The 55,582-nt window shown below is 68.4% G+C and carries 59 protein-coding genes (2 of these 59 cut by a window edge); 33 read left to right on the top strand and 26 right to left on the bottom strand.

Translation table 11 applies throughout. The features are described 5' to 3' along the window. Both KEC56_RS03370 and KEC56_RS03365 read left to right on the top strand, forming a co-directional pair. Positions 1-845: the 3' portion of a hypothetical protein gene (locus tag KEC56_RS03370; protein ID WP_227529811.1), read on the top strand. The gene continues 505 nt to the left of window position 1, outside the view; only the last 845 of its 1,350 coding nucleotides appear in the window; its start codon lies beyond the left edge, outside the window; the stop codon is at positions 843-845. Between the two features lie 148 nt (positions 846-993). Then, a complete protein-coding gene (locus KEC56_RS03365) occupies positions 994-1,476 on the top strand; it encodes a pyridoxamine 5'-phosphate oxidase family protein (protein WP_227529810.1) in 483 nt (160 codons plus the stop codon). A gap of 39 nt (positions 1,477-1,515) precedes the next feature. Here KEC56_RS03365 and KEC56_RS03360 read toward each other — a convergent pair whose 3' ends face one another. Continuing rightward, positions 1,516-2,007, bottom strand: coding sequence for a pyridoxamine 5'-phosphate oxidase family protein (locus KEC56_RS03360; protein ID WP_227529809.1), 492 nt, complete (start codon positions 2,005-2,007; stop codon positions 1,516-1,518). Positions 2,008-2,115: 108 nt separating this feature from the next. Here KEC56_RS03360 and KEC56_RS03355 point away from each other — a divergent pair, with 108 nt between their 5' ends. Beyond that, positions 2,116-3,567, top strand: a complete 1,452-nt coding sequence (locus KEC56_RS03355; protein WP_227529808.1) for an HNH endonuclease signature motif containing protein — start codon at positions 2,116-2,118, stop codon at positions 3,565-3,567. 190 nt (positions 3,568-3,757) lie between these two features. Here the strand turns inward: KEC56_RS03355 and KEC56_RS03350 are convergent, their stop codons facing one another. Beyond that, on the bottom strand, positions 3,758-4,063 hold the full coding sequence (locus KEC56_RS03350; RefSeq protein ID WP_227529807.1) for a hypothetical protein: 306 nt from the start codon (positions 4,061-4,063) through the stop codon (positions 3,758-3,760). A 238-nt stretch (positions 4,064-4,301) separates the two neighbouring features. Between KEC56_RS03350 and KEC56_RS03345 the strand changes: the two genes are divergently transcribed. From KEC56_RS03345 to KEC56_RS03305, 9 genes are all read left to right on the top strand, one after another. Next, a complete protein-coding gene (locus tag KEC56_RS03345; RefSeq protein ID WP_227529806.1) occupies positions 4,302-5,321 on the top strand; it encodes a LacI family DNA-binding transcriptional regulator in 1,020 nt (339 codons plus the stop codon). Between the two features lie 91 nt (positions 5,322-5,412). Next, positions 5,413-6,270 (top strand): ROK family protein, encoded by an 858-nt coding sequence (locus KEC56_RS03340; protein ID WP_227529805.1) that lies wholly within the window; start codon positions 5,413-5,415, stop codon positions 6,268-6,270. Further along, positions 6,267-8,078, top strand: a complete 1,812-nt coding sequence (locus KEC56_RS03335) for a class I mannose-6-phosphate isomerase (protein ID WP_227529804.1) — start codon at positions 6,267-6,269, stop codon at positions 8,076-8,078. Before KEC56_RS03340 ends, KEC56_RS03335 begins: the two co-directional genes overlap by 4 nt. 43 nt (positions 8,079-8,121) lie before the next feature. Next, positions 8,122-9,390 (top strand): ABC transporter substrate-binding protein, encoded by a 1,269-nt coding sequence (locus tag KEC56_RS03330; protein ID WP_227529803.1) that lies wholly within the window; start codon positions 8,122-8,124, stop codon positions 9,388-9,390. Between the two features lie 8 nt (positions 9,391-9,398). After that, positions 9,399-10,274 carry a carbohydrate ABC transporter permease gene (locus tag KEC56_RS03325; protein ID WP_227529802.1) on the top strand — a complete coding sequence of 292 codons (876 nt, stop codon included), beginning with the start codon at positions 9,399-9,401 and terminating at the stop codon, positions 10,272-10,274. Between the two features lies 1 nt (position 10,275). Further along, positions 10,276-11,085: a carbohydrate ABC transporter permease gene (locus KEC56_RS03320; RefSeq protein WP_227529801.1), complete on the top strand. Its 810-nt coding sequence runs from the start codon at positions 10,276-10,278 to the stop codon at positions 11,083-11,085. A gap of 10 nt (positions 11,086-11,095) precedes the next feature. Beyond that, complete coding sequence (locus KEC56_RS03315; protein ID WP_227529800.1) at positions 11,096-13,210, top strand: glucosidase family protein; 2,115 nt, start codon at positions 11,096-11,098, stop codon at positions 13,208-13,210. Positions 13,211-13,312: 102 nt separating this feature from the next. Then, positions 13,313-14,473, top strand: coding sequence for a DUF5005 domain-containing protein (locus tag KEC56_RS03310; protein WP_227529799.1), 1,161 nt, complete (start codon positions 13,313-13,315; stop codon positions 14,471-14,473). Beyond that, positions 14,470-15,195 (top strand): SGNH/GDSL hydrolase family protein, encoded by a 726-nt coding sequence (locus KEC56_RS03305; protein ID WP_227529798.1) that lies wholly within the window; start codon positions 14,470-14,472, stop codon positions 15,193-15,195. Before KEC56_RS03310 ends, KEC56_RS03305 begins: the two co-directional genes overlap by 4 nt. Before the next feature lie 12 nt (positions 15,196-15,207). Here KEC56_RS03305 and KEC56_RS03300 read toward each other — a convergent pair whose 3' ends face one another. The 7 genes from KEC56_RS03300 to KEC56_RS03270 all read right to left on the bottom strand — a co-directional run bounded on the left by KEC56_RS03300 (position 15,208) and on the right by KEC56_RS03270 (position 23,171). Further along, a complete protein-coding gene (locus tag KEC56_RS03300; protein WP_227529797.1) occupies positions 15,208-17,814 on the bottom strand; it encodes a glycoside hydrolase family 38 N-terminal domain-containing protein in 2,607 nt (868 codons plus the stop codon). Continuing rightward, the gene (locus tag KEC56_RS03295; protein ID WP_227529796.1) at positions 17,811-19,085 is read right to left on the bottom strand and encodes an AGE family epimerase/isomerase; all 1,275 of its coding nucleotides are present in this window, start codon (positions 19,083-19,085) and stop codon (positions 17,811-17,813) included. The genes KEC56_RS03300 and KEC56_RS03295 overlap by 4 nt, the downstream gene beginning before the upstream one ends. Continuing rightward, a complete protein-coding gene (locus KEC56_RS03290; RefSeq protein ID WP_227529795.1) occupies positions 19,082-19,897 on the bottom strand; it encodes a carbohydrate ABC transporter permease in 816 nt (271 codons plus the stop codon). The genes KEC56_RS03295 and KEC56_RS03290 overlap by 4 nt, the downstream gene beginning before the upstream one ends. Continuing rightward, positions 19,894-20,817, bottom strand: coding sequence for a carbohydrate ABC transporter permease (locus tag KEC56_RS03285; protein ID WP_227529794.1), 924 nt, complete (start codon positions 20,815-20,817; stop codon positions 19,894-19,896). Before KEC56_RS03285 ends, KEC56_RS03290 begins: the two co-directional genes overlap by 4 nt. Beyond that, positions 20,814-22,112: an ABC transporter substrate-binding protein gene (locus tag KEC56_RS03280; protein ID WP_227529793.1), complete on the bottom strand. Its 1,299-nt coding sequence runs from the start codon at positions 22,110-22,112 to the stop codon at positions 20,814-20,816. Before KEC56_RS03280 ends, KEC56_RS03285 begins: the two co-directional genes overlap by 4 nt. A 112-nt stretch (positions 22,113-22,224) precedes the next feature. Then, positions 22,225-22,404, bottom strand: a complete 180-nt coding sequence (locus KEC56_RS03275; RefSeq protein ID WP_227529792.1) for a hypothetical protein — start codon at positions 22,402-22,404, stop codon at positions 22,225-22,227. Positions 22,405-22,466: 62 nt separating this feature from the next. Further along, positions 22,467-23,171: a TetR/AcrR family transcriptional regulator gene (locus KEC56_RS03270; protein ID WP_227529791.1), complete on the bottom strand. Its 705-nt coding sequence runs from the start codon at positions 23,169-23,171 to the stop codon at positions 22,467-22,469. Positions 23,172-23,261: 90 nt separating this feature from the next. Between KEC56_RS03270 and KEC56_RS03265 the strand changes: the two genes are divergently transcribed. The 3 genes from KEC56_RS03265 (at position 23,262) to KEC56_RS03255 (ending at position 25,479) form a co-directional block, all read left to right on the top strand. After that, positions 23,262-24,233 carry an ABC transporter ATP-binding protein gene (locus KEC56_RS03265; RefSeq protein WP_227529790.1) on the top strand — a complete coding sequence of 324 codons (972 nt, stop codon included), beginning with the start codon at positions 23,262-23,264 and terminating at the stop codon, positions 24,231-24,233. Then, on the top strand, positions 24,226-25,020 hold the full coding sequence (locus KEC56_RS03260) for an ABC transporter permease (RefSeq protein ID WP_227529789.1): 795 nt from the start codon (positions 24,226-24,228) through the stop codon (positions 25,018-25,020). The genes KEC56_RS03265 and KEC56_RS03260 overlap by 8 nt, the downstream gene beginning before the upstream one ends. A gap of 72 nt (positions 25,021-25,092) precedes the next feature. Further along, positions 25,093-25,479 carry a nuclear transport factor 2 family protein gene (locus tag KEC56_RS03255; RefSeq protein ID WP_227529788.1) on the top strand — a complete coding sequence of 129 codons (387 nt, stop codon included), beginning with the start codon at positions 25,093-25,095 and terminating at the stop codon, positions 25,477-25,479. A 34-nt stretch (positions 25,480-25,513) separates the two neighbouring features. Here KEC56_RS03255 and KEC56_RS03250 read toward each other — a convergent pair whose 3' ends face one another. Next, complete coding sequence (locus tag KEC56_RS03250) at positions 25,514-26,101, bottom strand: TetR family transcriptional regulator (RefSeq protein ID WP_227529787.1); 588 nt, start codon at positions 26,099-26,101, stop codon at positions 25,514-25,516. 76 nt (positions 26,102-26,177) lie between these two features. Here KEC56_RS03250 and KEC56_RS03245 point away from each other — a divergent pair, with 76 nt between their 5' ends. Further along, complete coding sequence (locus KEC56_RS03245; protein WP_227529786.1) at positions 26,178-26,780, top strand: biotin transporter BioY; 603 nt, start codon at positions 26,178-26,180, stop codon at positions 26,778-26,780. Between the two features lie 29 nt (positions 26,781-26,809). On the opposite strand, the gene KEC56_RS03240 is transcribed toward KEC56_RS03245, so the two are convergent. Further along, positions 26,810-27,424 carry a MerR family transcriptional regulator gene (locus tag KEC56_RS03240; RefSeq protein WP_227529785.1) on the bottom strand — a complete coding sequence of 205 codons (615 nt, stop codon included), beginning with the start codon at positions 27,422-27,424 and terminating at the stop codon, positions 26,810-26,812. 70 nt (positions 27,425-27,494) lie between these two features. On the opposite strand from KEC56_RS03240, the gene KEC56_RS03235 reads away from it, so the two are divergent. The 3 genes from KEC56_RS03235 (at position 27,495) to KEC56_RS03225 (ending at position 30,576) form a co-directional block, all read left to right on the top strand. Beyond that, entirely contained in the window at positions 27,495-27,986 is a 492-nt protein-coding gene (locus KEC56_RS03235) for a DUF4188 domain-containing protein (RefSeq protein ID WP_227529784.1), read from the top strand. A 122-nt stretch (positions 27,987-28,108) separates the two neighbouring features. Further along, a complete protein-coding gene (gene purL / locus KEC56_RS03230; protein WP_227529783.1) occupies positions 28,109-30,439 on the top strand; it encodes a phosphoribosylformylglycinamidine synthase subunit PurL in 2,331 nt (776 codons plus the stop codon). Then, complete coding sequence (locus tag KEC56_RS03225; protein WP_227529782.1) at positions 30,436-30,576, top strand: hypothetical protein; 141 nt, start codon at positions 30,436-30,438, stop codon at positions 30,574-30,576. Before purL ends, KEC56_RS03225 begins: the two co-directional genes overlap by 4 nt. 23 nt (positions 30,577-30,599) lie before the next feature. Here KEC56_RS03225 and KEC56_RS03220 read toward each other — a convergent pair whose 3' ends face one another. Further along, positions 30,600-30,920 carry a TetR family transcriptional regulator C-terminal domain-containing protein gene (locus KEC56_RS03220; RefSeq protein ID WP_227529781.1) on the bottom strand — a complete coding sequence of 107 codons (321 nt, stop codon included), beginning with the start codon at positions 30,918-30,920 and terminating at the stop codon, positions 30,600-30,602. Between KEC56_RS03220 and KEC56_RS03215 the strand changes: the two genes are divergently transcribed. Together KEC56_RS03215 and KEC56_RS03210 are read left to right on the top strand one after the other, a co-directional pair. Continuing rightward, positions 30,919-31,272: a TraR/DksA family transcriptional regulator gene (locus KEC56_RS03215; protein ID WP_227529780.1), complete on the top strand. Its 354-nt coding sequence runs from the start codon at positions 30,919-30,921 to the stop codon at positions 31,270-31,272. The two genes, KEC56_RS03220 and KEC56_RS03215, sit on opposite strands and share 2 nt — an antisense overlap. Positions 31,273-31,457: 185 nt before the next feature. Beyond that, entirely contained in the window at positions 31,458-31,571 is a 114-nt protein-coding gene (locus tag KEC56_RS03210) for a hypothetical protein (RefSeq protein WP_308012992.1), read from the top strand. Positions 31,572-31,575: 4 nt separating this feature from the next. Here the strand turns inward: KEC56_RS03210 and gnd are convergent, their stop codons facing one another. After that, positions 31,576-32,631, bottom strand: a complete 1,056-nt coding sequence (gene gnd / locus KEC56_RS03205) for a phosphogluconate dehydrogenase (NAD(+)-dependent, decarboxylating) (RefSeq protein WP_227529779.1) — start codon at positions 32,629-32,631, stop codon at positions 31,576-31,578. Positions 32,632-32,771: 140 nt separating this feature from the next. Here gnd and KEC56_RS03200 point away from each other — a divergent pair, with 140 nt between their 5' ends. Beyond that, a complete protein-coding gene (locus KEC56_RS03200) occupies positions 32,772-33,614 on the top strand; it encodes a hypothetical protein (RefSeq protein ID WP_227529778.1) in 843 nt (280 codons plus the stop codon). A gap of 211 nt (positions 33,615-33,825) precedes the next feature. On the opposite strand, the gene KEC56_RS03195 is transcribed toward KEC56_RS03200, so the two are convergent. The 4 genes from KEC56_RS03195 to KEC56_RS03180 all read right to left on the bottom strand — a co-directional run bounded on the left by KEC56_RS03195 (position 33,826) and on the right by KEC56_RS03180 (position 38,593). Beyond that, the gene (locus tag KEC56_RS03195; protein WP_175987340.1) at positions 33,826-34,734 is read right to left on the bottom strand and encodes a glycine betaine ABC transporter substrate-binding protein; all 909 of its coding nucleotides are present in this window, start codon (positions 34,732-34,734) and stop codon (positions 33,826-33,828) included. Between the two features lie 49 nt (positions 34,735-34,783). Beyond that, positions 34,784-35,746: an ABC transporter permease gene (locus tag KEC56_RS03190; protein WP_227529777.1), complete on the bottom strand. Its 963-nt coding sequence runs from the start codon at positions 35,744-35,746 to the stop codon at positions 34,784-34,786. After that, positions 35,746-37,047 (bottom strand): quaternary amine ABC transporter ATP-binding protein, encoded by a 1,302-nt coding sequence (locus tag KEC56_RS03185; RefSeq protein ID WP_227529776.1) that lies wholly within the window; start codon positions 37,045-37,047, stop codon positions 35,746-35,748. Before KEC56_RS03185 ends, KEC56_RS03190 begins: the two co-directional genes overlap by 1 nt. Positions 37,048-37,330: 283 nt before the next feature. Beyond that, positions 37,331-38,593, bottom strand: coding sequence for a class I SAM-dependent methyltransferase (locus tag KEC56_RS03180; protein ID WP_227529775.1), 1,263 nt, complete (start codon positions 38,591-38,593; stop codon positions 37,331-37,333). A gap of 258 nt (positions 38,594-38,851) precedes the next feature. Here KEC56_RS03180 and KEC56_RS03175 point away from each other — a divergent pair, with 258 nt between their 5' ends. From KEC56_RS03175 to KEC56_RS03165, 3 genes are read left to right on the top strand one after another with little or no spacing between them, the layout of a single operon-like run. Next, positions 38,852-39,238: a GntR family transcriptional regulator gene (locus KEC56_RS03175; RefSeq protein WP_227529774.1), complete on the top strand. Its 387-nt coding sequence runs from the start codon at positions 38,852-38,854 to the stop codon at positions 39,236-39,238. Next, positions 39,235-40,146: an ABC transporter ATP-binding protein gene (locus KEC56_RS03170; RefSeq protein WP_227529773.1), complete on the top strand. Its 912-nt coding sequence runs from the start codon at positions 39,235-39,237 to the stop codon at positions 40,144-40,146. The genes KEC56_RS03175 and KEC56_RS03170 overlap by 4 nt, the downstream gene beginning before the upstream one ends. Next, complete coding sequence (locus KEC56_RS03165) at positions 40,146-40,832, top strand: hypothetical protein (RefSeq protein WP_227529772.1); 687 nt, start codon at positions 40,146-40,148, stop codon at positions 40,830-40,832. Before KEC56_RS03170 ends, KEC56_RS03165 begins: the two co-directional genes overlap by 1 nt. 113 nt (positions 40,833-40,945) lie before the next feature. Here the strand turns inward: KEC56_RS03165 and KEC56_RS03160 are convergent, their stop codons facing one another. Beyond that, a complete protein-coding gene (locus KEC56_RS03160) occupies positions 40,946-41,308 on the bottom strand; it encodes a hypothetical protein (protein WP_227529771.1) in 363 nt (120 codons plus the stop codon). On the opposite strand from KEC56_RS03160, the gene KEC56_RS03155 reads away from it, so the two are divergent. Continuing rightward, positions 41,295-41,828, top strand: a complete 534-nt coding sequence (locus KEC56_RS03155) for an MFS transporter (protein WP_227529770.1) — start codon at positions 41,295-41,297, stop codon at positions 41,826-41,828. The two genes, KEC56_RS03160 and KEC56_RS03155, sit on opposite strands and share 14 nt — an antisense overlap. Before the next feature lie 170 nt (positions 41,829-41,998). Continuing rightward, the gene (locus KEC56_RS03150) at positions 41,999-42,802 is read left to right on the top strand and encodes a MerR family transcriptional regulator (RefSeq protein ID WP_227529769.1); all 804 of its coding nucleotides are present in this window, start codon (positions 41,999-42,001) and stop codon (positions 42,800-42,802) included. Between the two features lie 142 nt (positions 42,803-42,944). Here KEC56_RS03150 and KEC56_RS03145 read toward each other — a convergent pair whose 3' ends face one another. Together KEC56_RS03145 and KEC56_RS03140 are read right to left on the bottom strand one after the other, a co-directional pair. Further along, positions 42,945-43,163, bottom strand: coding sequence for an SCO4848 family membrane protein (locus KEC56_RS03145; RefSeq protein ID WP_175987357.1), 219 nt, complete (start codon positions 43,161-43,163; stop codon positions 42,945-42,947). A 106-nt stretch (positions 43,164-43,269) separates the two neighbouring features. After that, positions 43,270-44,214: an ROK family protein gene (locus tag KEC56_RS03140; RefSeq protein WP_227529768.1), complete on the bottom strand. Its 945-nt coding sequence runs from the start codon at positions 44,212-44,214 to the stop codon at positions 43,270-43,272. Between the two features lie 90 nt (positions 44,215-44,304). Between KEC56_RS03140 and KEC56_RS03135 the strand changes: the two genes are divergently transcribed. The 5 genes from KEC56_RS03135 (at position 44,305) to KEC56_RS03115 (ending at position 50,219) form a co-directional block, all read left to right on the top strand. Then, positions 44,305-44,898 carry a short chain dehydrogenase gene (locus KEC56_RS03135; protein ID WP_227529767.1) on the top strand — a complete coding sequence of 198 codons (594 nt, stop codon included), beginning with the start codon at positions 44,305-44,307 and terminating at the stop codon, positions 44,896-44,898. A gap of 127 nt (positions 44,899-45,025) precedes the next feature. Further along, positions 45,026-45,643 carry an RNA polymerase sigma factor gene (locus tag KEC56_RS03130; RefSeq protein WP_227529766.1) on the top strand — a complete coding sequence of 206 codons (618 nt, stop codon included), beginning with the start codon at positions 45,026-45,028 and terminating at the stop codon, positions 45,641-45,643. Then, positions 45,636-46,088: a hypothetical protein gene (locus KEC56_RS03125; RefSeq protein WP_175987365.1), complete on the top strand. Its 453-nt coding sequence runs from the start codon at positions 45,636-45,638 to the stop codon at positions 46,086-46,088. The genes KEC56_RS03130 and KEC56_RS03125 overlap by 8 nt, the downstream gene beginning before the upstream one ends. Before the next feature lie 31 nt (positions 46,089-46,119). Beyond that, a complete protein-coding gene (locus tag KEC56_RS03120) occupies positions 46,120-47,697 on the top strand; it encodes a S8 family peptidase (RefSeq protein ID WP_227529765.1) in 1,578 nt (525 codons plus the stop codon). 50 nt (positions 47,698-47,747) lie between these two features. After that, positions 47,748-50,219: a CHAT domain-containing protein gene (locus KEC56_RS03115; RefSeq protein ID WP_227529764.1), complete on the top strand. Its 2,472-nt coding sequence runs from the start codon at positions 47,748-47,750 to the stop codon at positions 50,217-50,219. A 220-nt stretch (positions 50,220-50,439) separates the two neighbouring features. Here KEC56_RS03115 and KEC56_RS03110 read toward each other — a convergent pair whose 3' ends face one another. After that, on the bottom strand, positions 50,440-50,736 hold the full coding sequence (locus tag KEC56_RS03110) for a chorismate mutase (protein WP_175987371.1): 297 nt from the start codon (positions 50,734-50,736) through the stop codon (positions 50,440-50,442). A gap of 60 nt (positions 50,737-50,796) precedes the next feature. Here KEC56_RS03110 and KEC56_RS03105 point away from each other — a divergent pair, with 60 nt between their 5' ends. Further along, positions 50,797-52,011, top strand: coding sequence for an AI-2E family transporter (locus KEC56_RS03105; protein WP_227529763.1), 1,215 nt, complete (start codon positions 50,797-50,799; stop codon positions 52,009-52,011). Between the two features lie 39 nt (positions 52,012-52,050). Here KEC56_RS03105 and KEC56_RS03100 read toward each other — a convergent pair whose 3' ends face one another. The 5 genes in view from KEC56_RS03100 to KEC56_RS03080 are tightly spaced (at most 21 nt apart) and all read right to left on the bottom strand, a layout consistent with a single transcriptional unit that may run on beyond the window. Further along, positions 52,051-52,968 (bottom strand): ABC transporter substrate-binding protein, encoded by a 918-nt coding sequence (locus KEC56_RS03100; protein WP_227529762.1) that lies wholly within the window; start codon positions 52,966-52,968, stop codon positions 52,051-52,053. A gap of 21 nt (positions 52,969-52,989) precedes the next feature. After that, positions 52,990-53,724 carry an ABC transporter permease gene (locus tag KEC56_RS03095; protein ID WP_175987375.1) on the bottom strand — a complete coding sequence of 245 codons (735 nt, stop codon included), beginning with the start codon at positions 53,722-53,724 and terminating at the stop codon, positions 52,990-52,992. Further along, the gene (locus KEC56_RS03090; protein ID WP_227529761.1) at positions 53,721-54,404 is read right to left on the bottom strand and encodes an ABC transporter permease; all 684 of its coding nucleotides are present in this window, start codon (positions 54,402-54,404) and stop codon (positions 53,721-53,723) included. Before KEC56_RS03090 ends, KEC56_RS03095 begins: the two co-directional genes overlap by 4 nt. Then, positions 54,401-55,357, bottom strand: coding sequence for an ABC transporter ATP-binding protein (locus tag KEC56_RS03085; RefSeq protein WP_227529760.1), 957 nt, complete (start codon positions 55,355-55,357; stop codon positions 54,401-54,403). Before KEC56_RS03085 ends, KEC56_RS03090 begins: the two co-directional genes overlap by 4 nt. A gap of 19 nt (positions 55,358-55,376) precedes the next feature. Further along, positions 55,377-55,582: the 3' portion of a DUF427 domain-containing protein gene (locus KEC56_RS03080; protein ID WP_227529759.1), read on the bottom strand. Its footprint extends 100 nt past the window's final position; the window shows 206 of its 306 coding nt (coding positions 101-306); its start codon lies off the right edge, out of view; it ends in the stop codon at positions 55,377-55,379.

The following is a 55,582-nucleotide window of genomic DNA, read 5'->3' as shown; positions in this document are numbered from 1 at the left end:
ACCTGCCGATGATCCTCGCCGGCAGCGTATTCGGCTCGCCAGCGCTTGGACTGGGCGTCCTCGCGGTGGTCTCCTTCTTGTTCACGATCCACACTCTTCCGCAGATCGGGATCGGCGACGACCTCGTTACGGGCAGGGCCATCGCGATGTATTCCGTGGCCGTCGTCTGCGCGATGGGCTGCATCGCCATGTCTCCGTTCCCCTGGAATCTCGTCGTCACCGCCGGTGCGGCCTATCTCGTCTATGCCGTCCTGTTGGTGTTCACCATCCCATGGCAGTTGAGCCGCTGGCTCCGCTTCGCGCGTCGCCTCCAGCTACTGCGTTGGTCGAACGCCACGAGCATCGTTGCCGACGAGCATGAGGGGCACCGAGTCACCTTGGGTGACGGGGCAGAAGAACTGGAGCGCCGGGCGGGCAAGCTTCGGAAACGAGTTTGGAAGAAGCGCGACAAAGCGTTCACGAAGCCCTTCCAACGCGCATACTTCGAAGCTCGCACCCTGCGCATCGCCCTCGGAATCGAATCTCGGGCCGCGCGTCGCGGCCAGAAGCCGAGCATCTCAGTAATCCACTTCATCAATCGCGCAGGTGATCTGCTCTTCGGACTCCGCACGTTCGTGTTGCGTGCGCTCCCCTTCGCGACGGTCATCGGGGTCTTCGTGCTGGCGTTGTCCCCCACTCCGTGGATCCCACCGACCTGCATCACCCAGGGCGATACTTCGACGACCGCGTTCCTTCTTCCGAACGGGCCGGCACCGGCATACCTCGACGATGTGACGCGCACTGTCGAACTGCTGCCGTCATGGGCCGCTGTAGACGTCGCTGCGGGGGCGTGCAGCACTCCGTAGACGCGGGGCTCCGGGAGGCGACTCTCACGCTCATCGGAACCACTAGCCGCTAACGCGATGGCGCCGCGCTTTCAACCCCCTTCTACCGTGGGCATCGGTGATGCACGGTTGTCCGGAACAGCCGAACCGAAGAGAGAGGCCCACCGCCATGAGCGACACCACCGATGACCGAGCCAAGGTCGCAGAACTCGTCAAGAAGTTCCGTTTCGCGATGTTCGTCACGAACCACGACGACACGCTCGTCGCCCACCCGCTCACCGTTCAGGAAGCCGAGTTCGACGGCGATCTGTGGTTCCTCGTCTCGAAGACCTCATCACCGATCCGCGACCTCGCCGCTGACTCCCGCGCGAACGTCTCACTGAGCTCAAACGATGCCTGGGTCTCGCTCTCGGGAACAGCACGGCTCGTCGAGGACCGCGACAAGATCGCAGAACTCTGGAACCCGATGGTCGATGCCTGGTTCCCCGAGGGGCCCGACGATCTCGACGTCGGCGTCCTGAAATTCAGCGCCGACTCGGCCGAGTACTGGGACAGCCCGGGCGGAAAGCTCGCGACGGCCTTCAGCTTCGTGAAGGCGAAGGTCACCGGCGAGCGCTACGAGGGCGGCGAAAGCGGCAAAGTCGACCTCTGAGGTCGGTCGGTCAGGCATCCTGCGGCGGTGACTCGGGCGTCATCCTCGCAGGCGCACCCGGTGGTCGTCGGCGCGTCCGTGCCGTTCGCACGGCTGACGCGGATCTCGCGGGCACAGCACCCAGAGCTCCGACGCCTGCACGCGGTAAAGCCGCCATGCTGAGGCTCCGGTGACCTCGGCCTCCGTGATCGCAGATCCGCCGCGCTCCTCCGACCCCGGATAGAGGTCGAACGCCGACCGCAGCTCGTCGCCGGTCAGCGCGTCGGCGGCACCGCTCGCATACACGCAGCGACCGAAGGACGGCGGCACCGTCGAATCGAATACGGCGAGACCGACCGCGGGGTGCGCGGCGATGTTCCGCGAGTGCTGCGACGTCTCGGCCGACATCCAGTAGAAGCAATCCAGACCGTCATCGGCTGCGAAGTAGACCGGAGTGCTCCACGGATTGCCATCGGCATCGACGGTCGCGAGCGTCAGGTAGCGGATGCTGTCGACGATGGCACGCGCGTGTGCGAAGAGGTCCTCATCCATGGCGCACACGGTACTCGGCATCCCGTAGGACGTGAAGTGTCCATCGTTGCCAGCAGCACTTGTTCGTTTTTTTGTTCGAATGTCGGTGGCCCTCGCGATACTGGAAACATGACCTTCGCAGCCGAGATCACCGACCGCGCGACAGCGCTGGTAGCGGTGCTCGGGACGGACGTCGAGACGCAGGATGTCGCGAATCACGTCGCTCTGCTGAGCGATACGGACGCCGTCACGTTGGCCGAGGCGGCGGCCGCATTGATGCGCTGCGCTGAACTCGCGCAGGTTGCGGCCGTCGGTGTGATCGCCGCACGTTCGACGCGGGATGCCGGCCACTCCGGCCTCGCGCAGTCGCGCGGGCATCGCACCGCCGTGTCGCTCGTGCAAGAACTCACAGGTGCGGGCAAGGCGGATGCGGCGCGCAAGGTGCGCGTCGGCGAATCACTGCTGCGCGTGCCGGAGCCGATCGCCGAGACGTCCGTTGATACTCCGCCGCCGGCATGGGATGCTGCGCTGGGCGCGGCGCTGCTCGAGCAGACCATCACTGCAGTGCAGATCGACGCGATCCGGCAGGGCCTCGGTGAGCCGGTGGTTGCGGAGGGTGCTGATACTTCCGTGGCAGAAGCAGCTGCGGACGCCTGGGCGCTCGCGGCCGAGCAGTTGATCGCCGAAGCCGCGACGGTCACGCTGGACGAGTTGCGGCAGACAGCCAGGTCGGTGCGTGATCGACTCGACCCCGACGGTGCGCATCGCCGGTTCCTGGAGCGATTCGAGCGCCGCAGCGTTCGGCTGTGGATGGATGCCGATGGCAACCGGCGCGGATCACTCCTTTTCGACGACGAGGGCTGGCTGCTGGCGCAGACTATGCGCGACAATGCTCTGCGCCCGCGAATGGGCGGACCGCGCTTCATCGACTCCGCGGAGAGCGAGCGTGCCGTCGATCTCACGGCGGATGAGCGGACCAACGACCAGCTCACATACGATCTGTTCCTCGACGTCCTGCGTGCCGGCACACTGGCCGATGCCGAGGCGGTGTTCGGAACCAGACAAGCCGGAGTGCGACTCGTGCGCGTCGTCGATGATGTGATGGCGCACACCGAGGACGGCCTGGTGACTCTGCCCGGCGCCGTCGCCGATCAGCACGTCTGCGAGAGCGGATATGCACCGGTCACAGTCGACGGACGCGGCAATCCCCTCGACGTCGGCCGCGAACAGCGACTGTTCACTCCGCGACAGCGCATCGGGCTGGCGCTGCGTGACGGCGGGTGCATGTGGCGAGGATGTGAACGGCCCGCCTCCTACTGCGAAGCGCATCACATCGACGAGTGGAGCGCGGACAGCGGACGGACGGACATCGATCGAGGGATTCTGCTGTGCCGGTTCCATCACATGAACCTGCACCACCACGGATGGCGCATCACCCGCGACGCGAAGGGCGACTTCGTCCTTCATCAGCCGGGCGACAACGTGGGCGAGACGACGATAGTCCTGAGGAAACGCCTTCCGCTCACCTATGCCTGGGCGGGAAACGACCCGCCACCGCGAAGATTCCGCCCGGCTGGGTAAGCCGGGGCTGAAGAGGCGGAGAAATTCGGGGGCACGACGATGCGCCAGGCACGACGATGCGCCAGCATGCGGGATGCGCCAGCATGCGGGATGCCACCCCCGGACGGCATCCCCGGACGGCATCCCGCATCGAGATCGGACGCCCCAGGGGCCCACCGAAGGCATCCGGCATGCGCCGCCACGCGCAGACCTACGCGACAGGTCGCAGGCGTCGCAGCGCAATGAACTGACTGCCCGCGAACAGCGCGACGTCCACTGCAATCGCGAGGATGGCCAGCACCACGAGCACCGTCGCCGCGACGCCGGACACGGCCGCGATCACCGCGGCGGCGAGGAGGTTCACCACCATGACGACCCGCAACACGGAACGCGACGGCATCCGTGCCATCATGACCAGAATCAGTGCAGCCCACGCGATGACAGCAACGCCGAGCGCGATCAACGTCCACACCGGAAGTCGCACAGCGTCGGTCAGAACGGGAGCGGCGAACGCCACGGCAGTGCCGAGAACCGCGCAGTATGCCGCGTCCAATCGAAGGCTCCAGCGCCCGATCCGTTCGCCCCCCGTGCCATCCCATGGGGATCCCTCCGCCGCTCACGCCGTCCAGGCTAGCCGTACCTCGATGGGCCGCCACAACTTCGATGGCTCTCGTCGTCCGTAACCGGCCCAAGTCATCCAGCATGCGCCGCCGCGGCGCCTGGTAACGTTCCCTGCAGCAGGGCTGGAGGCAGGCATGACCGCACGGGCACACCGCCCGACCATCAAAGAGGTCGCGCAGCACGCCGGCGTGAGCCCGATGACCGTCTCGAGGACGCTCTCCGGCGGCCTCAACGTCAAGCCCGACGTGCAGGAGCGAGTGCTCGCGGCAGTCGCCGAACTCGGCTATCACCGCAATGAGAACGCACGCAGCATCCGCCCCGGACACTCCAGCGGACTCATCGGCGTCGCCATCACGAACATCGCCAACCCGTACTACAGCACCTTCGCGCTCGGCGTCGAAGAGGAGGCAGCACTGACCGGTCGGCGCATCCTGCTCGGCAACACGTCAGAAGATGCCGTGCGCGAGAACGCACTGGTCAGCGACTTCCTCGGCCGACGCGTCGAAGGGCTCGTCGTCGTGCCGGCGAGCAATGCGCCAGAACACCTCGCCGATGCACAGCGGCAGGGCGTTCCGGTCGTCCAGGCATCGCGGCGCATCGACGGACTGGACGCCGACAGCGTCGTCCTCGCCGATGAAGAAGGCGCCCAGCGAGGGGCAACCGCACTCCTCGACGCCGGACACACCCGCATCGGATACCTCGGCAACACCCTCTCTATCTTCACCGGCCAGCGCCGGCACGCAGGGTTCGTCCGAGCGTTCGACGAGCGCGGCATCCCGATCGACCAGGACATCGTCGCCGCCGGGCAGCAGACCGTCGACCAGGCGCGCGAAGCCACCCGCGCCATGCTGCAGATGAAGAACCCGCCCACTGCCCTCTTCTGCGCGAACAACCGGAACGCGATCGGTGCGCTCAAGGAGATCAACCGACAGCTGAGCACCGGGGTGCGACCGGCTTCGGACTACCCCGAGATCATGAGCTTCGACGACTTCGAGCTCGCAGAGTTGTCGCCGGTACCGATCAGCGTCATCGACCACGATCCGCGGGAGTTGGGCCGGACGGCCGCCCGGCTGCTTCTGGACCGGCTGGACGCCGACGGCGGCGCGGTGCGCGAAGTCGAACTGCCGGTCGAGCTGAGGATGCATCTGCGGTAGCGGTCGCGTTTCGCCTGCCGAGATCGAGGAGATGTTGACACCTTCGCAAACCGTTGGTAACGTTACCAATCGATCAGACAGGAGTGTGGCGATGGAGCTGTGCATCGACTTCGGTGGCACCGAGATCAAGCTCGCCGTCATCGAGGGCGCCGACATCCTCGCATCCGACCGCATCGCGGTCACCGGCACCGCCGCAGATCTCGACGCCGCCGTCACGACCTCCCGAGCGCTGACAGAGCGCACCGGAGCGCCGACCACCGTCGGGATCGCCGTTCCCGGCGTCGTCGATCCGGCAACCGGACGGATGCTGCATGCCAACGACAAGTACGAGTTCCTGAACGGCTTCGACCTGCGGGCCTGGTCCGACGAGAACTTCGGCCTGCCCGCCGTCGTCGAGAACGACGCCCGCGCGGCCCTGATCGGTGAGACGTCCACGGGGTCGGCATCCGGCGAGCGCGACGCGGTTCTCGTCACCTTGGGGACGGGAATCGGCACCGCAGCCATGATCGACGGCGCAGCTCTGCGCGGGGTCACCGGGCACGCCGGCATCCTCGGCGGGCATGTCACCACGGACATCCACGGCCCCGTGTGCCCGTGCGGGAACGTCGGGTGCGGAGAGGCGCTGGCGTCGTCGTGGGCGCTTGAACAGGCAACCGTCAAGGATCTGTTCGAGACGGACGACCACGCTGCGATCCGCGACGAGTTCCTGCGGGTGTGGGGCGCGACCGTCGTCACGCTCTGCCACCTGTACGACCCGGGCGTCGTGATCCTCTCGGGCGGCATCCTCCGCGCGGGTGACGCCGTGCGCACACCCATTGAAACCTACGTGCGCGAACATCTCTGGCCGTCGATGACCGCACCGCGCTTCGTCGTGCCCCCAGAACCCGAGTACTCCGTCGCGCGGGGGCTGAGCTCCCTCGCGCGCAACCAGAACCAGGAGAAGCATTGAGCACGCCGACCAGCGACACCCGCGACCAGGCCGAACGCGGCCGCTACGACACCCAGCCCACCGTGGACCTGCCGGCGGGCGAGAAGATCGTCCGCGGATCAGCCGCCTGGCAGACCGCCGCCGAGACCGCGACATCCCGGGGCGGCGCACTCCTCGTCGACACCTATCCCGGCGTCGACATCCCCGCGCTCACCGCGCAGGTGCGCGCGGCCCTCCCCGACTGGACGATCGTCGACGCCGAGGACGCCGCCCGCCCCGTCGCCGAGATCGAGCAGCTGATCGCCCCGAACCTCACCGACGACCGCGTCCTCGGCGTCATGAGCCACTTCACGCTCAGCGACTTCTACGACGACGCGAAGCTCTCTGAGATGGCCACCACGCTCACCGGGAAGACGGTCGTCATCGGCTGGGGCGCCGGCCTGCTCGCCGACAGGATCAAGAGCCCCACCACAGTCATCGTCGACATGGCCCGCTGGGAGATCCAGCTGCGCCAGCGCGCCGGCGCCACCAACTGGCGTGCCGACAACGCGAACGAAGACGGCCTCCGCAAGTACAAGCGCGGCTTCTACGTCGAGTGGCGCACGGCCGACCGCCACAAGCGCTCCCTCTTCGACACCGTCGACTTCGTCGTCGACGGCAACGCGATCGCCCCGGCCGAGCCGCACCCCGATTCTCCGGATGCCGGGATGATCACCGGTGCCGCCTTCCGCCAGGCCATGCAGGATGCCGCGACCCGACCCTTCCGCGTCGTGCCGTTCTTCGACCCCGGAGTATGGGGCGGCCAATGGATGAAGAAGGTCATCGGTCTCGATCCGGCGAAGGACAACTACGCGTGGTGCTTCGACTGCGTGCCCGAGGAGAACTCGCTGCTGCTGGAGGGCGAGGGCGGCGTCATCGAGATCCCGTCGATCGACCTCGTGTTCGCGCAGCCGGTCGAGCTGCTCGGAGCCAAGAACTTCTCGCGCTTCGGCGCGGACTTCCCGATCCGCTTCGACTTCCTCGACACGATGGGCGGTGGCAATCTCAGTCTGCAGGTGCACCCGCTGCAGGACTACATCCGCAACACCTTCGGCATGGCGTACACGCAGGACGAGAGCTACTACCTGCTCGACGCAGACGATGACGCCGTGGTGTACCTCGGCACGAAGACCGGTATCGACCAGCAGCAGATGGTCGACGACCTCCACACCGCGCAAGAGGGCGGCGCGCCCTTCCCCGCCGAGAAGTACATCAACTCCTTCCCGGCGCGCAAGCACGACCACTTCGCGATCCCGGCCGGCACGATCCACTGCTCCGGCGCCAACTCGATGGTGCTCGAGATCTCCGCCACCCCCTCCACCTTCACCTTCAAACTGTGGGACTGGGGCCGGGTCGGGCTCGACGGCATCCCGCGGCCGGTGCATCTGGATCACGGCATCCGCAACATCCAGTGGGATCGCGATACCGAGTGGGTCGACGAGAACCTCATCGACCAGGTCGAGACCCTCCGCACCGAGGGTGACGTGATCGAGGAGCGCACCGGGCTGCACGAACTCGAGTTCATCGAGACACGTCGCCACTGGTTCAGCCAGGCAGCCGACCACGACACCGACGGCACCGTCAACGTGCTCAACCTCGTGGAGGGCGACGAAGCACGCGTCGTGAGCCCGACCGGCGCATTCGCGCCGTTCGTCGTCCACTACGCCGAGACGTTCATCATCCCGGCGTCCGTCGGCCCCTACCGGATCGAGCGGACCGAGCGCTCCCAGAGCGAGCGATTCGCAACTTTGAAGGCCTACGTGCGGGGTTCCCGCACGAGCGACAACTGAAGACACCCACCACCAGCACACAGCACGAACGAAGGAGTTCCGAATGATCTCGCGACGCAAGATCGCCATCACCGTCACCGGCCTCGTCCTGGCCGGAGCAGCCCTGGCCGGCTGCTCCGGCGGGTCCGGATCGGGCGGAGACGGTGAGACCACCGGCACGCTCGACTTCTACACGGACAAGGCCGCGTGGAAGCCCGACTTCGAATCCCTCAACGAGACGAGCGGATCCGACGTCGACATCACCCTGAAGACGACCGGCTACTCGGATGCCAACCAGTACGACGCGTTCATCAAGCAGTCGTTCCGCACGAACAAATCCCCGGGCCTGTTCACCTGGCACACCGGCCAGTCGCTCAAGGAGCTCGTGGATGACGGTCTCGTCGCCGAGACGACCGACATCTGGAAGAAGGCCATCGATGAGGGCTGGGTGAGCGAGGATCTCGCCGCCGGCTACACATTCGACGGGAAGCAGTACTGCGTGCCGATGAACATCGCCTACTGGGTGATGTTCTACAACAAGGCCGCCTTCGCCGACAACGGCATCGAGGTGCCCACGACGTGGACCGAGCTGAACACGGCGGCTGAGACGCTCAAGGCTGCGGGCGTCACGCCGTACTACCAGACGAGCACGCTGTTCACGTTCCAGTGGTTCCAGCACCTCGTCGCCTCGAGCGATCCCGACCTGTACGCAGGACTCACCACGGGCGAGGTGAAGTACACCGACCCCGAGATCGTCGACATCATGAACATCTGGCTCGATGAGCACGAGAACGGCTGGTTCAGCGACGCCGGCAGCTCGACTGATCCCGCCGTCGCGCTCAAGCAGGGCGACTTCGCGATGATCGACTTCGGCACGTTCTACGCCGGCAACCTCGAAGGCGCAGGCATGAGCACCGACGACTACGGCATGTTCGCGATCCCCGCCGTCAATGAGGACCTCGAGAAGACGCCGGTCGCCGTCGAGTCGGGCCCCATCTGCGTCGCCGAGAGCTCCTCGCAGAAGGACCTCGGCCTCGCGTACTCCGAGTGGTGGATGTCGGACGGCGCGCAGAGCGCTTGGAACGACGCCCACGGCGATGTCGCCTTCAACCCGAAGGCCACCGTCGCCGACCCTGCCCTCGCCGAGCTCGGCACGGCGATCGCCGGTGACGACTACGAACTGTACGACCGCTTCTTCGAGGCGATGCCGACCGCGGTCGTGACCACCGCGATCGAGCAGTTCGGCGCGTTCAACGCCAACCCCGGTGACCCGGTGCCGTTCCTGGAGAAGATCCAGGCCACGGCCGACAAGTACTGGGCAGAGCAGGAGTAAGGGGTCCGATGGCGCGCCAGAAGACGCCGTACCAGTGGTCCGCCCGGGGCTTCATCGCCCCGGGCGTACTGCTCATCGCGGTCCTGCTCTACCTGCCCCTGCTGTGGACGATCTACCTCAGCTTCACCGACTACAACGGCCTGGGCAGCCCCGACTGGATCGGGTTCGACAACTACGTCGAGATGTTCACCGACGGCGACTTCCTCACCTCTGCCCTGAACACGGTGCTGTGGGTGATCGGGACGCTGATCATCCCGGTCGGAATCGGCCTCGCGGTGGCGCTGCTCACCTGGAACCTCGGCGGCGGCGTCTGGCTGCGCCTGCCCTTCCTCATCCCCTACGCCCTCTCCGGCATCGGCGTGGGCGTCGTGTGGTCGTTCATCCTGTCGTCGGGCGGTGCGCTGGATCAGGCCCTCGCCGCCTTCGGCATCATGGATCCCCCTCGTTGGCTGCTGGATGCTCCGCTGAACACCGTCGTGATGATCTTCGCCGCCGCCTGGCAGGGCGTCGGCATGAACGCGCTGCTGTTCACGATCGGGCTGCAGGCGATCCCCAAGGAGCCGCTCGAAGCGGCCCGAATCGACGGCGCGAACGGCATCCGCCTGTTCACGAGCATGCTGTGGCCGATGCTGCGCCCGCTCACCGCGGTCGTCGTCGGGCTCTCGATCGTCGCGAGCCTGAAGACGTTCGACATCGTCTGGGGCATGACCAAGGGCGGGCCCGGGACGGTCTCCGAGACCCTCGCGCTGACCATGTACAAGGAGACGTTCGTCAACAGCGACTACGGCCTGGGGTCGGCGATCGCCGTGTTCCTCACGGTCATCACGCTGGTCGCGTCCGTGATGTACCTGCGCCAGCAGCTCTCGCCGAAGAAGGAGATGTGACATGAAGGCCCTCCGCTACGGCATCCTCGTCGTCCTCGGGATCGTCTGGCTGCTGCCCGCGTACCTGCTCATCGTCAACGCGATGAAGGACCCGGTGACGTTCACGTCCAAGCAGTCGTGGATCCCCACCGACTTCCACCTGTTCGAGAACGTCGCCGCCGCGTTCGAGCTGTCCGGCCTCGGCAGCAGCGTGGTGAGCACCCTGCTCTACGCGATCATCTCGCCAACGATCGCCGTGCTCGTCGGCGCCGCCGCCGGCTTCGCGATCGTCGCCCTGAAGCTCAAGCACGGGTTCACCTGGTTCGTCGTGATCTTCGGCGGCTCGGTGTTCCCGCTGCAGATGATCCTGCTGCCGCTGTTCGATGCGTATTCCCGGACCGGAATGTTCGACACCCGCATCGGGATGGTGATCATCTACACCGTGATCTCGATCCCGTTCTCTGCCTTCGTCATGCGCAACTTCTTCACCGGGGTCGCGCACTCGACGTTCGAGGCCGCGGTGCTCGACGGCGCAACCACGTGGCAGATCTTCACGCGCATGTACCTGCCGATGGCATCCAGCGCGCTCGTGGCGATCTTCATCCTGCAGGCGACCTTCGTGTGGAACGATCTGCTGCTCGGCCTCACGCTCAGCCAGTCCGACGACATCCGCCCGATCATCACCACCCTGTCGGGCATGCAGAGCACCTACGGTGGCGCGCAGATGTCGACCGTTCTCGCCGCGGCCGTGATCGTCTCGCTGCCCACCGTCGTGCTGTTCCTGTGCACACAGAAGTTCTTCAGCAAGGGCCTGGCCCTCGGCCAGTACTGAAAGGCAACTCTTGACTCCCCTCATCCCCACCGTCGACGACCTCTCCGCAGACCCGATCACGCACCACTTCGATGACATGGTCGCGCCCGCCGGGCTCACGAACATGCTGGGCACCGTGCGCGTCGATCACGATCTCACGGCGCTGTCCGCCGTGCAGTTCCCGCCGGTCTCGCAGGGCCTCACGCAGACCGCGGTGCTGTTCGTCGACGGACGGCTGTTCGCCTCGTACGGCGTGCCGGTCACGCACGAGTGGCGACCGGACCGGGTGGTGCGGCGCGGCGTCCTCGGCGATCTGACGATCGAGACGACGACGGTGTGCGTTCCGGGATCGGCGGCGGTCGCCATCGACATCGTCGTCTCGTCGACATCTGCTCGCACCGTCGAGATCGGTCTCTCGGCCGCGGCCCGCGTGACACGGTCGGCTTCCGCCTGGTTGGACGCCGAGTCGCCCTCGGGCACGGATGCCGCGACCGTCGCGGGCGAGACGATCGAGTTCTCATCGGCGGATGCCGCTGCGTGGAGCGTGCAGGGACTCGTCGACGGGGAGGCGGCGCTGAGCGGGGTGGCGGCCCTGCCCGCCGAATTCGAGATCGGCATCGGCGGCAATGGCCGCGGCGGCGACCTCTCGGTGGTGCTCGAGGTGGCGGCGGGTGGATCCGCGCGCACCGGATACGTGCACGCGATCGGCACATCGGCGGATGCTGCGCGCGAGACCTACGCGAAGGTCGCCGCCGACGTGCCGGGAGCGGTCGCCGCGGCCGAGGAGTTCTGGAACCGCCAGCTCACCGCTGCCTTCACCCCCGGGAACGGAGAGTTCTCCGGTGCACTGCCGGTGCTGGAAACGGCATCCGAACCGCTGCGCCGGATCTACTGGTGGGCCGCGCTCGGCGTGATCTGGTTCCGCCGCGACTGGGAGGGCAACGTGCTCGGCCGGTCGTACGACACTCTCATGCCGAACTACTGGGGCACGACGACCTTCATCTGGGACTACAGCCTGAGCTCCTTCAGTCACGCGCTGCTCGATCCCGCCGAGATGCGGAACCAGATCCGGCACTGGATCTCGCTCGACATCCACTCGCACTTCGGCACCTCGTCGATCACCGGCGGCCCGGTCGGGCGCTGGTACTCGGTCAACGACTACGCCATGATCCGGCTCGTGCACGACTACGTGCGGCTCACCGGTGACCTGGACTTCCTCTCCGAGAAGGTCGGCGATGCCACGATCGCCGAGTCGGTGCAGGAGTGGGCGACCGCATGGAAGGCGCTGCGCCGCGATACGGAGCTCGCCGACTACGGCGAGATCGACAACCTGCTGGAGTGCGTGAGCTCGTACACGCACGAGGTCGCGAGCCTCAACGCGGCGAATGTCTGGAACATGCGCACCGCCGCGGACCTCGTGGCGGCCCAAGGGCAGGATGCCACGGCATCCGACCTGCGCGCTTCAGCGGACGACCTGCTGCCCTCCATCGTCTCGCGCTACCTTCCCGGGCAAGGGATCTTCGCCGCCGGTCAACCCGACGGCACCCTGCTGCCGGTGCGGCACTGCTACGACTTCAGCGTCGTCGGAACAACGATCGCCGGCGACCTCGAGCCCGGCATCCGCGCCGAGATGGTCGAGTTCTTCCAGCGCGAGCTGCAGACCGAGAACTGGATGCGGGCGCTGTCGCCATGGGATCCGGATGCCAGTTACAGCGTGCGCCCCGACCATCAGTGGAACGGTGCCTACCCCGCCTGGCCCGCGGATGCCGGTCGCGCCCTCGCGGCACTCGGAGCACCCGAAGTCCTCACGGACTGGATCGCGGGCCTCGCGCAGACCGCGAACCAGGGGCCGATGGGGCAGGCGCACTTCGTGGAGGAAGCGGTACCCGGTATCGGCGGCGGCGCGCGCAAGGCTCCGCCGCAGCTGCCGTACATCACCGATTGGGCGTGCTCGTCATCCGGCGCCTGGATCGAGCTGGTGATCGAGTCGCTGTTCGGGGTGGATGTGGCGCTGGACGGCACGGTGACGGCATCCGGATGCGTGTCCGCGCTCGATCCGTCGGCGGTCCTCCGCGGCCTCCGCGTCGCGGGCGCGGCCTACGACGTCCACGCGGATGGCCAGGTGACGGCAGCCGAAGCGCCGTGATGGGAGGAAAACGGTCGTTCTGAACGCCCGGATCGACCACTTTCCTCCCATCGACCTCGCCATGGCGAGTACTGCAGTACCGACGAACACGAAGGAGTGGTCATGAAGAACATCAGAACGATCGCGGGAGCAGTGACCGCGGCGTCCTTGCTGGCGAGCGCGCTCATCGCGGCTCCGGCGAGCGCGACCGTCGCTCCGGCCGGGCACGGGGACGGCCAGTGCTCGCTGGCGGGCAAGACGCTGACGGCGACGGCATCCGTCAATCAGACGCTGACCGACCAGTTCACCAGCTACGCGGAGACCGGCGGCGCGTGGACCGGCGGTGACAGCACGTACACGCTTCCGCTGAAGGGCGGGCGGACGGGCTGGTTCTTCTCCGACACCTTCCTCGGCACGGTGAACCCCGACGGCTCGCGGCCGACCGATTCCCCGTTCGTCAACAACTCCGTCGTGGTTCAGACGAGCAAGGGGCTGTCGACGATCACGGGTGGCACGCCTGACGAGCCGGCAGGGATCATCCCGCCCGAGCCCGACGGCCGCTGGTACTGGATCGGCGACCCGGCGGAGGGCCCACACAAGACGGTGCAGGTTCCGCTGCTGCAGTTCGAGCGCACCGGACCCGGCAGCTTCGACTTCCAGTGGGTCGCGAACCGGCTCGCAACGCTCGACGGCGACTCGCTCCAGCTCGAGTCGATCGTCGACCTGCCGTCGGCGACGGGGATCAACTGGGGCTCGTGGACCCTCCAGGAGGGCCGGTACACCTACATTTACGGTGTCGCCGACCCCGAGGGCGTTCGCTCTTCCTATGTTGCACGCACCACGGGCAAGGATGCCCTCGCGGGTGACTGGTCGTTCTGGAACGGCACCGACTGGGTCTCCGGCGAAACGGATGCCGTTCCCGTCGTGCCGTACGTCGCCAACGAGGTCAGCGTCGCGAAGTACCGCGACGGGTATCTGCTGATCACACAGGCCACGTCCGAATTGTTCAGCACCCGCATCGTGGCGCGCACCTCCTGCTTTCCCACGGGACCGTTCTCTGAACCGGTGGAGGTGTACCGCACGCCCGAGACGGGGCTCGCCGGCAGCTACGGAGACGCCGACGTCTTCACGTACAACGCTCACGAGCATCCGAACCTGCGAAAGGGCAACCGGCTCCTCGTCACGTACAACGTCAACACGTTCGATAATGTCGGCGACGTGTACGACGACGCGTCGATCTATCGGCCGCGGTTCATCGACGTGGAACTGAAAGTGGGCGGATGAGCGATACTTCGAAGCTGCAGGAGTTGCTGGGGGCCGAGCGGCCGCTCACCTGGGTGATGACGGGAGACTCGATCACCCACGGGCTCCTGCACACGCGCGGGGCGCGAAACTACGTCGATCACCTGCACGAGCTGATCCGCGGTGACCTCGGCCGGGTGCAGGATGCCGTGATCAACACGGCGATCTCCGGATGGCGCATCCCGCTGATCCTCGAAGACTTCGACCGCCGCGTCGCGACCTGGCGCCCGGACGTCGTGACGCTCATGATCGGCACGAACGACTGCTCGACGGTGTGGGTCGACCCGGTCGTCTCGCCCGCCGAGTTCGCCGCCGATCTCGTGACCTTCGTTGCACGAGTGCGCGAGCTCGGTGCGATCCCGGTGCTGCAGACACCCCCGTTCGCCGATCTCGCGCACGCGCCGGATCGCGCGCGCCTGGGCGAGTTCGCGGAGGCGATGCGCGCCGTCGCGGCCGCGGAGGAGACGATTCTCGTCGATCAGTTCGCGCTGTTCGCGGAGTTTTCCGTCGGCACCGGGCCGGGGAACGAGGGGATGCCGTGGGGCCTGCTCGGCGATGCGTTCCACCCGAACGCGGACGGGCACGCCGCGATGGCCCTCGAGCTTGCTCGCTCGCTGGGGCTCGAGCTCGAAGGCTCGCGCGTGATCACCGATCTCACCGCCCGGGTCGCCGTGGCGCGGCATCCGCAGTGGCCGCCGTCCTGAGCCTGCGACGCGTCAGCGCGGGGTGATCCGGAACGACGCCTGCTGGTTCGCGATGAGCGCGGACGGCAGCTCGGACAACGGCTCTTCGAGCACGCCCACGGCATCCACGGCGCCGAGCGCTCGCAGGGCGTCGAGCGGGACCTCGACAGTGGAATCCGTATTGTTCCGCAGCCGGACGATGAGACCGTCGCCGAACGTGGCCGGCTTCACGCTCGCCTCGACTCCGGCGATCTCGGGCAACGCGAACAGGATGCCGCGCTCGTCGCCGATCGGGACGTAGTCGCGCAGCACGATCGGTGCGATCGACTCCGTCTCAGCGAAACGCTGCGCCTGCGCGGGATCGCACTCTCCCTCATGAGTGGTGAGCCGGTATCGAAGCGCCGCGACACCCTCCTGGCTGGCCTTGAAGTTCACCATCCAGTGGTTGTTCATCGCCCACGACACGAAGCCGGGGCGCGCCGGCGAGACGACTTCGATGATCTGATTCGTCGAGATCCCACCCAGCTGAAGGAGCGGAGCATCCAGCGCCACGATGGTCACACCGTTCGCCCCATCGCTGACATCGGCCCAGCGACGCAACGGGAAGAAGTCGCGGACGGCACCGGGAAGCTGGTCCGTCTCCGGCGCCAGCGGCACACCGTTGACATCAAGCGTGTACGTCTGCTGGTCGAGCTTCGTCGGAAAGAGTACGTAAATGGACTCGGGGTCGGTCACGGGGAGGCGATCGAGGTGCCAGTCCACGTGCAGTGCGTCCTCGCGGCTGGGCAGCGCGATCCGAAGCTTCGCCGAAGAGCATCCGCGCAGTTCGACCTCGATCTCCGCGACCGCGTAACCGGGCTCGAGGAACGTGCGCACACTGCGCACCGCCTCGGGCGCGCGGCGGTCGAACGGCGGGTCCTGCTGCCAGTAGCCGAAGTCCCAGCTGCCGAAGTCCTGAAGGTAGAGCGCATCCCGGCCGAGCGGAGAATCGACCGTCTCGTGCACGATCTGGGCGAACCCTCCCTCGGGCATCGTGTCGGCGTACTCGCGTCCCGCGCGCTTGTCGAACCAGGAGGCGATGGCGCCGGTGGCGCCGTCGATGTCGACGCGGTAGGCCTCGTTCTCGATCCGCAGATCCTCGGCGACGAGGTCGTCGTCGTCGATGCCACCGTCGATCGGCGTGAACGCGTATCCACCCCCGGGGACCGTCAACCGTCTGCGAGCCAGGTCCGTGTGCGGTGGGCCGCCCCACGGAACGTCCCGCGGGAAGAAGCTCTCCACCATCCCGCCCGGTGCTCCCCCGGAGCGGAACTCGGGAACCTCGACGATCATCGTCCGCTCGTACGGCAAGGTGTTGAACACCAGCAGCTGCGCATCCGGATCCGTGGGATAAGCGGCGTCGGTGTCGAGGTCACCGAGGTTGAAGCGGCCTTCCGGCAATCTCGTCGCAACCCCGTCCGCGAGCCGGCGGGCCGAGCGGGTGAGCATGTCGTGCGTGTGCATCGCGGCGTCGTACGCGAAGTTCGCCTTGCGGTTCCACTGAGCCTTCGTGAACAGCGAGTCGGGCGCGTCGATGCTCGAGAACGCACCCCAGGTGTGCTCGTCGTAGAGCGTCATCGTCTCGTAGACGCGCTCGACGAAATCGCCGGCCAACTCGGGCTGCCGTCCGTCCGCGACGAGCCACGACGCCAGGGTCTCAGCGGACGCGAGCAGTTCATGGGTCACGCGGTTCAGACCGGTCTCGTAGGCGCTGGAGGCCGCGCCATCCGCCCACCAGTCGGTCCAGTCGCCGCGCCACGTGGGCAGTCGATCGCCCCATTCTTCGCGCAGATGATCGCGGAAGATGCGCGGCGTCGAGAACTCAAGTACGGGCGTGCGGCCCTCATCGTTCCACTGCCGGACGAACTCTGCCATCCTCGCGTCGGGCGGGCCGTTGTCGACCCGCATCGGATGCGTGGACTCGACGTAGAGCGTGTCGAACGGGAAGGACTCGTCGCGCTCGAGGGCGTCGAGGTACGGCGGCAACGATTCGTCGACGAAGCGCCAGTCACCGAGCTTGGCCTGGCTGCGCCCGAAGAGGTAGTGGAAGCCGTTCCAGGTCAAGAGGCGATTGCCTGCGGGCCCCTCCCACCAGAAGCCGCCGGGGAAGGGCCGTGGCGCACGCCCTCGCGACTGGTTGATCGCCAGGGTGAGGAAGTCGACGCCGATCATCGGCAACAGGTCGGCGAAGAGCCAGCTGATCCCGTTCACGTCGTCCTGCATCGCGGTCTCGACCTCGATGCCCATCTCCTCTCGCAGGACCCGCACCGGGTACAGCGAGCGACGCATCTGCTCGGGAGTGAGCAGCGGTGTCAGGTTGTACTGCATCGCGGCGACGTCGATCGCGCCCTGCGCCTGCCAGTAGCGGAAGCGCTCCTGCTCGGCAGGCCCCGCCTCGCGCAGGTACTTCATGAGGGGACCGGTGACCTCGCAGACCCACCGGTACCGGTCGCTCGGACGTCGATCCGCCGTGGCCTCGATGAGGTCGAGAGCGTCGCGCACGAACTCGCCGTGCTGCCGGAAGGCGACGTCCTGATAGTCGTTGAACCCGATGTCGTGATGGGTGTGATTGGCGATGAGGATGCGAGTGATCTGGGTCAAGAATCCCTCTCCGTTCTCGAGTTCGGGGTGGCGGATCGGATGGCGCCGTCGCGGGCGGCGGCAGCGACGCCGGATGGTCGGGTCAGCCGTGCCATGAGCACAGCCTGGTACGCGTGATAGAGGTCGGGCTTTCCTTCCCACGTCGTGGACGCCGGTTCGTTCTGCGCATCGAGCTCATGCCACCACGAGCCCCCGCGCGAGTCGACGAAGTGGGTCGTGATGTCCTTCCAGAACTCGGAGTAGTGATCCGCATAGGCCGGTTCGCCCGTCGTGCGTGCGAGCCAGACCGTCGCACTGAGAGCCTCGGCGGCGACCCAGTGCATACGTGCATCGCTGACGATGCTCCCGTCGATGTCGACGGTGTAGGCCAGTCCGGCGCCGATCTGCGTCCTGCCGTCACGGATGGCACCGGCGTAGAGACGCTGGGCGGCTGTGAGAAGCGCTCCGTCATCGTTCGTGTGAGCCACGATGTTCAGCAGCAGACGCGCCCATTCCACAGCGTGGCCAGGCATCGTGCCATAGGGACGGAACGGGTCGAGCGGGGTGTCGCGACCGTAGTCCGCATCGACCTGCCAATCGGCCGTGTAGTGCTCGGGTACGCGTGCGTCGTACCGATCGAGCGTGCGCAGCACGAGCCGTTCCGCGAGACGCTGCGCACGGTTGAGCCACTCGCCATTCCCATCCAGCTCGTAGGCGGCGAGGAACGCCTCCGTGAGGTGCATGTTCGCGTTCTGACCCCGGTACCGCTCGAGGACGCGCCCGCTCGACGCGACAGCATCCACGGCCGCACCGACGTCGTCGCGCCACAGCAGGGCGTCGATCGCCGTCATAGCCCGTCTCTGCAGCTCGCGGGCGCCCGGGATGCCGGCCTGACCCGCCGTCGCGCCGGCGAGCAGCGCGAACGCGTGCCCGTATGCCGTGCGCTCCGAGGCGATCACCGCGCCGCCTGAGCCGATCGCCTCGACGAACCCCGCGGCATCCGCATCGGCGAACCGATCCAGCAGAAGTCGGACGCCGTCCTCGGCCCACCCTCCGGCGTCAGGATGCCCGAGCAGGTGCGCGACGCCGAAGCAGTGCACAAGTCGTGCAACGCCGTAGAGCGCGAGCGGCCGCCCGGGATCGATGTCGCCGTCGGCGTCGCGCCACCCGAAGCGCGCAACGCCTTCCGGCTCGTCGAAGAAGCCGAGCAGACGCGCGGACTCCGCCGCCAGCTCGGCTCGGTGCGCCTCGCTGTCGAGAAGTGCCCCGGATCCGGCGTCGGCCCATCTCATGCGGCCGCCCGCAGACTGCTGACGAAGAACCGCTGGCACGAGAGGAAGAGGATCACGGTGGGGAGCGAGACCAGCAGCGCACCGGCGAGCACAACCGGCGGGCCGAGGCTCACGAAGCCGCCGCCGATCTCAGCCATCGCCGCCATCACGGGGCGACGATCGGGGCTCGTCGTCAGCGTGATGCCGAACAGCAGGTCGTTCCACACCCAGGTGAACTGGAAGATGAACGCGGCGAACAGAGCCGAGCGGATCAGCGGCAGGTGGATCTGGAAGAAGAGCCGCCCCCATCCCGCCCCGTCGAGCTTGGCCGCCTCGGCGATCTCCGGGGGAATCGTCGTGAGGTAGTTGCGCACGACGAAGAACGCGAACGGCACGCAGATGGCGCTGTAGATGAGGATCATGCCGAGCGAGGTGTCGTAGAGGTTCGTGTCGACGTACGTCTGGAACAACGGGGCGAGGAAGATCTGCAGCGGCAGCAGCGTGCCGAGGTAGATGAGCCAGAACCACAGCGACGGACGCCGCACCGGCATCGTCACCACGGCGAAGCCGGCGAGCCCTGCGGCGAGGACGGCGACCAGGGCGGATGCCGTTGAATACAGGAGGCTGTTCAGCATCCCGAGCCCCAGCGAGGACTCGTTCCACGCCGAGACGAGATTGGTCCACAGATCGAATCCGACCGGGAACCAGAGCGGCTCGCCCTGGTACTCGGAGAGCGGCGTGATCGCGTTGACGATCAGCAGGTACACCGGGACGAGCCAGAGCAGAGCAAGAACCGTGAGCACGGTGTTGCGGACGATGCGGAACACGGTCACGCCTCCTTCAACTGCTGGCGCAGATAGGCCCACGACGCACCGACGACGATGATGGTCAGGACGACCGCGACGGCGGCGCCGTACCCGTAGTCGCTGAGGATGAAGGTGTTCCGATACATCGTCACGGCTAGTGTCTCGGACGACCCGCCGGGTCCGCCCTTCGTGAGCAGCCAGATCATGTCGAACACGCGCAGGCTGTTGGCGATGGACATGCCGATGACGACGACGGTGACGGGCCGCAGCTGCGGCACGATGATGTTCCAGAAGAGCCGCATGCCGGATGCGCCGTCGAGCGTCCCCGCCTCCACTGTCTCCACGGGGATCGCCTGGAGCCCGACGAGGAACAGGATGACGGCGACGCCCGTGGCCTGCCACGTGTTGGCGAGGATCATCACGACCGTGTTCGTCGGCCATTCCAGCAGCCAGCCCGATTCGGGGGCGATGCCGCCGAAGAACGTGATGGCCTGATTGAGGGCGCCGTTCGACCGGAGGATGAAGCCCCAGATCACCGCGGTGGCCGTGCCGGAGAGCGCGTACGGCAGCACGAACGCCAGGCGCACCCACCGCCCGGCCTTCATCTGCGAGGTGAAGACGGCCACGAGCAGCCCGATGCCGACCGGCAGGATGAGCGTGCCGACAGTCCACATCACGGTGTTCAGCACTGAACGGCCGAACATCGGGTCCTGCATGAGCCGTACGTAGTTCTCGAACCCGATGAACCCGGCGTCGAACCCGTTGTCGTCGGTGAGGCTCTGATACACCGTCGCGACGAACGGGATCAGGAGCATGACCCCGACCAGGGCGACAGCCGGTATCAGGAACGGGATGCTGCGGGCACGCTCCATGTACCGTCCGGCACGACGGTCGGCGGGTCGGGGCGACCCGGCCGGCCGACCCGTCGTGACGGATTCGGTCGTCACTTGCCGTCGGCCTTCCAGTTCGCCCACTCCGTGTCGGCCAGCTGCTGGAGCTTCTCCAGGGTCGGGTCGATGTTGTCGGGCGACGGGTTCGCCATGAACGCGCCGAGGAACTGCACACCGCCTTCGATGAGGGCAGGGGGCCCGGCCTCCCAGTAGCGCACGAGCTCGGCCGGTTCGGCATCCTTCACCTGATCGAGCACGGACGCGAGCACCGGGTCCTCGGTCGCGACTTCCGGATTCGCGGAGGTGTCCTTGATCTCGTTCGCCCACGGCTCCTGCACCTCGGGGTTCAGCCAGTTCGCCATGACCTCGCGTGTGGCGTCCGCGTTGGGCGCCTTCTCCGCCATCGAGATGACGCCGGACTCCACGATCACCGAAGGGGCGACACCCTCGTCAACGGTCGGCAGGAGGTAAGCGCCGTACTGCGATTCGTCCATCGACTCCGCGAACGTGCCGTTGCGCCAGGTACCCATCGGCACCTGTGCCACGGTTCCCGCGGCGAACAGCGCCGGCTCGGTGTCCCACGCCGTGTCGGGCGAGGTGAACCATCCCTTGGCGTACATGTCGGCCCAGATCTCCATCGCCTGACGCGCCGTCGGATCGGTGTACTTCGCCTCACCCTCCATGAGCTTCTGATAGAACTCGGGATCCAGCTTCGACAGGATCTCGGCGAACCAGATGAACGAGGTCCAGCCGGCCTCCTGTGTGGCGAACAGCGGAGTGACCCCGGCGGCCTTGAGCTTGTCGTTGTTGGATTCGAACTCGGCCCAGGTCGTCGGCGGAGTGATGCCGGCATCCTCGAAGACCTGCTTGCTGTAGAAGATCACCCAGTACGACTTGTAGATGGGCAGGCCGTACACCTTGTCGTCGTAGGCGAAGCTGTCGCGGGTGTCGGGGTTGACCCAGCCCTCTTCGACCGCCTTGTCCCACTCGTCGCTGAGGTCGGCAAGACCACCGGAGCGGGCGAGCTCCTGCAGGCGGTAGCCGTTCCACCACTTGACGATGTCGGTGGTGCTGTTCGTCTTCAGAGACGAGCGCACGATCTGCTGGTAGTTCTCCGTCGATGGCACGTCGCGGGCTTCGAGCCCGTAGCCAGTGATCTCCTGCAGCGCGTCGCTGGCGAGCGCGAATCCCTCTGCAAAGTCAGCTCGGTCACCGTTCAAGGTCACCGTGTCGCCACCGCTCCCTCCTCCGCCGCTCGCTGAACCCTGCGAGCACGCCCCGAGGGTGAGGGTGAGGGCGAGAGCAGCGGCTACCGCGCCCAGTCGCTTCTTTGCTGTGTCTGTACGGCCCATGGATCCTCCTTGATCGTTGGTAACGATACCAGTGGAGGGATGCGCGTCAAGACCGAATTCTCCGGTGGGCGTTGCGAACGGGCGCTCGTCAGTGGCGATGCGCGCCGAATATCTACTGGTCCTGCTTGCTGAACGCGCTGCGCAGCAGCAGGAAGACCAGCACGGCGACCACGGCGACGATCGCGAGCTTGGCGATGAACCACAGCAGGTTGAACAACACACTGACGAGCGTCCACGCGACGATCACGGCGATGACCACACCGACGATCGTCCACACGCTGTTCTTGTTCATCCCTCCAGCGTAACCGTGCGACCCTCCCCGTTCGCCGAGATCGCGATCAGGCCTGATCACCCTCAGCCCTGTTCGCTCTCCTCCTGGAGCAGCCTCTGCACCTGATCGACGCCGGGGAAGGCCTCGGCCCCCTCGCGCACCGGCGCCGGGTCTTCCGCGGCGGCCCGCGGATCCAGCATCCGGCGCAGTCCGACGCGGATCACGGCGGGATCGAGCGATGAGATCCCGCTCAGCGCGAGAACGGAGACGCCTTGATCGAGCGCGGTCATCAGGCGGGCGATATCAGCCGGGGGAAGCGTCTCATCGGCCGGTCGCGATTCGGTCGCGATTCGCTCGTAGGCGCCGATCATCACCTGCATGCGCTCGCGCAGCGCACGGACGAGCTTCTCGTCTCGCGCCGCCGTCGCGATGAACTCGAGCGTGGCGAGCGCGAAACCTCGCACCATCGCCGTGACATCCATCCCTCCGGTGGTCTTCTGCGGTGCGACGCCAGCCCCATCGGGCGTCGAGAACGGATCCCACCCCCCGTCGCGCATCATCTCGAGGTTGAAGTCCATCAGGGCGAGGAACAGATCCGACTTGCCGGCGAAGTTGGAGTACACGGCGCCCTTCGAGAATCCCGCCTCATTGGCGATCCCTTCCAGGCTCGTCGCGTGATATCCGTCGCGGGAGAACGCATCGAGAGCCGCGAGGATGAGCGCTTCGCGGGTCTCCCGCTGCCGCTCGAGGCGGGTTCGTGGGGTGCGCGAGGCAGGTCGTGTCGCCATCCCTCCACAGTAGCCGTTGACGTACCGTGCGAATCTGGATACTCTCGGTATCTGAGATACCAACGGTATGCGAACTGAGGGCGAGAGACGATGACCGAAGCGGTGCTGGAGGTGAACGACCTCACACGACGATTCGGAGCGGTCGTCGCCAATGACGGGATCGAGCTGCGGGTGCGAGCGGGAGAGGTCGTCGGCCTGCTCGGCCACAACGGGGCGGGCAAGACGACCCTCGTCTCCCAGATCGTCGGCCTGCTGCGGTCGGACCAGGGGACGATCCGGGTGGCCGGCGTCGATGCGATCGCGGCTCCCGCGGCAGCGCGTCGACGGGTGGCGCTGCAACCGCAGGCGCAGGCGCCGCTGGACGGCCTCACGCCGAGGACCGCCATCGAGATCGCGGGACGGATGCGCGGTCTCTCCCGCGCGGACACGCGGCGCTCGGCACGCCTGCTGGCCGAGGAGCTGGACATCGGCGAGTGGCTCGATCGCCGCGCGACTCCGGACGGCGGCGGGCTGTCCGGAGGCGTCCGCCGTCTCACCGCGTTCGCCATGGCCGCCGTCGCCCCCGTACCATTGGTCGTCCTCGACGAGCCGACCAATGATGTCGACGCCGGTCGCCGGCGCCGCCTATGGAAGACGGTACGGCGCCTCGGAGACCAGGGCGCCGGTGTGCTGCTCGTCACGCACAACGTCACGGAGGCCGAACGGGTCGTCGACTCGCTCGTCGTGCTGGATCGCGGTCAGGTGGTCGCGGCAGGCTCCCCCAGCCAGTTGCGGGGCTCGGCTGACGATGACCTGCAGCTCGAGCTGTCGCTTCATCCGGAAGGTGCGGACCTGGCGCTCCCTGAGCCCGCGATTCCGGTCATCCGTCGCGTTCGTTCCGGACGCCGGGTGCTGATGACGCTGGCTGCCACCGATGCTGAGCCTGCCGTCGCCTGGACGACAGCTCTACGGTCGTCCGATCTCATCGACGGGTATTCGCTGGCTCCCGCCACGCTCGAGGACGCGTATCTCGCGGCGACCGCGAGCACCGACGCACTCACGAAGGATGCCGCCGATGTCTGAGCTTTCCGTTCTCGAGCCGACCCGCTCACCCGCGCGCGCGCCGCGGAGAACCAGCCTCTGGGTCGGGTATGCCACCCTGCTGCGATGGACGATGGCGCAGACCGGTAGCATGCTCCCGTTTGTCATCGTCGCGCAGGCGGTCCTCGCAGCCGGGATCATCATCGGGTTCGGGCTGCTCATCCCCGACATCGACACCGCGTCCGCGCAGTTCCTCTCCACGGGCGCGCCGACCGTGCTGCTGATGATCATCGGACCCGTCATGGTCGCGACGGGCGTCGCCCAGGCGCGCACGAGCGGCACCTTCACCTACCTGCGCGCACTGCCGGTGCCCAGGGTGCTGGTGCTGTTCGCCGACCTGACCGTGTGGCTTGCGGTCATGCTCCCGAGCGTCGCGGTCGCGGTCGTCGTCGCGCAGCTGCGGTACGGATTCGGCTACTCGTTCGACTGGCCGCTCCTGCTCACGGCATCCGTTCTGACGGCCCTCACCGCCAGCGCGATCGGGTACGCGATCGCGGTCGCCCTGCCGCCGCTGCTCACACAGCTCGTCACGCAGGTGCTGGTGTTCTTCGTGATGCTGTTCTCACCGATCACGTTCCCGACGAGCAGACTCCCGGAGTGGTTCCAGATCGTGCACGACGTCCTCCCGTTCCGCCCGGCCGCAGATCTGATCCGTGCGGGGCTGCTGTCGGACACCTACGCCGCGAGCGGACGGGATTTGTTCGTGCTCCTCGCCTGGTGCGCGCTCGCACTGGCCGTCAGCATCCGGGCGATGGTTCGCCGGGGGTGAGGACCGCCGAGGGCTCGGCTTCAGGGCGAGAAGTCGACACGTAATGTCGGCGGTGCGACGTACGCTCACCGCATGGATGCCGGACGCGCACTGCGAGGACTCATGGTGGCCATCGACGAGCATCGATGGGATGACCTCGGAGCTTTCCTGCATCCGGATTTCGTGTGCCGGCTCGTCCACACCGGCGAGTCCTTCGGTCGCGAGGACTGGATCCGCTTCAACCGCGACTACCCCGGGTTCGAACACCTGTCGATCGAGGACTTCGTGTCCGGCACCGACGAAGCGGTGTGCCGGTCGCACGTCACCTGTCGGGGCGATGACGGCCTCCAGCACTTCGAATGTGCGAGCTTCGCGCGCATGCAGGACGGCATGATCGTGCGGCTCACCGAGGTCTGGACCGATGTCGAACAGCAGGCACCTCCTGGCACGCGTCCGCACATCGTCGCCGACGCGGGTTGAGTCCGGCGCCGACATGGGCCGAGCCACGATGCTGTCAGCGACCTGAGACGGATGCCGTCGCGCGCACGCCCGCGATGATCATCGCGAGTCCGGCGTCGAAGTCGCCAGCGCGATCGTCGAGCCCCTCCGGTACGAGATCGACCGACGCGTCGGCTGCGCCGACGACCGCCGCGTGGAGCCGCTGCTGCTCGTGGAACGTGTAACCGATCACGTAGTGCACGATCGTGTCGGCGGCGACGTCGGCGGCCGCGGCATCCAGGCCCATGTCTCGCGCCGCACTCACCAGGGCGGCGCGAGCCGGCAACTCGAGCAGTCCGAGCGCGAGCGAGCTCGAGACGATCTCGGCGCCGTCTCGATGCGCGAGCAGGCGGTCGCGCAGGGCTTGGGCGATGGCGTCCACCTCAGGGGGCGCCGATCCGGCTCCGACGATCTGCGCGCTGACCGCGGCGAGCAGAGCCTGCTTGTTCGGGAAGTGCCAGTACAACGCGCTGACCTGCACGTCGATCTCGTCTGCGATGCGGCGCATGGAAAGACCCGGAAGACCGCTGTCGGCGAGCACGCGCATGGCCGCGGCCACCACGTCGGTCTTGTCGTTGCGGGCGGATGCGGGTGCGGCGCTCATCCTGCTACTCTACCGAACAGTGTTCTATAGAACGGTGTTCAGGAGAACAGCGTTCGGGATGATCTGAAGGAGAATCATGTCCGCACCCGCAGCCCGCCTCGCCACCGCGCCCGTGCTCGCCGACCTCATCCGAGTCGACTCTCGGCAGACCGCGCGTGTGCGCGATGCGATCCTGACCCTCGCGGGGACGGCGTTCATCACGATTGCCGGGTACATCATCATCCCGCTGCCGTTCACGCCGGTGCCGATCTCACTGGCGACCTTCGCGGTACTGCTCACGGGCGCGGCCCTCGGCCCCCTGCGCGGCGGGATGAGCGCCGGCATCTACCTCGCACTCGGCCTCGTCGGAGTGCCGCTGTTCGCGAACGGGCAGTTCGGCTGGGCGTTCGCCTCGTTCGGCTACATCATCGGATACATCGCGGCAACGCTGCTGGTCGGCATCCTGGCCCGGCGCCGATCCGATCGGAACGTCTGGACGACGCTCGGACTCGCGACCCTCGGCTCCCTGGCGATCTACGCCTTCGGAGTGCCGTGGCTCGCCGTGTTCCTCGGCGTCGACCTCGCGACTGCTCTGATGCTCGGGGTGGTTCCGTTCCTCATCGGCGACGCCATCAAGATCGTGGCCATGTCGGCACTGCTCCCGACGACCTGGCGCATCGTCGACCGCACGCGGTCCTGAGTCGCCGCGGCGGCGGGACGGCACCCCGGTCAGAGCACGTCGCCGCCGAACCGTTTCGCCGACGCGACCTGCTGCGCCACGCGCCGCAGCGCCAGCAGCAGCGGCTCGACGAGCGCCGAGCCGAGGACGACGTACTGCACCGCCGCCTCGGGCGATGATGTCGGGACGCCGGCGATCTCGGCATCCGCGATCTCGCGCATGCTCGTGAGATACGTGGCCATCAGCGCGGGCGCGACCTCGAAGCCTGCCGCCTTCAGCCCATCGAGTGCACGCGCCACGGCGTACAGCACGGACTCCTCGCCGGTTCCTGGCTCCCACCCCAGCTGCCGTGCCAGATCTTTCGCCGCCACGAGGTCGAGAGCGTCATCGGCGGGCGGTGCGATCGCGACGTGAGCGGAGCCGAGCAGCAGGTGCGCGCTGGTCGGCGGATCATCGAGGGTCTCGACGACGCGCCGCACGCCGGCGATGCTCACTCCGGCAGCGACCAGAGCGCGGATCACACCGAGTCGCTTCACGTGCGCCTCGCCGTACGACGCCTGCGTCGGTGCACTGCGCTCGCCCTCCGGCAGCAGTTGCTCGCGCAGGTAGTACTTGATCGTCGGCACCGGGACGCCGGACTTCGTCGACAGTTCTGAGATTCTCACGATCACCTCTTGACATCGATAGTAGCGCTATCCATTATGGATAGTGTCGCTATCCAATCGGGAGGAAGCCATGTCGAAAGCCATCTCGGGCCGCATGACCCATCGCTACGAGGGCGAACTGGTCGTCTTCCACATCGGGATGCAGATCAACCGATGGTGGCGTCCAGATGTCTGGATGCCGGCATTCTTCGCGATGCCGGGAATGCTGCGCGAGCTGTCGCAGGACGCCGATTCGGGCCTGCTCGGCTATGAGCTGCTGTTCGGCCGTGGCGGTCCGTACGTCGTGCAGTACTGGTCGTCCATCGACAAGCTCTACGCATACGCCGCAACACCGACGCAGAAGCACCGCCCGGCATGGACGCGGTTCAACCAGGCCGCGCGCAAGAAGCCCGGCGTCATGGGCGTGTGGCACGAGACGTTCCTCGTCGAGCGCGCCGAGAGCATCTACGTCTCCACGCCGCTGATGGGGCTGCCCAAAGCCACCGAACTCGTCGAGGTAGGTCGTCGCGGCGATCGGGCGCGCGCACGGTTCGAAGAGGGGCGGACGGTCGCCACTCCGTGATGGTCATGCGGCTGTGCTGTATGACCTTTGCTGGCCTCGCCGCCTGAGAACCGACAGAATCCATACCTCACGACGCCAGTAGACTGAAGAGGCCCCGCCACACCTCTTCCCTTGGAGCGCGCGTGACCACCGCCCCCGAAGCATCCGCTCGTCAGCACGTCCCCGACTCCGTCTCGAACGCCGAGGCGACCCCCGAGAAGGAGCAGCCCTACGGCGCGCTCGGGCTCAAGGACGACGAGTATGCCCGCATCCGCGAGATCCTCGGCCGCCGCCCCACGAGCGGCGAGCTGGCCATGTACTCGGTCATGTGGTCGGAGCACTGCTCGTACAAGAGCTCGAAGAATTACCTCAAGAGATTCGGCCAGAAGGTCTCCGACGAGATGCGCGAGCGCCTCATGGTCGGCATGGGCCAGAACGCGGGCGTCATCGACGTCGGCGAGGGCTGGGCCGTCACCTTCAAGGCCGAGTCGCACAACCACCCGAGCTTCATCGAGCCGTTCCAGGGCGCTGCGACCGGCGTCGGCGGCATCGTCCGCGACATCATCTCGATGGGCGCGCGCCCCGTGGCCGTGATGGATGCTCTCCGCTTCGGCGCGATCGACTACCCCGACACCGCCCGCGTCGTGCACGGCGTCACCGCCGGCATCAGCTTCTACGGCAACTGCCTGGGCCTGCCCAACATCGGCGGCGAGACGGTCTTCGACTCCGTCTACCAGGCCAACCCGCTGGTCAACGCCCTCGCGGTCGGCGTCCTCCGCCACGAGGACCTCAAGCTCGCGAACGCCGAGGGCGTCGGCAACAAGGTCGTCCTGTTCGGTGCGCGCACCGGCGGCGACGGCATCGGCGGAGCCAGCATCCTCGCCTCCGACTCCTTCGACGACGGCGGCCCCACCAAGCGCCCCGCCGTGCAGGTCGGCGACCCGTTCGCCGAGAAAGTGCTCATCGAGTGCTGCCTGGAGCTGTACAAGAAGGAGCTCGTCGAGGCCATCCAGGACCTCGGCGCGGCCGGCATCTCGTGCGCCACCAGCGAGCTCGCCGCCAACGGCAACTCGGGCATGCACGTCTCGCTCGACAACGTCCTGCTGCGTGACCCCACCCTGACCGCTGAGGAGATCCTCATGTCGGAGTCGCAGGAGCGCATGATGGCGATCGTCGCCCCCGAGAAGCTCGACGCCTTCATGGAGGTCGTCACCAAGTGGGACGTCGAGACGAGCGTGCTCGGCGAGGTCACCGGCGACGGCCGCCTCGTCATCGACTGGCAGGGCGAGCGCATCGTCGACGTCGACCCGTCGACGGTCGCAGTCGACGGGCCGGTCTACGACCGCCCGGTCGCCTACCCGACGTGGATCGACGCTCTGCAGGCGGATGCCGCCGAGCTCCTGCCCCGCACGGATGACCCCGACGTGCTGCGCGAGCAGTTCCTGCGGCTGGTCGCGAGCCCGAACCTCGCCGACACCCGCTGGATCACCAACCAGTACGACTACTACGTGCTCGGCAACACCGCCCTGGCGTTCCCCGACGATGCCGGCATGATCCGCGTCGACGAGGAGTCCGGCCTCGGCTTCGCGATCTCGACCGACGCGAACGGCCGCTACTGCCAGCTCGACCCGTACGCCGGCGCGCAGCTGGCCCTGGCCGAGGCGTACCGCAACGTCGCCGTCACCGGCGCCGAGCCCACCGCGATCACCGACTGCCTGAACTTCGGATCCCCCGAGAACCCCGAGGTCATGTGGCAGTTCGGGCAGACGGTCGACGGCCTCGCCGACGGATGCTACGAGCTGGGCACCCCGGTCACCGGCGGCAACGTCTCGTTCTACAACCAGACCGGCGACGTCCCGATCCACCCGACGCCGCTCGTCGGCGTGCTCGGCATCATCGACGACGTCTCGCGCCGCATCCCGTCGGGCTGGCAGGACGAGGGCCAGAACATCTACCTGCTCGGCACCACCCAGACCGAGCTGTCGGGCTCGGCCTGGGCCGACGTCGTCCACGACCACCTCGGCGGTCTCCCGCCGAAGGTCGACCTCGCCGCCGAGAAGACCCTCGCCGGGCTGATCGGCGCGGCCCGCGACGAGTGGCTGATCTCGTCCGCGCACGACGTGTCCGAGGGCGGCCTCGCGCAGGCTCTCGCCGAGGGCGTCATGCGCTTCGGCGTCGGCGCGCGCGTCTGGCTCACCGAGCTCATGGAGCGCGACGGGGTGGATGCCGCATCCGCTCTCTTCTCGGAATCGACCGGCCGCGTCATCGTGACCGTGCCCCGCGAGGAGGACGTGAAGTTCCGCGGCCTCTGCGAGGGACGCGGCTACCCCGTTCTGCGCATCGGCGTGACCGACACCGTCGCCGACCTCGAGGTCACGGGGCTGTTCACGGTGAGCGCCGCCGAGCTGCGCGAGACGTCGCAGGCCACGCTGCCCGCCGCCTTCGGCCCGACCGTCGCGGAGCCGGTGGCATGACCGACGACCTCAGCGAGGACTACGGCGACCTCGGGGAGCGGCGCAACCGCCGCATCCGCGTGGTCGCGTGGATCGCGATCATCTCACTGATCCTCGTCGGCGGCGGCGCCACCGTGCTGAGCCTGCTGTTCGGCTGACGCGCTCCCGACAGCAGCCCGCCTCAGCGCGCGAACAGGAACCGCGCGAGGCTCAGGATCGCGTCGCGATCCTGAGATCCACGCCCCAGCGACTCCACGATGATCGCCCCGAGGATCGCTCCGCCGATCTGCTCCACGGGCGCGTCGGCGGCGAGCTGACCGTCGCGGATGCCGCCGCGCAACCGGCCGGACAGATGCTCCTCCACGCCCAGGCTCTCACCGAGATGCGCACCGACCGCTGCATTTTCGGTCGCCGCGGCGACGAGCGATCGCAGCAGCGCACCGCCCTGTGGAGCATCCAGGATCGACAGCACGCTGCGCGGCGGGCCGTACGCTGGGGTCATGACCGATCCCGAGCTGCGCACCCTGCTGGAGGAGCTCCGCCGCCAGGCGAGCGAGCGGAGCGCGGCGCTCGAGACCGCCCTCGCGCAGCTCACCCACGACCGCAGCAGCCAGAGCGATGACGACGAGCACGACCCGGAGGGCGTGCCGCTGTCAGCGGAATGGTCGCGTCTGAGCGGACTGCTCGACGGCGCCCGCGAAGAACTGCAGCAGGTCGACGCAGCGCTCGCGCGAATGGATGCCGGAACCTACGGCTTCTGCACGAACTGCGGTCGCCGGATCCCGTTCGAGCGTCTGCGCGTGCGTCCGTTCGCCGAACTCTGCGTGCCGTGCGCCGAGAAGCTCGGGCGCTGACCGGAATCTCGCCCTCGCGCGTCGAGCCCGTTGGGTCTCGAGGATGGTCATCGTGTCGATGTAGTCATCCAGCGGCATCGCGTGCGGATCGTCGGCGCGACCGGGCATGAGGTCGGTCTGCACGGACGGCGGCACGACTCGACGATCCGCACGCTCGTGCCGGCGAACTGCAGGTCGACTGCCAGGTGCTGTTCACCGAGGACCGCGGGCAGGCGCTCCTCGTGCTCACCGCGGCACCCCGCAGCGACGACGAGGAGAAGATCCGGCTGCTGCGAGTGGTCGGCGCCCAGCGGTTCTGAGCGGCTACTCCGAGTCGGCCTTGCGCGCACCCGCTTCGAGCACGTCGCCGGCAGGCAGCTCCTGGTGACCGCCGAACTGCAGCCGCATCGCCGAGAGCACCTGGTTCGCGAACTGGTCCTCGTCGCGCGAGGCGAACCGCTCGAACAGGGATGCCGCGAGGACGGGAACCGGCACGCCGACGTCGACGGCGGCTTTGACCGTCCAGCGGCCCTCACCCGAGTCCGAGACGCGGCCGGCGAGCCCGTCGAGGGTCGGGTTCTCGGCGAGCGCCGCCGCCGTGAGGTCGAGCAGCCACGATGAGATGACCGATCCGCGACGCCAGAGCTCCGAGACCGCGGCCGTGTCGATCGGGAACTGGTAGAACTCCGGCTCCTCGAGCGGAGCGACCTCGGCGGAGTGCTCGGCCTCGCGCACGCCGGCATCCGCGTTGTGGAGCAGGTTCAGGCCCTCGGCGATCGCGGCCATGATGCCGTACTCGATGCCGTTGTGCACCATCTTGACGAAGTGCCCCGAACCCGCGGGACCGGTGTGCAGGTAGCCCTGCTCCTCGGGGGCCAGGTCGCCGGTTCGGCCAGGGGTGCGCTCGATCTCGCCCGGGCCGGGGGCGATCGTCTTCAGGATCGGCTCGATGTGCGCGTAGGCTCGCTCGGACCCGCCGACCATGAGGCAGTACCCGCGCTCGAGACCGAAGACGCCGCCGCTGGTGCCGATGTCGACGTACTCGATGCCCTTCTCGCCGAGGGCTTTCGCCCGCCGCACGTCGTCGCGGTAGTTCGAGTTGCCGCCGTCGATGAGGATGTCGCCGGGCTCGAGCACGGCCGCGGCTTCGTCGGCGACCTTCCCCGTGAGCGAGGCCGGAACCATCATCCACACCACCCGCACGGGTGTCAGCTTCGCGACCAGGTCGCCCATGCTGTCGGCGCCCGTCGCGCCCTCCGCGACGAGTGCGGCGACGGCGTCCTGATTCACGTCGTAGACGACGCACTCGTGACCGTCGCGCATCAAGCGCCGGACGATGTTCGCGCCCATCCTGCCGAGTCCGATCATGGCCAGTTGCATGTCTGCTCCTCTCAGTCAGGGCTCACCGAGAGCCGATCCGTGGTCATCCTGGCACGGCATCCCGGGCGACGCCACCAGCTTGCCGGGCGTTGCCGCACTTCCCTCCGCGCGGGACCCGCCCCCGCTAGGATGAACGCATCATGGACGAGTTCCTCCAGGGTTTCTGGAACTTCGCGGGCAACTTCTGGTGGCTGATCTTCCCGATCATGGGGATGGCCGGAGGCATCGCGAAGGCCTGGGAGCGCGGCTCGAAGCGCCGGCACGAGCGCCGGCTCGAGACGTTGCGCCTCAAGGGCGAGATCAAAGCCGCGCAGTACGCCGCGCGAGGCCAGTCGGTGCCTGCGCGCGCCGCGGCGAAAGAGGTGGCATCCGGTGCGCAGCTCTCGTCGAAGGAGCTGCTGGAGCGTCTGTTCGCCGAGCACGACGAAATCACGGCGCGGTGGCTGGACTACGAGCTCGACGTCGCGAAGCTCATCGCCTACCCCGCCATGAGCGACGGCCGCCAGCCGCTGACCGCCGCGTTCCTGCGGGCGAAGAAGACCGCCGACAACCTGCGGCCGTCATCGTCGAGCGCGAAGGTCAGTGAGCAGCAGGTCAGCGAGTACCTGGATGCCGTCGGCAACGCCGCCGTCGCGTTCGAGATCGCCGAGAAGGATGCCCGGCGGCTGCGGAACTCCACGTTCTCCGAGGCGGAGCGCAAGAAGCTCGACCGGGCGCAGAAACTGCTGAAGGTCGCCGTCGACGAGTCGGCCACGCAGGCCGAGCGCAATGTCGCCTACAAGCGCGTACGGGAGGAGCTCGATGGTCTCATCGTCCTGAGTGACCAGGCCGTCGAGGTGCTCGAGAAGCAGGTCGCTCGCGAGATCACGGCGCCGGCCCAGGCAGCGCCGGCTCACGCGGCGTCGGCACCTGCGCAGGAGCCGGTCCCCGAGCCGATGCCGGTTCGCGACCGTCCTGTCCCGAACCGTGAGGAGCAGACCTGACGTGAAGATCGATCTGAGCGGCAGAACCGCGCTCGTCACGGGATCCACACAGGGCATCGGTCGGGGCGAGCTGCGGGATGCCGGCGATCAGTGCCGCAGCGACAAGGATCCCAGTTGTGCGGGTGAACCGAGCAGAAACGCGACGCGGGCACGCAGAAGCCCCGGCCGATCCGCCCGCAAGGGTCGGCCGGGGCTCGGTTGAGCCGAAGGCTTACTCGACGACCCAGTCGAACTGGTCGCCGTTCTCCTCGAGCCACTTGTCGACGGCGTCGGCCTCCTTGCCCTCGCCGAACTCGTTCACGACGAGGTCTTCGAGCGAGCCGTACTGCGCGTCGTCGAGCTTGATCTGCTCGACGAGCTCGGCGGCCTCGGGGAACTCCTCGGCGAAGCCCTTGTGACCCATGAAGTTCAGGGTCTCAGGGGTGCCCATGGCGCCCTCCGGGTCCTCGAGCGTCTTGACGTCGTACGAGCTGTTGGCCCAGAACGGCTTCCACAGCGTGACGACGACGTCCTCCTTGTTGTCGATCGCCTCGCCGAGCACGGTCAGCATGGCGGCGGTCGACGAGGTCTCGAGCGTGTACTCGTCCTCGAGGCCGTAGGTGGGGATCATCGAGTCCTGGGTGACACCGGTGAGGCCGGCGCCCGGCTCGATGCCGATGATCTTGCCGTCGAACATGTCGGCGTTGCCCTTGAGGTCGGCGATCGAGTCGATGTCGGTGTAGCTGGGCACCGCGATCGTCAGGACGGCGTTCTCGTAGTACGCGCCGAGATCCTCGAGGTCGTCGCCGTACTCGTCCATGTACTTCGCGTGGGTGACCTCGGGCCACGCCGACGGGTACATGTCGACGTCACCCTGGGCGAGGCCGGTGTACAGCGGGCCCGCCTCGGTCAGCGTCTGCATCTCGACCGTGTAGCCGAGCTTCTCGAACTGGTCCTGAAGCAGGTACGCCATGCTCAGGCCGTCCGTCCAGGAGGGGAGGAACCCGAGCGTGATGGTGCCCTTGCTCTCCTCGCCGCCGTCGCCTCCGGCGGTGTCGTTGCCCGTGGCGCACCCCGCGAGGGCGAGGGATGCCGTGAGGCCGAGTGCTGTGATGGCTGTGATGTGCCGGAACTTCTTCATGGTGCTTCCTTTCGTATGTTCTGCTGCGTTTCGTATGGGTTCAGGGGTGTCAAGCGACGTCGCCGCCGATCGGTGCGCGACGGGGAGAGGCCTTTGCGCGCTCGGCATCCCGCCGAGCATCCGCTGCATCGTTGCGCTGTGCAGCCCGACGGCGCGACAGCATCCCGAGCAGCGACGACGGGTAGTCCCCCGGCGTGCCGAGCGCCGCCGTCACGCGGTCGAGGAACACGGCCAGCAGCACGACGCCGAGGCCCGCCTCGACGCCCTTGCCGATGTTGACCGTCGAGATCGCCTCGACGACGAGCTTTCCGAGACCGTCGGCCCCGGCCATGCCGGCGATGACGGCCATCGACAGGGCGAGCATGATCACCTGGTTGATGCCGGCCATGATCGTCGGCATCGCGAGCGGCAGCTGGATGCCGCGCAGGATCTGCCCCGGCGTCGCGCCGAACGCGTGCCCGGCCTCGACGGTCTCGGAGTCGACGCCGCGGATGCCGAGCTCGGTCATGCGCACGCCCGGAGGCAGCGCGAAGATCACCGTGGCGACGAGGCCAGGCACGACGCCGATACTGAAGAACACGATCGCCGGGATCAGGTACACGAACGCCGGCATGGTCTGCATGAAGTCGAGCACCGGCTTGAGGATCATGCGCACGGTGTCGTTGCGCGCCGACCAGATGCCGAGCGGGATCGCGATGATCACGGCGACGAGGGCCGCCACGATCACCAGCGCCAACGTCTGCATGGCCGCGACCCACAGGCCCATGCTGAGGATCAGCAGGAACGAGACGACCGTGCCGATCGCCATCCAGATCGAGCGGACCGCCCACGCGATGAGCGCGGCGATGATGATCACGACGACCAGCGGCGTGCCGGTGAGGATGTCGGTGAGCCCGTCGACGAGGAACCGGACGATGAAGGCGATGAAGTCGAGCAGGCCCTCGAGGTTGTCCTTGATCCAGTCGACGCCGGCCTTGACCCACTCTCCGAGCGGAATGCGGAAACCGTCCATCAGCGCACCTCCTCCTCGGTCGCGGCGGCTTCGCCGGTGGCGGCATCCGCCTCTCCGAGCACGGCGTCGATCTCAGCCTGCGGAACCGGCAGGTGCGGCAGGGTGATCTCCTCGGTCGAGTTCGGGCCGGGGCCGAGTGCGGCCAGCAGGGTGATGCGCGGGATGACGCCGACAAGGCGCCCCTCGGCATCCACCACGGCGAGCGGCAGCGGCGACTCCACGGCGGGCACGAACAGGTTCATGAGGACCTCGTCCTCGGACACCGACTGCGGCACGGGCTTGATGACCGAGCCCAGCGCCGCCTCGCCCTTTCGGACGAGCTTGACGGCATCCCGGTCGGTGACCATGCCGAGGAGCTTCCGGTCCTTGCCGGTGACGTACGCGGCCGACATGTACGCATCGCGCATCTGACGCAGCGCCGTGCGGGGGCCGGCCGACTCGGCGACGACGGGACGCGGGCGCTCCATGACGTTGGATGCCGTGAGCACGCGTGCACGGTCGACGTCCTGCACGAACTGCTCGACGTAGTCGTTGGCGGGGTCGGTGAGGATGTCCTCGGGGGTGCCGATCTGGACGATGCGGCCGTCGCGCATCACGGCGATGCGGTCGCCGAGGAACATGGCCTCGTTGAGGTCGTGGGTGATGAAGACGATGGTCTTCTGCAGCTTCTCCTGCAGCTCCACCAGCTGCTCCTGCATCTCGCGACGGATCAGCGGGTCGAGGGCGCTGAACGCCTCGTCCATGAGCAGGATCTCGGTGTCTGCGGCGAGCGCACGGGCGATGCCGACGCGCTGCTGCATGCCACCGGAGAGCTCGCTGGGCAGCTTGTCGCCCCAGCCGTCGAGCCCGACCATCGCGAGCACCTCGTTCGCCTTCGCGCGGCGCGCGGTCTTGCTGACGCCCTTCAGCTCGAGCGGGTAGGCGACGTTGTCGGCGACCGTGCGGTGCGGCAGCAGCGCGAAGTGCTGGAACACCATCGACACGTTGTCGCGGCGGATCTCGCGCAGGCGGGATGCCGGGACGCCGGCGATCTCGTCGCCGCCGACCACGACCGAGCCGTCTGTGATGTCGTGCAGCCCGTTGAGCATGCGGATGATGGTGGACTTGCCCGAGCCGGACAGGCCCATGATGACGAAGATCTCGCCCTTGTTGACGGTGAAGCTCGCGTCGATGACGGCAGCCGTTCCGGCATCCTGCACGTCGGTACGGGATGCTCCGGACTTCAGCTTCTGGACCGCCTGCTTCGGATTCCTTCCGAAGACTTTGAACAGATGGCGCGCTTCAAGTGCGGTTTCGGTCACATTTCCCCCGCGGCCGCCGATTGTTCGGGTCTCGGAAGCCGGCTTCGATTTGCGCCCGGGTGATGTTCGCATGACCGTTTCGACAAGCTGCGCTGGCGGCGCTGACGGCGGGTTTCGGCCCCACCGCACGAACATCGACCATACGTCCACGCCTCTTCGCAGCACAGCACATTCGAAAGAAGGACGCGGCCGCGGACTGGTCTCAGACCAAAAGGCCTACATTTCAACGTAACAACTATGAGGACCTTTGTCTAATGTCGACAATCTGCGGAGCAGACAGAAGTCAGCGTCGGATGCTGCGCGTCACGGTGAACTTGGGGGTGCGGTGCAGCTGCTCGGTGGGCCCGACGAGCGTGCTGAGTTCCGGCTTGTAGCCGAGGTGAGAGTTGTAGACGGTGAGCAGCTCGCCGCCGGGCTTGAGGATGCGGGCGGCGGCCTCGAAGAGCTTCGTCGCCGCCCCCGCGTGGATGCTCGCGCCGAGGTGGAACGGAGGGTTCAACAGGATGAGATCTGCGGCTTGACCGGGAATTTCCGAACCCGCATCGTCATGGGTGACCTCAGCGTCGATCCCGTTCGCGGCGAAGGTGGCGCGAGCCGATGCCACGGCCGCAGCCGAGCGGTCGGTGGCGATCACCCGGGCACCGGGGTGCGTCAGCGCGTAGGTCGCGGCGAGGATGCCGGTGCCGCAGCCGAGATCGACGACGCTTATGGGACGTGGAGAGTCCGATCTCTGACGCTTCGACAGGCTCAGCGGTCGAACGGGCGGACGCCCCAGCACCTCCAGCAGCACGCGCGTGCCGATGTCGAGCTTCGCACCGGCGAATGCGCCGCCGTGCGCGACGATCGCGAGCGGGCGGTCGAGCCCCGGAACCGAGAGGGATGCCGACACCGGATACGGCGGCTGCGCCGGAGCATCCCGGACTCCGCTCGCCACGATGAGCCGCGACTTCCGCTCCGCGCGCTGCGGTTGCACGGTCTCGAAGCTCCGCCCGAGCACCTCGTTCTGCGTCAGCGTCATGTGCTTCACTCGCCCGCCGGCGATCACCGTGACACCCGGCGCCGCCCACCGCGCGACGGCATCCGCGATCTCCTCGAGCTCGGCGAGGGACTTCGGCAGCTGCAGCAGCACGAGCCGCGCGCCCGTCAGCAGGGCGGGCCCGAGTTCGCACTCCACGAACGCCGGCCCGTCGGTGCCCACTCCCAGACGCTCGGCGCCCGTGTCTGCGCGGTGCTCGTCGATGCGCCGCTCTTCCCCCGCATCGTGTGAGGCTCGGGACGGCCGCCCGAGCCCGAGCGCCTCGGCGTTGCGGGCGAGTGCCCGGCGCCCGGTCGCGAGGTCCTGGTGCACGCGGATACCGCGCATGCCGGCATCCGTCAGGGCCAGCGTGATCGCGCCGTACTCGTCGCCGATCACAGCGATCTCCTCGCCCGGGAGTCCGGCGGCGAGCGCGGCACGGACGAGGAGCTCGTCCGTGCCATCCCACGCCTGCAGATTCGGTGCCTCGACATCGGGGAAGCGGCTCAGCGCGGCGTAGGAGAAGTCCACCTCCCCAGCGTAGGTTCAGCGCCTCTTGACAGCTACTGAACGGCGACCTCCGCGGCTGACGCCCGCACCCTCTCCGGCCTCCCTTTCCCCCCGGGCACAACTTCGGATCCGGCATCCGACACGCCGGTGCGCACGGCGCCGGCCCGGCGCGTCGCGTCCCAAATCCGAAGTTGTGCCCGTGCGCGACGAGAGGTTGACACGTTCCAGGTTTAGTGGTTTATTGGTCAAGTAACTAACCACCTAACCCGCGGAGGCACCGTGATCGAAGAAGGCAAGGCGCTCTTCATCCAGATCGCCGAGCAGATCGAGGACCAGATCCTCGACGGTTCGCTGACCGAGGAGTCCAAGGCGCCCTCGACCAACGAGCTCGCAGCCTTCTACCGCATCAACCCCGCCACCGCCGCCAAGGGAGTCGCCATGCTCACCGACAAGGGTGTGCTGTACAAGCAGCGCGGCATCGGCATGTTCGTCGCCAGCGGCGCACGACAGGCGCTGCTCACCGAACGGCGATCCGCCTTCGCCGACCGCTACATCGACCCCCTGCTCGCCGAGGCCCGCACGCTCGGGCTCGGCGCAGACGACCTCGCCGCCCTGCTGCGTGAACGCGCAGTCGCGGCATCCGCATCAGAAGGGAACCCCGCATGACCGCCGTCATCGAGGTGCAGAACCTCACCAAGCGCTACAAGGACACCGAGGCGCTCGCAGGCGTCTCGCTCAGCATCCAGCGCGGCGCCATCTACGGCCTGCTCGGACGCAACGGCGCCGGCAAGACCACGCTCATGTCGATCCTCACCGCACAGAACTTCGCCACCTCCGGCGAGGCGCGGGTGTTCGGCGAGAGCCCGTACGAGAACCCGCGGGTGCTGAGCCGGATGTGCTTCGTCCGCGAGAGCCAGAAGTACCCCGACGACGCGACGGCCCGCCACGCCTTCGCAGCGGCGCGGCTGTTCTTCGCGAACTGGGACCAGGCGCTCGCCGACCGCCTCATCGAGGACTTCCAGCTGCCCATGAAGCAGACCATCAAGAAGCTCTCGCGCGGCCAGCTCTCGGCCGTCGGAGTCATCATCGGTCTGGCATCCCGGGCCGAGGTGACGTTCTTCGACGAGCCGTACCTCGGACTCGACGCCGTCGCCCGGCAGATCTTCTACGACCGCCTGATCGAAGACTACGCCGAACACCCCCGCACGATCATCCTCTCGTCGCACCTGATCGACGAGGTCGCGAACCTCATCGAGCGCGTCATCGTGATCGACAAGGGCCGCATCCTCCTGGACGAGGAGACGGATGCCGTGCGCGACCGCGCCGTGACCGTCGTCGGCGACGCGGCGAAGGTCGATGCCTGGGCCGAAGGTCGCGAGGTCCTCCACCGCGATGAGCTCGGCCACGTGGCATCCGTCACGGTGCTCGGCCATCTGACCGCCGAAGAGCGGGCGGAGGTCGCGGCATCCGGCCTCGATCTCGCCCCCGTCTCGCTCCAGCAGCTCATCGTCCGCCTCACGCAGAAAGCCGGCGCCTCGTCCGAGAGCGCCGCCGACACCCAGGAGGTCCGCTGATGTCCCGCACGCTGAACGTGATCCGTCTGCAACTGATCAACAAGCAGACCTTCATCTGGGTGCCGCTGATCGTCCTCGCATCCGCCGTGCTCGTGTCGGTGCTCATCTACGCGATGATCCCGACCTCCGGGCCCAAGTACGGCGGCGGAGGCCAGGCGCCGCTCTGGGTGTTCTTCGCTGTGGGCCTGTCGGCCATGACCATGACCTTCCCGTTCTCGCAGGCCATGAGCGTCACCCGGCGCGAGTTCTTCCTCGGCACCCTCATCACCGCGGTGCTCGCCAGCGCCTTCATGGGCGTGCTGTTCCTCATCGGCGGCGGCATCGAGATGCTGACGAACGGCTACGGCGTGAACGGCTACGTGTTCCATCTGCCGTGGCTGTGGGAGGCGGGCCCGTTCGGAGCCTTCATCGTCTACTTCGCGCTCGCGCTGTTCTTCTTCGTCGTCGGCTTCACGGGTGCGACGGTGTACAAGCGCTGGGGACCGGTCGTCCTGACGATCGCGTCGCTCGCACTGGCGCTCGTCCTCGTCGGGCTCGCCTTCCTCGTCACCCGCCTGGAGATGTGGGAGCAGGTGTGGGCCGGCATCCTCGATCTCGGCGCCCTGGGCCTGGCGCTGTGGGGACTGGTCGTGGTCGCCCTGCTCTCGGTCGTGTCGTTCCTCGCGTTCCGGAGGGCGACGCCGTAGGACTCTGTTCACAACTCCTCAGGAATCGGCCCGATCGCGCAGGCCAGTGCCGCGACCGGGCCGATTCACGCCTTCTCCGAGGAGTTGTGGACCCTGCTCGTGCCGCGCCGCCCTCAGATCGTGTCGTCGGCGGCGATGATCTCGAGGCTCCAGAAGCGCGAGACGGGGTCTTGCGGGTCGTGCGCCTCGGTGATCTCGCCGATCGCCAGATTGACTCGGCGGATCATCTCCACGAACTCGGCCTCGGTCAGCCGCAGATTGCGCTGCGAGAGCTCACCGTGCGTCGCGGGGTCGCGTCCAGAGACGTACTCCCCCGCCCAGACCAGCACCCGACGCAGCACCGCGGTATGATCGTCGGCGAGGACGGCCATGAGCGCGGTGCCCAGCACCTCGTCCTCGACCGGCTCCTGCGGGGAGCCAACCCGCCACGCGACGATCATCAACCTCGGCTTCAGCGTCGCGATGACGACCGTCATCTACGCGCTGCAGCAGCAGGGTCACTCGCCTGTGACGATCGGATTCCTCACGACCGCCGCCGGCGTCGCCATGCTCGTCGGAGCCCTTTTCACGCCGCTCATCGTCTTGCGCGTGCGCGCCGGAGTCGTCATCATCGGCGGCCTCGCGGTCTCGGCCATCGGGGTGTTCGCGCTGATTCCGGTGCACGCACCGCTGATGCTCACACTCGTGCTCGCCGGCATCGTCCTCTTCATCCCCGCCGTCAACGCCGTTCTGATGGGCTACTTCACGGTCGCCACTCCCACCGAGTTGCTGGGCCGCGCCAACAGCGCCTCCGCCGTGCTCGGCATGGGCGCGATGCCGCTCGCACCGCTCGTCGCCGGGGTCGGATTGTCGCTGATCGGGCGGGAGGCGACTCTGTTCGTCGGCGCCGGCCTGTGCGCCGTCTCGGTGCTGCTCGCGGTCTCGACCGCCGCGCTGCGGGCACTGCCGGCCGAGTCCGGCTGGTCCGCTCACGCCGCCCAGTCCGTAACGCGCTGACCCGCACGGTGATGGCAACCATGCACAACTTCGGACGGCGCAGAGGACGCGCCGCAGCATCCGGCCCGCCGTCGGCGTGTCGCGTTTGAGATCCGAAGTTGTGCACGGCGGCAGGCCGAGGCGGGCGCGATACTTGACCCTGACACTGTGGGAGGCGGTCGAGTAGAAGCATGTTGTCCATCGGAGCGTTCGCGCAGATCGGCCAGGTGACCCACCGGATGCTTCGGCACTGGGACACCGCCGGCCTGCTCGTGCCCGCTCACGTGGATGAGTTCAGCGGCTACCGCTCGTACGATCCTTCGCAGCTCGCCAGGCTGCACCGGATCGTGGCTCTGCGTCAGCTGGGTTTCGGCCTGAATGACATCGCGGTGATCCTCGAGCAGAAGATCGACGCCGAACGCATCGGCGCCCTGCTGCGCGTGCGCCGCGCCGAGGTCGAGGAGGAGCATCGGATCGCAGCCGACCGGCTCATCGACGTCGAGCGGAGGCTCCACCTCATCGAGAAGGAGAATCAGATGTCTCAGATCGAAATCGTCGACAAGGCTCTTCCCGCCGTCCGCCTGGCCGGCCGCCGCGCCGTCGTCGCAACGCAGCCCGAGGTCGCCGGCGTCGTCGGGCCTGCGTTCGACGCCATCGCCGACATCATCGGAGACGAGCGGGGCGCCCTGTCCACCCCGACCGCGCAGTACGACACCGTCGAGGACGGCATCTCGATCGTCGTCGGGTACGAGTACGCGGGCCCGGCGCGCGACGGATTCGAGGTCGTCGAGCTTCCGGCCGTGGATGCCGCGGTGTGCGGCATCCACCTCGGATCGATGGCGGGAATCGCCGCCAGCTGGCACGCGATCCACTCGGAGATCGTGGCGCGCGGCCTCGTGCCGGCGGGACCGTGTCGCGAACTGTACGTGCGCGCCGTCTCCGACGATCAGTCCGACTGGGTCACTGAGCTGCAGCAGCCCGTCGCGCGCGCCTGATCACGCGAAGCTCGTCGGTCGCCCACCTGTCGCGCTGTCGATTCCTGCTGGCGCTGCGGAAGTCTCCGCCGCGCCAGCAGGAAAGAGCAGCGCGAGCAGGAAAGGGCAGCGGGAGCAGGAAAGAGGAGCGCGACCCTCTGGTCTACAGCGCCCCGGTGAGGGCGGCGATGCCGGCAAGCACCGAGACGAGCGCGAGCACGAGGGCGACGGCGATGAGCACCGCATGGACCGTGAGGAACGCGGTGGGCTTGCCGGCGGCATCCCGGGCCCTGGGGTCGCGCGCCACCCGCTTGTAGAACTGGGGCCAGACCACCGCGTTGAAGGCGGCGTTGACGAACAGCAGCACGGCGAGAGCGATCACCCCTCCAGCGTAGGCGCCCGCGCCGGCCCGTCGAGCCCGGGCTGAGATCCGAAGTTGTGCGCGGGGAGGAAGTTGTGCACGGCGAAGGTGAGGCGGGTGAAGGCGCTCAGCTCAGTTCGCGTGCGTGCAGCGCCGCTCCGAGCAGGCCGGCATCGTCGCCCAGCTGAGCGGGCACGATCTGCGGCATCCGGTGGAAGCTGAGTCTGCCGGCCAGTCGCGTGCGCACCTCGTCGAACAACGCATCGCCGGCCCGCGAGAGCCCGCCGCCGATCACGATCGCCTGCGGACCCAGCACCGCCGTCAACTGCGCGAGCGCCAGAGAGAGGGCATCCAGCGCCTCGTCCCAGATCCGCGCGGCCACGGCGTCGCCCGCACCGGCCAGAGCGATGACCTCGCGGGCGCCGTCGGGCGTCGCCCCGGTCTCGGCGGCGTAGCGGCGGGCGATCGCCCCGGCCGAGGCCACCGTCTCGAGGCATCCGTATGCGCCGCATGTGCACAGCAGCGCCTCGCCGCGCGGCGGTCCTTCGGAGATCGGCGCATGCCCGATCTCGCCCGCGTACCCGCCGGCGGTGTAGGGAACCCCGCCGATGAGGATCGCACCGGCGATCCCGGTGCCGATGATGAGGACGACGACGTCGTCATGCGCGCGGGCGCCGCCCAGCTCGTGCTCGGCCCAGCTCGCCGAGCGCACGTCGTGATCCAGGGCGATCGGCAGCTGCAGCCGCTCGGCGGCGAGGGCGCGCAGCGGGGCGTCCCGCCATCCGAGGTTGCTCGCGAAGACGCCGATCCCGGCAGCCGCGTCGACGATCCCCGGCACGACGAAGCCGCCGGCCGCCGGCACGACATCCGGATGCTGGGCCCGCAGTTCGCCCGACAGGCGGGCGAGCTCGTCGATCAGCGTCGTCGCGGGTTCGGATCCCAGCGGCGGCGTCGGCGTGCGGCGCATTCCGAGCGCTGTGCCGTCCGCGTCGAAGAGGCCCGACTTGATGTCGGTTCCGCCCACGTCGAAGGCGAGGACCGGTGCTCCCCGTCCGATCTCTCGCAGTGTCATCGGTTCCGATCCCGTCCTGTCGACCATGTTTGTTCACACACTTCACAAATAGCGTAGTCGCCCGGACGCCCGAGGAATAGGATCGAGCACATGCGCATTCTCGTGATCGGAGCAACAGGACACATCGGCAGCGTCGTCACGGCGACGCTCACGTCGCACGGGCACGAGGTGCTGCCCGCGTCGCGCAGCAGCGACCTCGGCGTGGACATCACCGATCCGGCATCCATCGAGGCGCTGTTCGACACGGTCGGAGAGGTGGATGCCGTGGTCGTGGCATCCGGCTCGGCACCGTTCGCGCACGTCACCGAACTGACCCGCGACGACTACCTCGCGGCGTTCACCGCCAAGGCGCTGCCACAGCTCGACGTCGCCCGCATCGCGCTCGGCCGCATCCGCGACGGCGGATCCATCACCCTCACCTCCGGTGTGCTCGCCCGCGAGCCGATCGCCACCGGCGCCGCCGCCGCCGTCGCCAACGGAGCCCTCGAGTCGTTCGTGGTCACCGCGGCGGCCGAGGCGCCGCGCGGCATCCGCATCAACGCCGTGTCGCCGAACGTCCTCGAGAGCTCGGCCGACCTGCATGCGCTGTTCGCCGGCCAGCGGCCGGTTCCGGATGTCGAGATCGGCCGTGCCTACGCCCTCGCCGTGGAAGGACTCGTCCGAGGGCGCGTCATCACGGCGTAGGCCGCGGGGCGCCCGCCCCTTCGACGGGCTCAGGGATCGGGAACCGGGCCCGGGCCCGGGATCCCCGGGCGTCATGTATCAGAATTCGCTTGCCGTGCTCCTGGTAGATGTGAGCACAATGATCTTCATGACCGACGCTTCCCGCGGGGGCGCCGTCAGCGATGGCTCGGCGCGCTGGGAACGCGCCGCCGATCTCTTCGCCGATTGGCGCGCCGGAGAGACGCGCGCCATCGACGATCTGGTGCGCCTGATGACACCCGTGCTCTGGCACGTCGTGCGCGCCTACGGCTTGGAGCGCTCCCTCGCCGAGGACGTCGTGCAGTCCACCTGGCTCGCCCTCGTGCGCGCGAGCGAGTCCGTCGCCGATGCCCGCGCGATCTCGGGCTGGCTGACGACGACGGCCCGCCGCGAGGCGTGGAAGGTGGCGAAGGGGCACAGGCGAGCGGATGCCACCTCCGACGAGATCCTCGAGCCGATGCTGCCCGCACAGGAGTCGGCCGAGGCCGAGGTCGCGGCATCCGACGAGTCCCGCCGGCTGTGGGCGGCGGTGGGAACGCTCGACGAGCGGTGCCGCCGGCTGCTGCGCATCATCGCCTTCGACGACCGACCCGACTACGCGAACCTCGCCGGCGAGCTCGAGATGCCGATCGGCAGCATCGGGCCGACGCGTCGGCGCTGCCTGGTGAAGCTGCGCGCCGAACTCGTGCGCACCGGAGCGGCGACAGAGGGGGACGGCGATGGCTGACGCCGATGCAGAGCTGTTCGCCGGCATCCGCACGGCCGCCGAGCGGTTCGATCCGCCGCCCGCTGATCTCGCCGATCGTGCGATCGCGGCGATCGCCGTAGCTGACATCTCGCGCGAGTACGCGATGCTCACCCTGATCGAGAACGCTGAGGCGCCCGTGCGCAGCCGCGGCGACGGCGAGACGACGACGCTGCAGTTCAGCGACGGGGCGGCGAGCATCCTCCTGCACGTCAGCCGGACGGAGCGGGGGCGGCGCCGCGTGGACGGCTGGGTCGACCCGGCCGCCGTCGAGGTGCAGCTCACGCAGGGCGAGCGGACCCGGACGGCCGCCCCCGACGACCAGGGGCGGTTCGCGTTCGACGACGTCGCCCCGGGCCTCACTCACGTGCGCCTCGTCGCAGGCGGGGAACAGAAGGACCTGCTCACGCCGCATTTCGAGGTGTGAGAGCTGAAGCGTCGAGCCGAAGGGGAGAGCGATGGCGCAACCCGAGAAGTGGAGTTGGCAGGACAGGGCGGAGGGGTCGATCCCGCGCGGATCGGCTCTGGATCCCTCCGTGGAGCCGGTGGAGGGCATCCGCGCCTTCCCCACCGCCTACCTGCCGGATCGGATGCTCATCTCCGAGCGCAAGGACGGTGAGAACGGCGCCTACGACCGCGACCTGCGCGCGCTGACGCAGGCGGCGGGGTCGTTCGGATGGGAGCTGAGGGTCGAGAGCGAAGACGTGGTCCGCGCGGGGCTGACCGAGCGGATGCTGCCCGGCATCCCCGGCGTCCGGCGCGCCATCCTGACCACCCCCGACATTCCGCGCGAGGGCGAGTCCCCTGTGCCACCCGACGCGTGGCGCGTGCTGCAGCGGGCGCGGCGCATCGTCGGAGGGCCGATGCCGCGCGCGAGCCTCGAGCACGTGCTCGCGATCGACCCGGTCGGGCTGAATCCGTTCACCCGCACGAACCCGTTCACCCGGACCAACCCGTTCACCCGCACGAACCCGGTGCGCGGGGCCGGCGCCGTCGGCAGCGACGACTACCTGGAGCCCGGACGCGGCGGGCGCCAGCCGATCTGCTGGATCGGGGCCGCCCCCGTGCGGAGCAGGCTCGCGCGCAAGCAGCGCAGAGCCGTCGTCGCCGTGCTCGACACGGGATGCGGCGAGCACGACTGGCTGCCGGACTCGATCGTCACGCGCGGCGCCGAGCTCGACGGCGTCCCGATCGGTCTCACCGGCGACGACGACCCGGAGCGCTACCCCGATCTGTACGGACAGCTCGACGGCGAGATCGACGCGGTGGCGGGGCACGGCACGTTCATCGCGGGGATCATCCGGCAGACGGCACCGGATGCCGACGTCCTCGCGATCCGGGTGGCGAACTCGCTCGGCGTGGTGGACGAGAGCACGTTCCTGCAGGCGCTCGCGGCGGTCATCGAACTGCAGCGCCGATTCGTGCACGGCGAGGACGGCGGACGCCCGATCGACGTGCTGAACCTGTCGCTCGGCTACTACCACGAGACGCCGATCGACGGGCACTTCTCACTCGTGCTGCACGAGATGCTGCAGACCGCCAGATCGCTGGGGACGGTCGTGGTCTGCTCCGCCGGGAACGACGCGATCGATCGTCCGTCGTTCCCGGCATCGCTGTGGGCGTGGCCCGGCGCCGACAACGGGATCGTGGCCGACAAGCACCTCCCGCTCGTGTCGGTCGGGGCCCTCAATCCGTCGCAGCGCTCGCTCGCGCTGTTCTCGAACGTCGGTCCGTGGGTGCGCACCTACGCGCCGGGGGCGATGGTCGTCTCGACGACGCCGGCGTTCACGGGCGGCACGCAGGCCGTGACCCGCGCCGACGTCGACGGGTTCGAACGGCAGACCGTCGACCCGGACGACTACCGCGGCGGCTTCGCCGCGTGGAGCGGGACGTCGTTCTCCGCGCCCTACGTCGCCGGCAGGGTGGCGGCGCTGCTGGGGGCGCTGCCGGCGGATGCCGCGGCGACGGATGCTGCAGCGGCCAAGGCCGTCGAGGAGGTGCTGGCGGCGCTGCCGCCGGATCGCCCGCTGAGCTGAGGCGGCGGCCCGGACTTCCGCGCCGGCCCCGGACACGGCATCCTGAACGGATGGGGACTTCGGCGGCGGAGCTGTACGAGCGCGGGCGCGCGGCGTCCAACGCGCAGCGCTACCCCGAGGCACGCCGCCTGCTCGCCAGGGCCGAAGCGGCCGCCGACGACGACGCGGATCTGCGCGCCCGCATCCACGGCACCCTCGCATACGTGCTCGCGCACACCGGCGAACCCGCGCGCGCCGAAGCCCTCGGCCGCGCCGCCCTCGCGAAGGACGGCGTGAGCGAGGAGACCAGGGCGATCCTCGCCGGGCAGCTCGGCGTGCTGTTCACCCGCGCCGGCCGGCTCGACGAGGCCGAACACATGCTCACGCACGCGGTCGACGTCCTCGAGGGCACGGCGCTTGCGAACTGCCTCCTCAACCGATCTCTCGTGCACATGCACCGCCGCGCGTTCGACGCCTGCACGGCGGATCTCGAACGCGCCACCGCGCTCTACGAGCAGTCCGGCGATGCCGACGCCGCCGCCGAAGCCCGCCACAACCTCGGCTACGCCGCCCTGCTGCGCGGCGACCTCGTCGAAGCCCTCGACCTCATGGCGCGCTCGCGCCCGGTGATCGCCGCAGGATCCCCCGTCGGTGCGGCGATGAGCGACCTCGACCGCGCCGAGGTGCTGCGCGACGCCGGGCTCGTCGACGAGGCCGAGAACCTGCTCGAGACCGTCGCCGCCACCTTCGGCGCCGCCCGCATGACACAGGCGCGCGCCGAGGCCGAGTACCACCTCGCGCGGTCGCTGCTGCAGCACGACCCGGAGCGCGCGCGGCAGATTGCACGCACGGCCGCGCGCCGGTTCCGCCGACTCGGCGCCGACAGCTGGGCCGCTCGCGGCGACGCCATCCGGCTCGACGCCGAACTGGATGCCGGCACCGCCCCGCCGGCCGCGGATTTCGCCGCCACGGCCGCCGAGCTGCGCCGAGCAGGGTTTCCGAGCGAGGCGAGCGCCGTGCGGCTGAGCTCCGCGCTGGCGGCGACCCGTCGCGGCGACGCGACCCCGCCGATCCGGCTGTCCGCCGACGCGCCGGTCCCCCTGCGATTGCGGGCGGCCGAGGTCCGCGCAGCCCGCGCCGGCTCCCGGTCGAGGCACGCGGAGTCGCGCCGCCACGCCGCCGCAGGTCTCGACCTGCTCTCGGGCTGGCAGCGTTCCTTCGGCGCGCTCGACCTGCAGGCATCCCTCGCCATGCACGGCACGCGCCTCGTGCTCGCCGGGCTGTCGGCCGCCTCGCACAGCCGCGACCCCGAGGTGCTGTTCGACTGGTCGGAGCGCGCCCGCCACCTCAGCCAGCAGGTCGCCCCGGTGCGCCCACCGCACGACGACGAGCACGCCGCCGACCTCGGCGAATTGCGGATGCTGCGCGCCGAGCTGACCGGGCAGGAGTGGACGACGCATCCACGCGTGCGTCTGCTCCGCGACCGCGTGCGCGAGCATCAGTGGACGGCGACCGGAGCCGGAGACACCCGCCCTCGGATCACCCTCGAAGCACTCCGGGACGAGTTGCGCCAGGAGCGACGCGACGACGCGCGCACCGAGCTCGGCGACGATGCCGGCACGGCCGCCCTGTCGTTCGTGTACTCGGGCGACAGCATGCTGTGCGTCGTCACCACCGATGCCGACAGCACGATCGGGACGCTCGACCGCGCGGCGATCGGGGCGGCCACGGACGGCCTGCGCGCCGACCTCGACGTCTCGGCATCCATCCGCAGCGGGCCGATGGCCGCGATCGTCGCGCAGGCGCTGGACGAGCGGATGCGACGGCTCGACGACCTGCTGCTCGGACCCGCCCGACCACTCCTCGGCGACCGGAGGATCGTGCTGACCGTGCCGGGCATCCTCGCCGGCATCCCGTGGGCGATGCTGCCGACGATGGCGGGCCGCCCCTTCACGATCGCCACCTCGATGTCGCGCTGGGCGCAGGAGCGCCACATTCCCCGGGGGCTCACGCGAGCAGGGCTCGTTGCGGGTCCCCGCGTGCCGCGCGGCGCCGGAGAGGTGCAGGCCGCGGCATCCGTCTGGGGCGAGGTGACGGTGCTCGCCGGCAACGATGCGCGCGTGGATGCCGTGACCGCGCTGGCGGCGGACGTCGACGTGCTGCACATCGCCGCGCACGGCCGGCACGCCGCGGACAACCCGCTGTTCGCCGGGTTCGAACTGGCCGACGGCGCCCTGTTCGGCTACGACGTCGACCTCATCCCCCGCGTGCCCGACACGGTCGTGCTCTCGGCGTGCGAGCTCGGCCGCTCATCGGTGCGCTGGGGCGAGGAAGCGCTGGGGATGACGCGCGTCTGGCTGCACGCGGGAACCCGCAGCGTCATCGCCGCACCGGCCGTCGTCGCGGACGACGTGGCGAGCGACCTGCTCAGCGCGGTGCACTCCGGTCTCGCCGGCGGCCAGTCCCCGGCTGCGGCGCTGGCCGCGGCATCCGTGCAGACCGGATTGCGCACCCCGTTCCAGTGCCACGGAACCGGGTTCTGAAACTTCCTCGGGCCGGATGTATCAGAACGGCGGTACCCCGCTCTTGATAGTCGGAAGGTGTCACGCGGAATGCCTGACGGGCATGAGGAGGCGCGGTCGCGCTTGGGGATGCGTTGGGGGACGCAGCGACAGACACCGACCGCTTCAGGAGGGCGTCGTGGATGCATCCACGGCGCCCTCCGCCATGCCCTTCGACCTGCTCAGGGGTCAGGGCGCGTGCTCAGCGCCGTTCGGCCGCCTCGGTGTGGTGGCGGATGACCTCGGCGACGACGAAGTTGAACCACTTCTCCGCGAACTCCGGATCCAGGTGCGCCTCTTCAGCCAGAGCGCGCAGACGCGCGACCTGCTGCTCCTCACGGGCGGGGTCGGAGGCGGGCATGGCGTGCTCCGCCTTGAGGATGCCGACCTCCTGCGTTGCACGGAAACGCTCGGCGAGCATGTAGATCAGGGCGGCGTCGATGTTGTCGATCGTGCCGCGCAGGCGCTGAAGTCGTGCGGTGGCATCCTGGTCGGTCATGGCTCCCCCTGTTCGTCGGCCCTCTGACGATATCGCGACGGCACCCCCTAGAGTTGGCGCATGACCAACGATCTGCCGGAGGAATCCGAAGTCGCCGTCGAGACGGAGCCGCCGACGCGGAAGGCGTCGAAGGCCCCGAAGCCGACGAAGACGAAGAAGCCCGAACCGACCGATCAGCCGATCACCCCCAAGCCCGTGGTCGAGCCGGTCCCGTCGACGAGGTCGTTCTGGACGCGTATCGACAAGCCGTTCGTGTTCGGGTTCCTCGTCACGCTCGGCGGTCTGGCCGCGATCCTGCTCGGACTCGCGCTGTCGAACCTGTCGACGGTCATCATCTACATCACGCTCGCCCTGTTCGCCGCCCTCGGTCTCGACCCGGCCGTGCGCTTCCTCGAACGCCGAGGGCTGGCCCGCGGATGGAGCGTCGTCGTGGTGCTCGTCGCCCTGATCGCCGCGCTCGCCCTGATCCTGTGGATCATCATGCCGGTCGTCGTCGAACAGATCACGCTGTTCGTCAAGAGCGTTCCCGAACTCATCGCCGACTTCACCGGAAGCGACCTCTACGCGACGCTCGAGGCGCAGTTCGGCGATCAGTTCCAGGACCTCGTCTCGGACGTGCAGGGCTTCCTCACCGACCCCAACAACATCGCGGCCATCGGCGGCGGGGCGCTCCAGGTGGGCGCATCCATCGCGAACGCCATCTCGGGCGTCGTCATCGTGCTCGTGCTCGTCATCTACTTCGTCGCGACGCTGCCGACCATGAAGCAGGCGATGCTGCGCCTGGTGCCCGCCCGCGACCGCGAGAACACCGCCATCATCACCGATCAGATCACCGACTCCGTCGGCGGCTACGTCATGGGCATGGTCACACTGGCGTTCATCAACGCCGTCGTCGTGCTGCTGCTGTACACGGTGATGTCGCTGCCGTTCCCGCTGCTGCTGGCTGTGGTGGCGTTCCTGATCACGCTCATCCCGCTGGTCGGATCCCTGATCTTCTGGGTGATCGGCACGGGCATCGCGCTGTTCGCCGACCCGGTCCTCGCGCTCGTGTTCGCGGTGATCTACCTGGTCTACATGCAGCTGGAGTCGTACTTCCTCACGCCGCGCGTCATGAACAGGGCGATCTCGATCCCCGGTTCGCTCGTCGTCATCGGCGCCCTCGTCGGAGGAACGCTGCTCGGGCTCCTCGGAGCCCTCGTCGCCGTGCCGGTCACGGCATCCATCCTCATCATCATCAAGAAGGTGTGGATCCCGCGCCAGGACTCCCGGGTGTGACCGGGAGCCCTGTGCGGGCGCGCTCGGATCAGCGCGGGATCAGATCAGGCCCTTCTCGGTGAGCCATTCGGTCGCGATGTCCTCGGGCGACATCTGATCGACCGTGCTCTGCACGCCCATCGCGACGAGGTCGTCGACACTGAGCTCGGCGCTGATGCCGTCGATGACATCGGCGATCTCATCGGCCACGTCGCTGGAGGCGATCGGCACGACGTTCGAGGCGAGGATCAGGCTCTCCGGGTCCTCGAGCGCGACGATGTCCTCGGTCTGGAAGCGCGGGTCGGCCGAGTAGATGTCGGCGACCTGGATCTCGTCGGCGAGCAACGCATCGAACGTGGTGTCGCCGGTCGCCGAGAACGCCAGGTCGAGACCGTAGACGGTCTTCGCGCCCGACGGGCCGTACGGGCGCTGCTCGAGCTCGGGCGCGCCGCCGAGGGTCACGGTGCCGTCGACCTTCGAGAGGTCCGCGATGCTCTTCAGGCCGTTCGCGTCTGCGAACGCCTTGGTGACCGTGTAGGTGTCCTGATCGGATGCCTCGGCGTAGTCGAGCGCCGTGAGCCCGTCGGGCAGCGCCTCCTGCAGCGCGGCGTAGACGTCGTCGGGGCTGGTGGCCTCGGAGCTGTCGTCGAAGTACTGCAGCAGGTTGCCGGTGTACTCCGGGAACAGATCGATCTCGCCGGACTCGACGTCGGGCATGTACGCGTCGCGCTGGCCGATGTTGAACTCGCGGTCGACGGTGTGCCCGGCGTTCTCGAGCGCCTGGGCGTAGATCTCGGCGATGATCTCGTTCGAGTAGTAGGCCTGCGAGCCGATGACGATGGTGTCGGAACCACCGCCTGACGTATCGCCGGACGGAGTGTCGAGCGGGTTGCTGCTCGCGCAGCCGGCGAGGACGAGGGCTCCGGCGAGCGCGACGCCGGTCGCGAGGGTGAGATGTGTCGTGCGTGCTGTGAACATGATGTTCCTCTCTGGTGGGGGTCAGGCGGATGCTGTGGATGCTGATGCGGTCGCGCGGCGTGCGGTCCGAGCGGACGTGCCGGGCTTCGCGACGCGGATGCCGGCTGGCACGGCCAGACGCTGGGCGAGGGCGAGCAGCAGGTCGGCGATGAGGGCGACGACGGCGACGAGGATGGCGCCGCCGAGTACCTGGTCGAAGCGGCGCAGCGGGATGCCCTGGATGATCGGCCAGCCGAGGCCCCCGAGGTTCACGTAGGCGGCGATCGTGACCGTCGCGATCACCTGCAGGGTGGCCGAGCGCAGACCGCCGACGAGAAGGGGCAGCCCGAGCGGCACCTCGACCTTCCAGAACACCTGCCACTGGGTCATGCCGGTGGCGCGGGCCGCGTCGATCACGCGGCGGTCGATCGCCTCGAGCCCCGTGTACGCGCCGGCCAGAAGCGACGGGATCGCGAGCAGCACGAAGGTGATGGTCGCAGCCTCGGGAACCCTGAGCACGCCCATGAGCAGCACGAGCAGCACCATGAGGCCGAACGACGGCACGGCGCGGGCGGCGCCCGAGATCGCCACGGCGGCCTCGCGGCCACGACCGGTATGACCGATCGCCCATCCCGCCGGCACGGCGATGGCTGCGGCGATGAGAACGGACACCACGGTGTAGAACAGGTGCTGGCCGAGCAGCACGGGGAGGGCGTACTGGCCCTCCAGCCGCTCGGGCGAGAACAGCCAGGCGAAGGCTTCGGCGAACAGGTTCATGCGGCCGCCCTCATCGAGACGATGCGGCGACGGGCGGTCGCCGCCGACGCGGTGCGCGTCCACGGCATGATCGCGCGGCCGGCGAGCATGAGGAGCAGATCGATCACCAGGGCGATCACGACGACGGCGAGGACGCCCGCGAACACCTCGGGGATGATGCGGCGCTGCAGACCGTTCGTGAACAGGTAGCCGAGGTTCTCGACGCCGACGAGGATGCCGACCGTGGCGAGCGAGATCGTGCTGACCGCCGCGACCCGCAGACCCGCGAGGATTACGGGGCCGGCCAGCGGAAGGTCGATGGTCCAGAACCGGCGGGCGCCGCCGTAGCCGACCGCCGTCGCCGCCTGGCGGATGTCGGGGTCGACCGAGTCGAGGCCGTCGGCGACGGAGCGCACGAGGATCGCGACGGCGTAGATGGTGAGTCCGACGATGAGGTTCTCCTGGCTGCGCGCCGAGTATCCGATGACGGAGGGCAGCAGGATCAGCAGGGCGAGCGACGGGATCGTGTAGAGCAGGCCGGTCAGCACGACGATGGGGCCGCGCACCAGACGGTACCGCCAGGCGACCCAGCCCAGCGGCAGCGACAGCACGAACCCGCAGACGATCGCGATCGCGCTCTGACCGAGGTGGGTGAGCGCGAGACCGAGGATCAGGTCGAGGTTGTCGGCGACCCAGTTCACGGGGTGGGACCGGACCCTTCGACGGGCTCAGGGGCCGGCGCGCGCTCAGGGGCCGGCGCGCGCTCAGGGGCCGGCGCGCGCTCAGGGATCGGGGCGCCGATCGCTGAGCCTGTCGAAGCGCTCGACGGCTCATCGTCCGCGTCATCGAGGAGCGTGCCCTGCGTGCGGCCCTCGGAGTCGACGACGAACCGGCCGCGCGGGGTCTGCTTGATGCGCAGCGCCCGGTGCCCGCGCTCGGCGCCGATGAACGCCGAGACGAAGTCGTCCGCCGGGTTCTCGATGATCTCGCTGGGGCTGCCGACCTGGACGATGCGGGCGCCCTTGTCGAGGATGACGACCTGGTCACCAAGTAGGAACGCCTCGTCGATGTCGTGCGTGACGAAGACGACCGTCTTGTCGAGGTCGCGCTGCAGGCGGATGAGCTCCTGCTGCAGATCGGCGCGCACGATCGGGTCGACCGCGCCGAAGGGCTCGTCCATGAGCAGGATGTTCGGGTCGGCTGCGAGACCGCGCGCGACGCCGACGCGCTGCTGCTGCCCGCCCGAGAGCTGGCTCGGGTAGCGCTCGGCGAGGGCGCGGTCGAGCCCGACGGTGTCGAGCAGTTCGAGGGCGCGCTGGTTCGCCTGCTTCTTGGGCGTGCGGTTCAAGCGCAGGACGGTCGCGACGTTGTCGATCACCGAGAAGTGCGGCATGAGGCCCGAGTTCTGCATGACGTAGCCGATGCTGCGGCGAAGGGCCACCGGGTCGCCCGCCAGCACGCTCTCGCCGTCGATCTCGACGTCGCCGGCGGTCGGCTCGACCATGCGGTTGATCATGCGCAGCAGCGTCGTCTTGCCGCATCCGGACGATCCGACGAACACGGTCGTCTTTCGCGAGGGCAGCACGAGGCTGAAGTCCTCGACGGCGAGGGTGCCGTCGGGGAATCTCTTGGACACCGAACGGAACTCGATCATGAGCTGGCCCGCGCCCCGGCTACGGCCCGACCTCCACCTGGCGAGGGTCGAACGCGATGTGGGCGGAGATGTCCTTTCCGACACGCTCGAAAGCCGAGGGGTACGGGTTCGGGTACCCCCATGCCGCGTCGGCGTGGGTCTCGCCGTCGACGACGGCCGAGTAGTACTGCGCCTCGCCCTTCCACGGACAGGTGTACGGCGTCGGGCTCGTCAAGAGCACGCCGT

Source organism: Microbacterium tenebrionis (assembly GCF_020682665.1).
GTDB classification, from domain to species: Bacteria; Actinomycetota; Actinomycetes; order Actinomycetales; family Microbacteriaceae; genus Microbacterium; species Microbacterium tenebrionis.
This window is presented reverse-complemented; position numbering and strand designations above follow the sequence as displayed.

Coding starts and splice junctions, on each gene's coding strand:
- KEC56_RS03310 (WP_227529799.1), top strand. CDS start 13,313: ATGAAGAACATCAGAACGATCGCGGGAGCAGTGACCGCGGCGTCCTTG.
- KEC56_RS03265 (WP_227529790.1), top strand. CDS start 23,262: ATGACCGAAGCGGTGCTGGAGGTGAACGACCTCACACGACGATTCGGA.
- KEC56_RS03360 (WP_227529809.1), bottom strand. CDS start 2,007: ATGGATGAGGACCTCTTCGCACACGCGCGTGCCATCGTCGACAGCATC.
- KEC56_RS03340 (WP_227529805.1), top strand. CDS start 5,413: ATGGAGCTGTGCATCGACTTCGGTGGCACCGAGATCAAGCTCGCCGTC.
- KEC56_RS03250 (WP_227529787.1), bottom strand. CDS start 26,101: ATGAGCGCCGCACCCGCATCCGCCCGCAACGACAAGACCGACGTGGTG.
- KEC56_RS03130 (WP_227529766.1), top strand. CDS start 45,026: ATGACCGACGCTTCCCGCGGGGGCGCCGTCAGCGATGGCTCGGCGCGC.
- KEC56_RS03345 (WP_227529806.1), top strand. CDS start 4,302: ATGACCGCACGGGCACACCGCCCGACCATCAAAGAGGTCGCGCAGCAC.
- KEC56_RS03195 (WP_175987340.1), bottom strand. CDS start 34,734: ATGAAGAAGTTCCGGCACATCACAGCCATCACAGCACTCGGCCTCACG.
- KEC56_RS03120 (WP_227529765.1), top strand. CDS start 46,120: ATGGCGCAACCCGAGAAGTGGAGTTGGCAGGACAGGGCGGAGGGGTCG.
- KEC56_RS03150 (WP_227529769.1), top strand. CDS start 41,999: ATGTTGTCCATCGGAGCGTTCGCGCAGATCGGCCAGGTGACCCACCGG.
- KEC56_RS03355 (WP_227529808.1), top strand. CDS start 2,116: ATGACCTTCGCAGCCGAGATCACCGACCGCGCGACAGCGCTGGTAGCG.
- KEC56_RS03270 (WP_227529791.1), bottom strand. CDS start 23,171: ATGGCGACACGACCTGCCTCGCGCACCCCACGAACCCGCCTCGAGCGG.
- KEC56_RS03170 (WP_227529773.1), top strand. CDS start 39,235: ATGACCGCCGTCATCGAGGTGCAGAACCTCACCAAGCGCTACAAGGAC.
- KEC56_RS03320 (WP_227529801.1), top strand. CDS start 10,276: ATGAAGGCCCTCCGCTACGGCATCCTCGTCGTCCTCGGGATCGTCTGG.
- KEC56_RS03280 (WP_227529793.1), bottom strand. CDS start 22,112: ATGGGCCGTACAGACACAGCAAAGAAGCGACTGGGCGCGGTAGCCGCT.
- KEC56_RS03095 (WP_175987375.1), bottom strand. CDS start 53,724: ATGAACCTGTTCGCCGAAGCCTTCGCCTGGCTGTTCTCGCCCGAGCGG.
- KEC56_RS03325 (WP_227529802.1), top strand. CDS start 9,399: ATGGCGCGCCAGAAGACGCCGTACCAGTGGTCCGCCCGGGGCTTCATC.
- KEC56_RS03085 (WP_227529760.1), bottom strand. CDS start 55,357: ATGATCGAGTTCCGTTCGGTGTCCAAGAGATTCCCCGACGGCACCCTC.
- KEC56_RS03160 (WP_227529771.1), bottom strand. CDS start 41,308: ATGACGGTCGTCATCGCGACGCTGAAGCCGAGGTTGATGATCGTCGCG.
- KEC56_RS03260 (WP_227529789.1), top strand. CDS start 24,226: ATGTCTGAGCTTTCCGTTCTCGAGCCGACCCGCTCACCCGCGCGCGCG.
- KEC56_RS03235 (WP_227529784.1), top strand. CDS start 27,495: ATGTCGAAAGCCATCTCGGGCCGCATGACCCATCGCTACGAGGGCGAA.
- KEC56_RS03255 (WP_227529788.1), top strand. CDS start 25,093: ATGGATGCCGGACGCGCACTGCGAGGACTCATGGTGGCCATCGACGAG.
- KEC56_RS03100 (WP_227529762.1), bottom strand. CDS start 52,968: ATGTTCACAGCACGCACGACACATCTCACCCTCGCGACCGGCGTCGCG.
- KEC56_RS03365 (WP_227529810.1), top strand. CDS start 994: ATGAGCGACACCACCGATGACCGAGCCAAGGTCGCAGAACTCGTCAAG.
- KEC56_RS03105 (WP_227529763.1), top strand. CDS start 50,797: ATGACCAACGATCTGCCGGAGGAATCCGAAGTCGCCGTCGAGACGGAG.
- KEC56_RS03115 (WP_227529764.1), top strand. CDS start 47,748: ATGGGGACTTCGGCGGCGGAGCTGTACGAGCGCGGGCGCGCGGCGTCC.
- KEC56_RS03330 (WP_227529803.1), top strand. CDS start 8,122: ATGATCTCGCGACGCAAGATCGCCATCACCGTCACCGGCCTCGTCCTG.
- KEC56_RS03220 (WP_227529781.1), bottom strand. CDS start 30,920: ATGACCCCAGCGTACGGCCCGCCGCGCAGCGTGCTGTCGATCCTGGAT.
- KEC56_RS03110 (WP_175987371.1), bottom strand. CDS start 50,736: ATGACCGACCAGGATGCCACCGCACGACTTCAGCGCCTGCGCGGCACG.
- KEC56_RS03135 (WP_227529767.1), top strand. CDS start 44,305: ATGCGCATTCTCGTGATCGGAGCAACAGGACACATCGGCAGCGTCGTC.
- KEC56_RS03190 (WP_227529777.1), bottom strand. CDS start 35,746: ATGGACGGTTTCCGCATTCCGCTCGGAGAGTGGGTCAAGGCCGGCGTC.
- KEC56_RS03140 (WP_227529768.1), bottom strand. CDS start 44,214: ATGACACTGCGAGAGATCGGACGGGGAGCACCGGTCCTCGCCTTCGAC.
- KEC56_RS03275 (WP_227529792.1), bottom strand. CDS start 22,404: ATGAACAAGAACAGCGTGTGGACGATCGTCGGTGTGGTCATCGCCGTG.
- KEC56_RS03125 (WP_175987365.1), top strand. CDS start 45,636: ATGGCTGACGCCGATGCAGAGCTGTTCGCCGGCATCCGCACGGCCGCC.
- KEC56_RS03295 (WP_227529796.1), bottom strand. CDS start 19,085: ATGAGATGGGCCGACGCCGGATCCGGGGCACTTCTCGACAGCGAGGCG.
- KEC56_RS03215 (WP_227529780.1), top strand. CDS start 30,919: ATGACCGATCCCGAGCTGCGCACCCTGCTGGAGGAGCTCCGCCGCCAG.
- KEC56_RS03245 (WP_227529786.1), top strand. CDS start 26,178: ATGTCCGCACCCGCAGCCCGCCTCGCCACCGCGCCCGTGCTCGCCGAC.
- KEC56_RS03225 (WP_227529782.1), top strand. CDS start 30,436: ATGACCGACGACCTCAGCGAGGACTACGGCGACCTCGGGGAGCGGCGC.
- KEC56_RS03305 (WP_227529798.1), top strand. CDS start 14,470: ATGAGCGATACTTCGAAGCTGCAGGAGTTGCTGGGGGCCGAGCGGCCG.
- KEC56_RS03155 (WP_227529770.1), top strand. CDS start 41,295: ATGACGACCGTCATCTACGCGCTGCAGCAGCAGGGTCACTCGCCTGTG.
- gnd (WP_227529779.1), bottom strand. CDS start 32,631: ATGCAACTGGCCATGATCGGACTCGGCAGGATGGGCGCGAACATCGTC.
- KEC56_RS03200 (WP_227529778.1), top strand. CDS start 32,772: ATGGACGAGTTCCTCCAGGGTTTCTGGAACTTCGCGGGCAACTTCTGG.
- KEC56_RS03165 (WP_227529772.1), top strand. CDS start 40,146: ATGTCCCGCACGCTGAACGTGATCCGTCTGCAACTGATCAACAAGCAG.